This is a genomic window from Gibbsiella dentisursi (assembly GCF_039539505.1).
Lineage (GTDB): Bacteria > Pseudomonadota > Gammaproteobacteria > Enterobacterales > Enterobacteriaceae > Gibbsiella > Gibbsiella quercinecans.
This window is the reverse complement of the sequence record NZ_BAABDG010000012.1, coordinates 1-57325: the sequence shown is the minus strand read 5'-3', so window position 1 is coordinate 57325 and position 57325 is coordinate 1. Positions and strand designations below refer to the sequence as shown.

The window sequence follows — 57325 nt, the reverse complement described above, 5'->3', positions numbered from 1 at the left end:
CTTTTTCTTTCGGCAACACGATCTTGCACTGTTTGATCGCCCCTTTGAACGGGTTCTTCGGCTGTGGTTTTTGCGGTTTGGCCGGCGGCACGTAGCCGCCGCCGCTGTGCGCAACCTCATTGAGCAGGGCGCTCGGCTTGACCAGCACGATATCGGGCGGCAGCGCCGCCAGCATTTGCTGCAGCACTTTCACCGTCGCCGGCCGTGGGTGGCCGATGGCGATCGCCGAGCCGTTGCGGCGAGCCAATTCCACCGCGCGGTTGAATTGGCGGCGGATATCCGCTTCGTTGGCGATATCATCCAGAAACACTTTGCGCTTGATGACTTTGACGCCGGTGCCTGCCGCCGCGTTAGTCGCCTGGCTGCTGCCGATGGTCATACTGTCGAGGAAATACAGCAACTGGTAGCCGGCCAGCGTTTGCATGACTTTCTGCATCGCCGGCAGGCTGGCGGTCATGGCGCTGCCCATATGGTTGTTCATGCCAACCGCGTAGGGCACGTTATTGACCGCGTTGCGGATAATGCGCTGAATCTCTTCGCTGCTCATGGAAGGCTGCAGCGTATCGCGCTCCAGCGGCTGTTTGCTGAGCGGCGCCATGGGCATGTGAATCAACACTTCGCGACCCTGGCTGTGCGCGCGGGTCGCCATCAACCGGGCGTGCGGCGCATTGGGCAACACGGCGACAGAGATCGCCACCGGCATTTGTAGCACGGCATTTTCTTCATGCGGGCGGTAGCCCACGTCATCAATGACAATCGACAGTTTGCCGGCCTGTGCGGAGCAGGCCAGCAGCAAAGCGGCCGTGAGTACGGCAATGCGTGTTTTGATATCGTGCAAACCTATCTTCCCAACCACGGTAGTGGGTTAACCGCCTGGCCCTGGCGCCTGATTTCGAAGTAGAGCGACGGCGTTCCCTGGCCGCCGCTGGTTCCCACCAGGGCGATTGGCTGGCCGGCACGCACTTGCGCACCCACGTTGACCAGCGCGCTCTGGTTGTAGCCATACAGGCTCATATCGCCTTTCCCGTGTTCAACCACCACTACCAGGCCGTAGCCTTGCAGCCAGTCGGCCATCAATACGCGGCCATCGGCAATGGCTTTTACGTCGCTGCCTTCCGGGGCGGAAATCACCATGCCTTTCCAGCGCAGCTCGCCTTGCAGCGCTTCGCCGAAGCGGTGGATGATGCTGCCGCGCACTGGCCAGATGGCCTGCCCGCCTGGGCGGCCCAGGCCGCCGGTACGCGCCATCAGTGAACGTTCGCTTTCGGTCGGTTTATAGCTGGAGCCGGTTTTCTTCGCCTGCTGTTCTTTGGCGCGCACCTGTTCACGCACCCGGGCGGCTTCGCGGGCTTCACGTTCAGCGCGGGCCCGGGCTTCGCGCTCGGCGCGGGCGATCTGATCGCGCAAGCGCGTTTCGTTTTGGCGCAGTTCGACCAGCCGCTGCTGATCTTTTTCCAACGAACTTTCCAGCGCCGACAGGGTTTTCTTACGGGCGCTGCGCGCCTGCTCCAACTGCTGCTGCTGGGTTTGCTGGGCGCTGAGCAGCGTTTTTTGCTGCCCCTGCTTGGCGACCAGCGTGGTTTTCTGGCTGGCCAGTTCGGCACGGGTTTGTTTCAGTGCTTCGATGTTTTTTTGCCGCGCTTCGTTCAGATAGCCGAAGTAGGCCAGAATGCGTTCACTGCGCTGGCTTTCTTCACCGCTGAGAATTAATTGCAACGCGCTGTGCTGCCCCTGCCGGAAGGCGGCGTCAAGCTGCCCGGCGAGGATGTCCTGTTGCGTGGCCTGCTGCTTTTGCAGCCTGGCGATAGAGGCATTCAGGTTGGAAATATCTTTAGCCAGCGTACCGAGCGTATTTTGCGTATCGCGTAGCGAACGGCTGGCCTGCGCAATGCTCTTTTCCTGGGTCTTGAGTTGCTCTTGCAAAGCGCTGCGCTGTTTTTGCTGTTGCTTAACGGCTTTTTCTTTCTCGGCAATGCTTTGCTGAATGTCTTTTAGCTGGGATTTGTTGTCTTCCGCCGTGTGGCCGGATAGCGGAAACAACAATGCGCCAGCGCATAACACGCTGGCGCACAGGATGGTCAACGTCCGTGGCGCGGTACGGGCAGGCAGCAATTGGCTGCCTGCGTTTGCGCTTCGGGTTACCCTTGATAGTGCAAAATACGCCTTCTCCCTCATGGAGAAGGATTATTCCACGATGAACAGCGGCTTACCAGTCATCTCTTGCGGGATTTCCATGCCCATCAGCGACAGCAGAGTCGGCGCGATGTCGGAAAGCTTACCGCCGTTGACCGCTTTGGCTGGCTTGCCGACGTAAATCAACGGTACCGGCAGGTTGGTATGCGCCGTGTGGGCCTGGCCGGTGGCCGGATCGCGCATCTTCTCGGCGTTGCCGTGGTCAGCGGTGATCAACAACTGGCCATCAGCGGCTTTCACTGCTTCTACAACCTGCGCAATACAACTATCCAGCGTTTCAACCGCTTTCACCGCCGCATCGTATACGCCGGTATGGCCGACCATGTCGCCATTCGGGTAGTTACAGATGATGGCGTCGTACTTGCCGCTATTGATCGCGCTCAACAGCTTATCAGTCAGCTCCGCCGAGCTCATCTCCGGCTGCAGATCGTAAGTGGCCACTTTCGGGGAGTTGATCAGCACGCGGTCTTCGCCTTTGAACGGCTCTTCCACACCGCCGTTATAGAAGAAGGTCACGTGGGCGTATTTTTCGGTTTCGGAAATGCGCAGCTGGGTTTTGTCGTGCTTCATCAGCCATTCGCCGAAAGTATTCACCAGGGCAGTCGGTGGGTACGCGCAGGCGGTTTTGATATCGGCGGCGTATTCGGTCAGCATGACGAAATCGCAGAATTTCACCACTTTGGCGCGCGGGAAGCCATTAAAGCCCGGTTCGACAAAGGCACGGGTAATCTGGCGCGCACGGTCAGCACGGAAGTTCATGAAGATCAGCGCGTCGCCGTCGTTCATTTCCGCGCTGGCTTCACCTGGCGCTTGGATCACGGTGGGTTTGACGAATTCGTCGTTTTCATCGCGGGCATAGGCGGCCTGCAAGCCGGCGACGGCGTTGGTGGCGGTGAACTCGCCCTTGGCCTGGGTTAACAGATCATAGGCCAACTGCACGCGATCCCAACGGTTATCACGGTCCATCGCATAATAGCGGCCAATCAGGGAGGCGATGCGGCCGGCGCCCAGTTTGGCGAACTCATCACTGAATCGTTTCAGTGATTGCTCAGCACTGCGCGGCGGGGTGTCGCGCCCATCCAGGAAGGCATGCAGATAGATGGCTTTCGCCCCGCGCTGTGCGGCCAGGTTTACCATCGCCAGGATGTGCGCTTCGTGGCTGTGTACGCCGCCCGGTGACATCAGGCCCATAATATGCACCGCTTTGCCGGCCTTGACGGCTTTATCTACGGCGGCGGTCAATACCGGGTTGGCAAAGAATTCGCCGTCTTTGATTTCCTTGTCCAGGCGGGTGAGATCCTGATACACGATGCGCCCGGCGCCCAGGTTGACGTGGCCGACTTCCGAGTTGCCCATCTGGCCGTCAGGCAGGCCGACATCCAGGCCGGATGCGGCAATCAGCGTATGCGGCTGCTGTTGCCACAGGCGATCCATAACCGGCGTTTTGGCGTTCAGAATGGCGTTGTCCTGCTGGTCTTCCCGGTGGCCATAACCATCCAGAATCACCAGTACCATAGGCTTTTTATTGCTCGACATTGCACTAACCTCGTTATTATTACTTAAGTTATGAATAGCCCGCCGTCCGCACCGGGTGGCGGGCTATTCATCCTCGTTTTTCGCGGGAATTTTACCGCGGGCCAGCTCAAAAAGAGCCCAGAGAGATCAAAGTTGCGTTGAACAAAGGTTAACTTTCTTGGCCGCAGACAGGGATTTTTCCATTGCACCGCGCAGTTTCTACAATCGTGCTCGCTTATTGGCTGTATTTGCTCAATTCGGCAGGTATACTCTGGAGCCTTGATTTATTTTTCCCTTAACTTAACGGGAGTTGTTACCCCCCATGCTGCAAGAAATTATGCCATTCATTAGCCGGCATCCGATACTGAGCCTGGCCTGGGTTGCCTTGCTGGTTGCCGTGATCGTGATGACCTTCAAAAGCCGTTTTTCCAAGGTTAAGGACATCACCCGTGGCGAGACGACACGCTTGATCAACAAAGAAGATGCCGTGGTTGTAGACACCCGCAGCCGCGAAGATTTTCGTAAGGGCCATATCGCCAATGCGATTAACCTGACCGCCAGTGAAATTAAAAGCGGCAGCCTGGGCGAGCTTGAAAAACACAAGGCACGCCCAATTATCGTGGTATGCGCCAACGGCACGGCGTCACGTGAGCCGGCAGAGAACCTGAGTAAAGCCGGTTTTGAAAACGTATCCACCCTGAAGGAAGGTATTGCCGGCTGGATCGGCGATAATCTGCCTTTGGCGCGCGGTAAATAATTTATTAACCTGTTTGAGGTGGTGATTCATGGCTAACATCGATATTTATACTAAAGCGACCTGTCCGTTCTGCCATCGCGCCAAAGCGCTGCTGAAAGAGAAAGGCGCTGCGTTTAATGAGATTGCGATTGACGGCGACAACGTAAAGCGTGAAGCAATGATTGCCCGCAGTGGGCGCACCACCGTGCCTCAAATTTTCATTGATGGCCAGCACATCGGGGGCTGCGATGACCTGTATGCACTCGATGCTCGTGGCGGCCTGGAGCCGCTGTTGTAAACAAACGGGCGGGTTCGGTTGCTGAACATCCAATAAGGACGTTTAACTAAGGGTATTACACACATGTCAGAACAAAACAGCACAGAAATGGCGTTCCAGATCCAGCGTATCTATACCAAGGATATCTCTTTCGAAGCGCCAAACGCGCCGCAGGTTTTCCAGCAGGAATGGCAGCCAGAAGTTAAACTTGATCTGGATACCGCGTCCAGCCAACTGGCGGAAGAGGTGTATGAAGTCGTGCTGCGTGTCACCGTCACGGCGAGCCTGGGTGAAGAAACTGCATTTTTGTGCGAAGTCCAGCAGGCCGGTATCTTCTCCGTTTCCGGCATTGAAGGTACGCAACTGGCGCATTGCCTGGGCGCATACTGCCCGAACATTCTATTCCCGTATGCCCGTGAATGCATCACCAGCCTGGTTTCACGCGGTACGTTCCCGCAACTGAACTTGGCACCTGTCAACTTCGACGCGCTGTTCATGAACTATCTGCAACAGCAGGCTGAAGGCGAAGGTGCCGCACCGCATCAGGATGCCTGATGGACACGGTAAAGGCTTCAATGACCGTCATCGGTGCCGGCTCGTACGGCACCGCTTTGGCCATTACGCTGGCGCGTAATGGCCATACTGTCGTGCTGTGGGGCCACGATCCCCGGCAGATAGAAAAAATGCAGCAAGAGCGTTGCAACCAGGCGTTTTTGCCCGGAGTGGCCTTCCCTGATAGCTTGCATTTAGAGGCCGATTTGGCCCGCGCGTTGGCCGCCAGCCGCAACGTGCTGGTGGTGGTTCCCAGCCACGTTTTTGGTGAAGTGCTGCGGCAATTAAAACCGCTGCTGCGCCAGGACGCGCGCGTTGTCTGGGCCACCAAGGGGCTGGAAGCGGAAACGGGCCGCCTGTTGCAAGACGTGGCGCGCGAAGCGCTGGGGGATGCTATCCCGCTGGCGGTGGTTTCCGGGCCAACCTTCGCCAAAGAGCTGGCGGCGGGGCTGCCGACGGCGATTGCGCTGGCCGCTACCGACGCGCAGTTTGCCGAAGATTTACAGCAATTGCTGCACTGCGGCAAAAGCTTCCGTGTCTACAGCAACCCGGATTTTATCGGCGTGCAGCTGGGCGGCGCGGTGAAAAACGTGATAGCCATCGGCGCAGGGATGTCGGACGGTATCGGCTTCGGCGCCAATGCGCGCACGGCGTTAATCACCCGCGGCCTGGCGGAGATGAGCCGCCTGGGCGCTGCGTTGGGCGCCGAGCCTTCCACGTTTATGGGGATGGCCGGGCTGGGCGATTTGGTGCTCACCTGTACGGATAACCAATCACGCAACCGCCGCTTCGGGATTATGCTGGGGCAAGGGGTCAGTGTGGAACAGGCGCAGGCGGATATCGGCCAGGTGGTTGAAGGTTACCGGAATACCAAAGAAGTGCTGGCGCTGGCGCAGCGTCACGGTGTGGAAATGCCGATAACGGAGCAGATTTACCAGGTGCTGTATTGCCATAAGGACGCGCGCGAGGCGGCTTTAAGCCTGTTGGGGCGCACAAGAAAAGATGAAAAACACAGCGCCTGATTTTGTATCATCAGTGGGGGATCATCGCCCCGCGGCGTAACGTTGGTTGCGCACGGCAGTTTGATTAAGCCCTTTGCCAGGCCGCTGGCAAGGGGACTTTTGCAATGCTGAGAGGAACGTGATGTCGTCAGAAGAGTTGGAAAAGGTCTGGAGTAACATAAAAACAGAAGCGAGAACGCTGGCTGATAGTGAACCGATGCTGGCCAGCTTTTTCCATGCGACATTGCTCAAACATGAGAATTTGGGCAGTGCGTTGAGCTACATTCTGGCGAACAAGCTGGCGAACCCCATCATGCCGGCCATTGCCGTGCGTGAAGTCGTGGAAGACGCCTACCATGCCGACGGGCAAATGATTATTTCAGCGGCGCGCGATATCCTCGCCGTGCGCCTGCGCGATCCGGCAGTGGATAAATACTCCACCCCGCTGCTGTATTTAAAGGGTTTCCATGCACTGCAAGCCTATCGCATCGGCCACTGGCTGTGGCTGCAGGGGCGCCGTGCCCTGGCCGTTTATCTGCAAAACCAGATTTCCGTATCGTTTGGCGTGGATATTCACCCGGCCGCGACTATCGGCTCCAGCATCATGCTCGATCACGCAACCGGCATTGTGATCGGTGAAACCGCCGTGGTGGAAGACAACGTGTCTATTTTGCAGTCGGTTACGCTCGGCGGCACCGGCAAAACCACCGGCGATCGCCACCCGAAAATCCGCGAAGGCGTGATGATTGGCGCCGGCGCCAAAATCCTTGGCAATATCGAAGTGGGCAAAGGGGCGAAGATTGGCGCGGGTTCGGTGGTATTGCAGCCTGTGCCGCCGCATACCACCGCAGCAGGCGTGCCGGCCCGCATCGTTGGCCGGCCGGAAAGCGATACGCCATCAATGGATATGAACCAATACTTCAACGGTGTTAACCACGGTTTTGAATACGGCGACGGTATCTGATGTTCACGGGCTGCCTGATTATTCCTGCGTAGCCTGCCTTTAAGGCGCACTTTCATCGCGCCGTCTTATCTTACCTGCCGTGCTCGCGGCTATTCCTTGATTAACGCGCCGGCGTAGTCCAACTGGCGCCAGGCTTCATACACCACCACCGCGACGGCGTTGGAAAGGTTCATGCTGCGGCTTTGTGCCTGCATGGGGATGCGGATCTTTTGCTGTGTGGGCAGGGCATCGAGAATGCTGGCCGGCAGGCCGCGGGTTTCCGGGCCAAACAGCAGGTAGTCGCCGGCCTGATAGCTGACCGCGCTGTGTGCCGGGGTGCCTTTGGTTGTCAGCGCAAACAGCCGCTGGGGGTTTTCGCTGGCAAGGAACGCGGCGTAGTTGGCATGGCGCTTAATGTTGACGAATTCATGATAATCCAGCCCGGCTCGGCGCAGCCGCTTGTCGTCCCAAGGGAAACCCATCGGTTCGATCAGGTGCAGTTGGAAGCCGGTATTGGCGCACAGGCGGATGATATTGCCGGTATTCGGTGGGATTTCGGGTTCAAATAAAACGATATTCAACATGTAAAGCCCCTCATAACGAGGGGCGCAGGATAGCAAAATCTGGCTGCCCAGTCACACAGCGGATTTACGCTGGTGCAGCGGCAGCCATAGCACCAGCCGCAGGCCGCCCAGCGGGCTGTCTTCGGCTTTTACCCAGCCGCGGTGCTGGTTGATCGCCGCTTCAACGATCGCCAGCCCCAGGCCGGTGCCGCCGGATTGGCGGTCGCGGGCTTCATCGGTGCGATAGAATGGGCGGAAAATTTGCTCGCGGTCTTCGGCGCTGACGCCTGGGCCGTCGTCGTCCACCACAATGGTGATCCCCTGATTATCCGCGCTGAACGCCACGGCAATGCGCGTATGCGAGTAACGCAGGGCATTACGCACGATGTTTTCCAATGCGCTGTCCAGCGCGCTGGCATTGCCAAACAGCGCCCACGGGCCGGGGGGCGAGGTCACCTCCAGGTGTTTGCCCATCTGTTCGGCTTCAAAGCGGGCATTATCCAGCACGTCTGCCCACAGCTCGTTGGCCTTGAGCATTTCACGCGCCAGCTCGCTTTTTTGCTGGCCGCGCGACAGCGCCAACAGATCGTTGATCATGGAGTCCAGCCGCTGCGCTTCGGTTTCGATACGCGCCAATTCGTGCCCTTCGCCGTGGCGGCGGCGCATCAATGCGGTCGCCAACTGCAAACGGGTGAGCGGTGTGCGCAGCTCGTGTGAGATATCGGAGATTAAACGCTGCTGGGCGGTCATCATCCGTTCCAGCGCGCTGACCATCTGATTAAAGCTGGCGCCGGTAGCCAGGAATTCCTGCGGCCCGGCTTCCAGTTCGGGGTGCTGTTTCAGATTGCCGCGCGCCACGTCGTCCGCCGCATTTTTCAGCTTGCGCGCCGGTTTTGCCAGGCTCCAGGCCAGCCAAAGCAGCAGCGGGGCGCTGATCAGCATGGTGACGATCAGTAACAGGAATGGGCGATCGAACATCAGGTTGATGACGTCGGACTGCGGGCTGTTGGCGGGGCGGATCAGGTACAGTTGGTAATTGTCTTCACCGTCGCGCACCGAAAAAGGGCCGACCAACTCCACCCGGCCGTACTTTTTCTTCTTCGGATGGTCTGCGTTGTCTGACTGGCCGATAAAATTGCGCACGATCTGCATTTCGTTGCGTTGAGCGCCGATAACCCGCCCTTCACTGGTGACCAGCAGCAGGCGCTGGCCCGGTGGAGCCCATTTGTCGATGGCGCGGAATAAACGCCGCCACCACATCAGATCGTTGGCCGGGTCTTGCTGCAACTCGGCCTCAATGTGTTGCTCGAGCATCAATCCCTGCCGCTTTTCACTATCCAGCAACGCGGTTATCTGGCGGGAGTCTAGCTTGGGCACCATCAGCACCAACATTAGCACCAGGGCTAACGTGAACCAAAATATGGCGAAGATGCGTGCCGTTAAACTATTGATCATGCTGCAGATACCATCAAATAGCCGCGGCCGCGCAGGGTTTTGAACCACGGGTGGCCGTCTTTGCGCTCCGGCAGTTTACGGCGCAGGTTGGAAATGTGCATATCAATCGCGCGATCGAACGGCGTCAGGCGTTTGCCCAGCACTTCCTGGCTTAACAGCTCGCGGGAGACAACCTGGCCGAGATGCTGCGCCAGTAGGTATAACAGGGTGAATTCGGTGCCGGTGAGATCAAGCACCTGGCCGTCGAAGCTGGCCTCCTGGCGGCCGGGGTTGAGTTGCAACCCGTCCACATCCAGGGTTGGCGCCCCGGTATCCACATTTTGCTGCTGTTCGCTCCAGTTGGAGCGGCGCAGGATAGCGCGAATACGCGCCACCAGTTCGCGATCGTTAAAGGGTTTCGGCAGATAATCGTCCGCGCCCAGTTCCAGTCCCAGCACGCGGTCCAGTTCGCTGCCGCGCGCGGTCAGCATGATGACTGGTGTTTGGTGGTGCTGGCGTAGTTCTTTAAGCGTGTCGATGCCGTTCTTTTTCGGCATCATGATATCGAGCAACAGCAGGTCTATAGAGCTGTCCAGCAGGGATAACGCCTGCTCGCCGTCATGCGCGACAACAATATTAAAGCCTTCCATTTCAAGCAGTTCTTTGAGCAGCGAGGTTAACTCGCGGTCGTCGTCAACCAGCAGAATCTTGTTCATTGTTATTTACCTCCTGACGCAAAATACGTCATCAATGGTCGGTATTCCATGACTTTACTTAGTTTTACATGCACTGACGCATGTTTGCAGGGGTAGCAGTACACTTTCCCACATTGATTCGCAAAGAGAGAAACGAGCGAGGAGTGAAAATGCGTAAGGTGACCGCAGTAGTTATGGCATCTCTGCTGGCAATGAGTTCTACCGTTGCCTTCGCTGCCGAGACTACATCGGAAACTGCACCAAAACTCCCTGCCGATGCGTTGAGCAGAACACCCGGCCAGCACCATATGTTTGATGGTGTCAGCCTGACAGAACAGCAGCGCCAGCAAATGCGCGATTTGATGCGCCAGACCCGCTACGATCTGCCTATTGTCAATGTAGCTGAAATGGAAGCAATGCATAAGTTGGTCACTGCAGACCGATTTGATGAAGCCGCCGTGTACGCCCAGGCGGAAAAGATGGCTCAGGAACAGGTTAAACGCCAGGTCGAAATGGCCAGGGTACGCAATCAAATGTATAACCTGCTGACGCCAGAGCAAAAAAGAGTTCTAGACCAGAAACATCAGCAACGAATGCAGCAGACGCTGCAGCAGATTTCTGGTTTGCAGCAGACCTCTGCCCAGAGGTTGAGTACGACCGAGTAGTTCCCTGTTTTTCCTTGCCATAGACACCATCCCTGTCTTCCCCGCCATGATGGCGGGGTTTTTTTTGCCTCTTTTTTGCCGTTGCCCTAACCATGCTTTTTCAAGAAGCGTTCGCGCCAGGGCTTCAGCACCCACAGCGCCAATGCCGCGGTGATGAAATCCAGAGAGATCGCACAGCCAAACACTACATGCCACCCTTGGGTGCTTTGATAGAGCAGTGCCGCCAGCGGCCCGCCGAAAATCGCGCCAATCCCCTGCGACATATACAACCAGCCGTAATTTGCCGTCGCATTTTGCGTGCCGAAGGTATCCGTCAGTGTAGAAGGGAACAGCGAGAAAATTTCACCCCAGCCGAAGAATACAACGCCAGAGAGCAAGACGAACAGCATGGGATCTTCACGGCACATCAACCACAGCGTCATGGCGCAGCCTTCGAGCGCAAAGGCGATGAACATGGTTTTTTCCCGGCCGTAACGGTCGGAGATAAAACCAAACAGCGGGCGGGTTAATCCATTAGTGAAGCGATCGAGCGTTAACGCCAGCGGCAGTGCGGCCATGCCGAACACCAGGGTGTGGCTAATGCCAAAATCCTCTGCGAATACCGCCATTTGTGAGGTCACCATCAGCCCAGAGGTGGACATCATGGCCATCATCATGAACATCAGCCAGAACAGCGGCTGGCGAAGCATTTCTTTTGAGGTGAAGTGGCGGCTACTGTTTTGCTTGACCACGGTGCTGGTGGGTAACGATGCGCTGTTCTGCGGTATTTTCAACCCCTGGCTTGCCAGGAAGCCGACAAGCGCAAAGATACCGCCAAACACCATCATCGTCTGTTCCAGGCCATAGCTCCCCAGGGAAAGTGTGATAGGGAAAGTGGTCAAAATGGCCCCCATGCCATACCCGGCAGCGACGGCGCCGGCGGCAAAGCCACGCTGCTGTGGGAACCAGCGGACCATCAAGCCAACCACCCCGACGTAAACAATGCCGGTGCCCAACCCGCCGATGCAGCCATAAATAATATACAGCTGGGCCAGATCGGTCACCTGAGAAGAAAGCACCCAACTCAATCCAGAAAGCAGCGTGCCGATCGAGATTAATAACCGTGGGCCGAAACGGTCGATCAGCTTGCCCTGAAACGGGGAAAAGAACGTTTGCAAAATAATGAGCAAAGAAAATGTCACTTGCAAGGCCGGCAAATCAACCCCGAGCTTTGCGGCAAATGGCTTGGTGAGTAGCGTCCAGACATATTGCGGGCTTGATATTGAAGCCATACACACCAAGCCCAAAAATAGCTGCATCCATTTTGTGGTTTTTTCTGTCGCCAGAGATTCCCCGAGTACCGTCATTGTATTCCCCTGTTGCTAATAATGTGAGCGTTTAGGAAAAGCCACGCGTTAAAAACGTTTTCATTTTTCTGTGTTATTGGCGCTATATCCGATAGCCATAAACCAGAGCATCGCCAAAATTGGGCGCACGCCATTGGCCCTGGCGCGGTAGCACGCATATTCCATTATTTGTCCTGTCGTGAATAAAACAGCAAAACTTGTGCCATATTTTATTTTTGTGAAATAGCAATGTTAACAATTAGATAGCAAGTGGTATCTGAGGATAAATTTTTATGAAAATTAATGAGGAAAGAAAGGTCGCACCAATTTGGTGACAATTATCCGGGCTGGTGCAGATATATTTTTCATATATTAATGAATTAAATAAACACACTTATTATAAAAATTTATAGATCTAATTGAATATGTGGAAATGAAATCGCCACTACAAATTTAGGTTCTGCGGTAATTTAAAAGTGCGAGTGTTATCGCAAGATGATCACGGCGGAAGGTCACCGCCTTCTCTGCTTGCGCCATTCCGTTATACTTAAGCCTTGTAGTCAAGATGGGATAAAGTTATGGAACAACAATATGGCCGCCTGGTGAAGTCTGCAGCCATTGCTGCCACTGTGATGGCGTCGGTCCTTTTGCTTATCAAGGTGGTTGCCTGGTACATCACCGGTTCAGTGAGCCTGATGGCGGCACTGGTCGACTCACTGGTGGATATTGCCGCCTCGTTGACCAACCTGTTGGTTGTTCGCTATTCGTTGCAGCCTGCCGATGAAGAGCACGCGTTCGGCCACGGCAAGGCGGAATCGCTGGCCGCGTTAGCGCAGAGCATGTTCATTTCCGGTTCCGCGCTGTTCCTGTTTCTGACGGGCTTTCAGCATCTGTATTCCCCCCAGGCGTTGCAAGCGCCCGGCGTGGGTATGGTTGTCACCGTTATTGCGTTGGTTAGTACCCTGGTCCTGGTCACTTACCAGCGCTGGGTCGTGCGCAAAACCCGGAGCCAGGCCGTGCGAGCTGATATGTTGCATTACCAGTCAGATGTGATGATGAATGGTGCTATCCTTGTGGCCCTTGGGTTGAGTTGGTACGGTTTCCAGCGGGCCGACGCACTGTTTGCCCTGGGGATTGGCGTCTATATTTTATACAGCGCGCTGCGGATGGGCTATGAAGCCGTGCAAGCGCTGCTGGATCGCACCTTGCCGGACGATGAACGCCAGGCGATCATAGATATCGTCTCTTCCAGGCCGGGTATTAAAGGGGCGCATGACCTTCGCACCCGTCAATCCGGGCCAACGCGGTTTATCCAACTGCATCTGGAAATGGACGACGATTTGCCGTTGGTGCAGGCGCACAGCCTGGCCGATCAGGTCGAGCTGGCGTTATTGCAGCGTTTCCCAGGTGCTGATGTGATTATCCATCAGGATCCCAGTTCAACGGTGCCGGCCACGTTACGCGGGTGCTGGGAGCTATAATCGAAGTGGGTAAATGGGATAAAATAGCCGCGGCGGCATGCATGCACCATTGTGTGGCACAGCCTGGTGCCGTATGCATTTTTACCTCAAAATTGCCTGACATGAATCAATTCAGCCAGGCGTTTTTGATATAATATCTAGCAATATAGCCGTAAAGCTGGTTTTCTGCCGCCGTGATGGCGCCAAAGCGCCGTTAGCGGCGGGCAGGATTCTTAAAAAATTGCATTAACAGTTTAGAGGTAGTCATGATCAAGAAAATCGGTGTACTGACGAGTGGCGGTGATTCGCCGGGTATGAACGCTGCTATTCGTGGTGTTGTGCGTGCCGCTCTTACGGAAGGCCTGGAAGTTTTCGGTATTTACGATGGCTACCTTGGTTTGTATGAAGATCGCATGGAGCAGTTGGATCGTTACAGCGTTTCAGACATGATCAACCGCGGCGGTACTTTCCTGGGCTCTGCGCGTTTCCCCGAATTCAGAGACGAAAGCGTACGCGCCAAAGCGATTGAAAACCTGAAAAAACGCAGCATTGATGCGTTGGTCGTTATCGGCGGTGACGGTTCCTACATGGGGGCGAAACGCCTGACTGAAGAAGGTTTCCCGTGTATCGGTCTGCCAGGCACCATCGATAACGATGTGGCCGGTACCGACTACACCATCGGTTACTTCACCGCCCTGGAAACCGTGGTTGAAGCTATCGACCGCCTGCGCGACACATCTTCTTCCCACCAGCGTATCTCCATTGTTGAAGTCATGGGCCGTTACTGCGGCGATTTGACCCTGGCGGCGGCCATTGCCGGCGGGTGTGAATTTATCGTGCTGCCGGAAATTGAATTCAGCCGTGAAGATCTGGTTAGCGAAATCAAAGCCGGTATTGATAAAGGCAAGAAACACGCGATTGTGGCGATCACCGAGCATATCTGCGACGTTGACGAGCTGGCGCACTACATTGAGCAGGAAACCCAGCGCGAAACCCGTGCTACGGTGCTGGGCCATATCCAGCGCGGTGGTTCCCCGGTGGCTTACGACCGTATCCTGGCTTCCCGCATGGGCGCCTACTCCATCGATCTGCTGCTTAAAGGCTATGGCGGCCGTTGCGTCGGTATCCAGAACGAGAAGCTGGTGCACCACGATATCATTGATGCGATCGAAAACATGAAGCGCCCATTCAAGGGCGACTGGCTGGAAACCGCCAAAAAACTGTACTGATTTAGCCGTGGGTTCCCGCCGTCTGTGGGAACCTGGGCTACAGTCGGCCAGTGTTGCTAAAAGCGCTCCTTTGCAGGGGCGTTTTTGCTTTCTGCTACGCTAACCCAGCTAAATAACTGGGGTTGGTTATCTTTGTTATATTCCATAAAAATCTAGTTAGAAATTTTTAATTCTTTAATTGCGCGATCAGTTTCTGGCAGGCTCTAAACCAACAAACAACCGTCCAAGGTTGTGATCATTCTGGGAGAACGAGCGATGCGGAAATGGGCTGTGGGTTTTACATTGATGCTGCTGGCGACGGGCGCCGTGGCGAAAGATATTCAACTGCTTAACGTCTCATACGATCCGACGCGTGAGTTCTACCAGCAATACAATGCGGCCTTCAGCAAATACTGGCAGCAGCAGACCGGCGACAAGGTGACCGTGCGCCAGTCTCATGGCGGTTCAGGCAAGCAGGCGACCTCTGTGATTAACGGCATTGAAGCGGATGTGGTGACGCTGGCGCTGGCCTACGACGTGGATGCTATCGCCGAGCGCGGCCGTATTGATAAAGACTGGATCAAGCGTTTGCCGGATAACTCCGCGCCTTATACGTCCACCATTGTGTTCCTGGTACGCAAGGGCAACCCGAAACAAATCCATGACTGGCCGGATTTGCTCAAGTCTGGCGTTTCCATCATTACCCCAAACCCAAAAACGTCCGGGGGCGCTCGCTGGAACTATCTGGCTGCCTGGGGTTATGCGCTGCATCAAAACAACGGCGACCAGGCCAAAGCGAAGGAGTTCGTCCGCGGGCTGTTTAAAAACGTAGAGGTGCTGGATTCCGGTGCGCGTGGCGCAACCAATACCTTTGTGGAACGTGGCATTGGCGATGTGCTGATCGCCTGGGAAAACGAAGCGCTGTTGGCGAAAAAAGAGCTGGGCAAAGATGATTTTGAAATCGTGACCCCGAGCGAATCGATCCTGGCGGAACCAACGGTTTCAGTGGTAGACCGGGTGGTGGATAAGCGTGGTACCCGCGATGTGGCAACTGCCTATCTGAAGTATCTGTATACTCCGGAAGGCCAAACCATCGCAGCGGAAAACTATTATCGCCCGCGTGACGCCGCCGTGGCGGAAAAATACAGCGCGCAGTTCCCGAAACTGAAGCTGTTCACCGTGGATGATACCTTTGGCGGCTGGGCTGAAGCGCAGAAAGTGCACTTCTCCACCGGTGGTGTGTTCGATGAGATCAGTAAACGCTGATATGAAGCGATAAAAAAACCCCGGCCTGCCGGGGTTTTTTATTGCATGGCCTGGATGAATCAGGCTTTTTTCGCTGCGGCAGCGGCTTTAATGATGGCGGCGAAAGCATCGGCTTTCAGTGACGCGCCGCCGACCAACGCACCGTCGATGTCCGGTTGAGCGAACAGTTCTGCAGCGTTTTTGTCGTTTACGGAACCGCCGTACTGAATGATGATTTCAGCGGCCACGGCGGCGTCGTGTTTAGCGATGTGATCGCGGATAAATTTGTGTACTGCCTGCGCTTGCGCAGGGGTTGCTGATTTCCCGGTGCCGATAGCCCAGATTGGCTCATAGGCGATGACGCTGTCTTTCAATGCAGGTGCGCCCAGGGTTTTCAGCACGGCGTCGATCTGGCGTGCGCAGACTTCTTCGGTTTTACCGGCTTCGTTTTCAGCTTCGGTTTCGCCGATGCACAGAACAGGAACCAGACCGGCTTCTTTCAGCACGGCAAATTTCTCAGCAATCAGCTCATCGCTTTCTTTGTGATAAGTGCGGCGTTCAGAGTGGCCGATGATGATGTATTTTGCACCAACGTCTTTCAGCATGTTGGCGGAAACTTCACCGGTGAACGCGCCAGACAGGTTAACGTCCACGTTCTGCGCACCCAGGGCGATACGGCTACCGTCCAGCAGGTGTTTAGCCAGATCCAGGTACATCACCGGTGGTGCGATGGCAACGCCACAGCCGTCAACGCTGCTTACTTCGTTACGCAGGGCGGCGACCAGCTCGTTAACCATGTGAGCGCTGCCGTTAAGTTTCCAGTTACCCATAACTAATGGATGACGCATGTTTTTTTCCTCCAACAAGGGAACACGAAATAACTACTGCCGGACAGGCAGTTCATCTGCCCAACAGTATAGAGATCAATAAGCGTAAAGGCTTTGCTTTTTGTCATTAATTACCGGGGTTATCAAGGGTCGGATAGCGCGAGCTTAATCGGTTCAACCGCGAAAGTTATCCCTTGATCGCCGTTATCCGCCACCACATAGCGGATGGCGCCGATCTGCTGTTGATAAAAGTGCTGGCCTTTGCCCTTCTCCAGCAGGCTATTCACTTTGATGATACTTTGCTCAATCGTCAGCGCCGGTTCAAACTGGCGCATCAGGGCCGCCATGTAGTTTACCGCGATGGCCCGGGCCGTTTTTTCCTCGTTGCCTTGCAGCGGCAAATGCGTCAACTGCAGCGTTTTGATTTTGCCGGTGCCTTTCTCCAGCGCCGTCGACGCGTAGAGATTTTCGTTCAGTTTGCTGGCGGCGCGGGTCAGCAGCGGGGAATCATCTTCTGAAGGGGGAACGACGCGGAATTCGCCGATCGGCAAGGTTGGATTATCCTGGTTGTACTTTTCACGAAACTTCACCACCGTCAGATCAAATGTTGGCGCGCCGGCCAGCAAATAGGGCGCGGTCGGCGGTGCCTTGGCGGCCGAATCCGGCGGATTGGCCCAGGCACAGGCTGTTCCGAACAGCAAACAGACGGCGGCAGTGACGTTTTTCAGCATGACATCCACGATATCAACATAAAATTTGAGATTCGATTAAAGCGGTAATCAGGGGGCGTTGTCAAAAATTCCGCGCGATCGCCAGCCCGGGCGGCGGGCATATTGGCGCCACACGGCCTGTGTTACACTGCCGCGTAAAATAAGCGGATGACGAGCCTGGGAATAATGAGCTTACAGCAGTGGTGCTTTTCATTTAAGGGGCGCCTCGGGCGCCGCGATTTTTGGATCTGGATCGCGATATGGTGCGTGCTGATGGCGCTGGCATTTACGCTGGCCAACTATAATCTGGTTGCGATTCAGTCGGTGGCCTTTTTTATTGTTGCGCTGCTGTGGCCGACGGCGGCGGTGCTGGTGAAACGCCTGCACGATCGCGGTAAAGCGGGCGGGTGGGCGCTGCTGCTGATTTTGGCCTGGGTGCTGGCCGCCGGCAATTGGCATATGCTGGCGCCGCTCTGGCAGTGGGGCGTTGGGCGTTTTATCCCGGCGGTGATTTTTGTGATGATGCTGGTCGATCTTGGCGCGTTTGTCGGCACGCCGGGGAATAACCGGTTCGGCCCAGAGGCAGAACCGGTGCGGTTCCGTTGATTACCAGTAGTGCTCGCTGGTGATGTGGCCCGGCTTGCGGCGCAGGTGTTTGCGCATGCCGCGGCTCTCCTTCAGCGTTTGTTGGGTGTCGCGCACCATTTGTGGGTTGCCGCACAGCATCACGTGGCAGGTTTCGGCATCAATGGGTAAACCAACCGCCGCTTCCAACTGCCCGTCGGCGATCAAGGCCGGCACGCGGCCGGTCAACGCGCCGGGAGTGTTTTCCCGGCTGACGACGCTCTGGATGCGTAGCTTGCCGTTGTAGCGCTGTACCAGTTGCTGCATACGCGGCAGATAGCTGAGATCGTTGGCGTAGCGGGCGGCGTGCACCAACACCAGATTTTTGAAGCGCTCCAGGCCGATGCCTTCTTCCAGGATCGACAGGTAAGGGCCAATGGCGGTGCCGGTCGCCAACATCCATAACGTCTCGCAGTCCGGTACTTCATCCAGCACAAAGAAACCGGCGGCTTCTTTGGTTACCAGAATGTCCGAACCTGGCTCTAACCGGCTTAGACTGGGGCTTAATTTGCCTTCCGGCACGGTGACCAGGTAGAACTCCAGGTTGGGGTTGCTGGGCGCATTGACATAAGAGTAGGCGCGCTGCACGCGCTCGCCGCCGACATCCAATGCCAGTTTGGCGTATTGCCCTGCGGTGAAGGTATCGACCGGTGCGTTGACGATGATGCTAAACAGCCCGGCGGTCCACCTTTCCACTTTGATAACTTTACCATTAACCCATTCAGCCATACTTTAACGCTCCCGTGGTCGAATCAAATAAACGCAATATTGTGGGCCGTAAGCCGCCTGGCGGCATTCGCCCTGATGGCGCCTTTTCCCGTACCCCTGCGATAGCGTTGTTCTGCAAGAGGATCCGTTTTGATGTTGTTACAGGCGGGTTATTTTATTTCAGCCGGATAAAAACGATTATCGATTAAATGCTAATGCCCTGTTTCAGCCGGCAATGGCCAGGTGAAACAGGGCTGGGGGATTACAACAGGAACGTATGCAGCGCCGGATCTTTACGATCCAGATAGTGCGTGGAACGGATACGGCGGATGGTGCGGGATTTGCCGCGGATCAACAGGGTTTCCGTGGTGGCCATGTTGCCCTTGCGGGTGATGCCTTCCAGCAGATCCCCTTGGGTGATGCCGGTGGCAGAGAAGATGACGTTGTCGTTGCGTGCCATGTCATCCAGCCGTAGCACCTTGCCGGCCTCGATCCCCATCGCTTTGCAGCGCGCCAGCTCTTGTTCGCCGATGTGGCGGTTTTCAACGGTGTCGCCTTTTACCTCATGGCGCGGCAACAGGCGCGCCTGCATGTCACCGTCCAGCGCGCGGATCACCGCGGCGGAGATCACGCCTTCCGGCGCGCCGCCGATGCCGTACATCACGTCGACTTCGCTTTCCGGCATACAGGTCAGGATAGAGGCCGCCACATCACCGTCGGGGATGGCGAATACCCGCACGCCCAACTGCTGCATCTGCGCGATCACGCCATCGTGGCGTGGTTTCGCCAGCGTAATGACCGTCAGCTCCGCCAACGGTTTATCCAGTTGCTGCGCGATGTTGCGCAGGTTTTGCTCAAGCGGTAGATCCAGATTGATGGCGCCGCGCGCCTGTGGGCCAACCACCAGTTTTTCCATGTACATATCCGGCGCGTGCAGGAATGTGCCGCGATCGCCTACGGCCAGCACGGCCAGCGCATTGGCTTGCCCCATGGCGGTCATGCGCGTGCCTTCGATAGGGTCGACGGCGATATCTACCGCATCGCCCTGGCCCGTGCCAACCTGCTCACCGATATACAGCATCGGGGCCTCGTCTATCTCTCCCTCGCCGATCACGATACAGCCATTGATATCCACTTTATTGAGCATAATGCGCATGGCGTTGACCGCCGCGCCGTCCGCCGCATTCTTATCGCCACGCCCCAGCCACTTATAGCCGGCCAGGGCGGCGGCTTCGGTTACGCGGGAGAATTCGATGGCTAATTCACGTTTCATGGCAAAACCTATTAGTGATAAATGGAAGAAAATATCGGCAAAGTCTATCACAGCCGGCCAGGGGCGGCGGGGCATGGCAAAAAAAACGCTGCCCGTAGGCAGCGTAAACAGGAGGAAACATCGGCGAATATTAGTCGTGTTCTTCCCACGCCTGCGCGCGCGCGACGGCTTTTTTCCAGCCTTCGTAGCGGAAGTTGCGCTCGGTGGTTTCGATGCTTGGGCGGAATTCGCGCTCAATAATCGCTTTGCTCTTCACTTCATCCAGATCGTTCCAGTAGCCCACCGCCAGGCCGGCCAGGTAGGCGGCGCCCAGCGCGGTGACTTCACGCACTTCCGGGCGCTCCACGCGGGTACCAAGGATGTCCGACTGGAACTGCATCAGGAAGTTGTTGGCGACGGCGCCGCCGTCTACGCGCAACGATTGCAAACGCGTATCGGCATCGGCCTGCATCGCATCCAGCACGTCGCGGGTTTGGTAGGCGATGGATTCCAGCGTGGCGCGGATAATATGGTTGCTGTTCACGCCGCGGGTCAGGCCAAAGATGGCGCCGCGGGCATACGGATCCCAATACGGTGCGCCCAGGCCGGTGAAGGCCGGCACCACGTAGACGCCGTTGCTGTCTTTAACCTTGGAGGCGAAGTATTCGGAGTCCTGCGAGTCGCTGATCAGTTTCAGCTCGTCACGCAGCCATTGAATGGATGCGCCGCCGATGAACACCGCGCCTTCCAGCGCGTAGTTCACTTCGCCGCGCGGGCCGCAGGCAATGGTGGTCAGCAGGCCGTGGCTGGAGCGCACCGCTTCTGTGCCGGTGTTCATCAGCAGGAAGCAGCCGGTGCCATAGGTGTTTTTTGCCATGCCTGGCTGAACGCACAGCTGGCCGTAGAGCGCCGCCTGCTGGTCGCCGGCGATACCGGCGATAGGGATACGCGTCCCGCCTTTCCCCCCGATGTTGGTTTGGCCATAGATTTCGGAGGACGGCCGAACCTTCGGCAGCATGGCGCGTGGAATATCCAGCACTTCCAGCATGCGCTCATCCCAGTCCAGCTCATGGATGTTGAACAGCATGGTGCGCGAAGCATTGGTATAGTCCGTGACGTGTACCCGGCCCTGGGTCATTTTCCACACCAGCCAGGTATCAACGGTGCCGAACAGCAGCTCACCCCGTTTGGCGCGTTCACGGGCGCCTTCAACCTGATCGAGGATCCATTTCACTTTAGTGCCGGAGAAGTACGGGTCCACCACCAAGCCGGTGGTGTGCTGGATATACTCTTCCAGGCCGTCGCGTTTGAGCTTTTCGCAGATTTCAGCGGTGCGGCGGCACTGCCAGACAATGGCGTTGTAGATGGGTTTGCCGGTGTCTTTTTCCCAGACGATGGTGGTTTCGCGCTGGTTGGTGATGCCAATACCGGCGATTTGATCGGAACGGATGTCGGCTTTCGCCAGCACTTCAACCAGCGTGGAGCTTTGCGTGGCCCAGATTTCCATCGGATCGTGCTCAACCCAGCCGGCCTTGGGGTAAATCTGCGCGAATTCACGCTGGGATACCGCGACGATATTGGCGTCATGATCGAGCACGACGGCGCGTGAGCTGGTGGTCCCTTGGTCGAGCGCGACGATGTATTTTTTTTCTGCTGTCATGATTTTATCCTGCTGTTGTTAACTCTTTAGGCCGGGGGATTACGCTTTGCGCTGCTGTGCCTTGGTGGCGGCGGTTTCTTCGCTCTCCACGCAGGTATCACAAGGCAAATGACGGCCGATCAGTGCACGGTAACCAAAGGCACCCAGGCTGGCGCCGACGAGCGGGCCGAAGATAGGTACCAGGAAGTAAGGAATATCACGCGCACCGGTGAATGCCACTTCCCCCCAGCCCGCCAGATAGGCGAACATTTTCGGGCCGAAGTCACGCGCCGGGTTGAGCGCAAAACCGGTCAATGGTCCCATGGAGGCACCGATAACGGCAATCAGAATACCGATCAATAATGGCGCCAACGGGCCACGAGGGATGCCGTTGCCGTCATCCGTCAGCGCCAGGATCAGGCACATCAGAATGGCGGTGATCACGGTTTCTACCAGGAATGCCTGAATGACCGAGATATGGGCGTTCGGGTAGGTTGAGAAGATGCCGGCCAGATCGAGGCTTTCTACGCTGCCGCGCACCATGTTATGGCTGGCTTCAAAATCATAGAACAGATTGTAGTAAAGCCCATAAACCAGCGCTGCGGAGCAGAAGGCACCGGCAATCTGCGCGATGATGTAGGGGAGAACCTTACGGCGATCAAAACAGGCGAACAACCACAGGGCGATGGTGACCGCCGGGTTGAGGTGGGCGCCGGAAATGGCCGCGGTCAGGTAGATGGCCATGGCAACGCCAAGGCCCCAGATGATACTGATTTCCCATTGGCCGAAGCTGGCGCCGGCCAGCTTCAGTGCAGCAACACAGCCAACGCCAAAGAAAATCAACAAGCCAGTACCGAGGAATTCTGCGATACATTGGCCTTTTAGGGTCGGACTAGTCGTTTGGCTCATAATGTTATTGTCCTGCAGACGGTGATTATTAGGGTATAGGCTGAAAGGGGGATGAGGCCTTCGCCTATGGGGTACAGTTTTTTTTATATCGTCCTGTGATGCATTGCGAATCTAATGTGAATTTATCGTTAACGAACATAAACGAGAAATAGCGAAATCAAAATGTGTGTGCCATGTCATAAAATTGAGCGAATTCGCGTTGTTCAGGGTTCTTTTTGCGCAGGAAAAGTGTGATCTGACCAGTGGTTCGGTATCTATTTGTTAACAATCTCCGGCGGCTCGCGGCGCGGTTTTCAGTTTTTACTGATAGCGGCAGCGGGAAAATTGCAACAGACTGCGCGTTGGGCCGGTATGTTGCTAGACAGTAGGTGTTGCGCTACTTACAATCGTTTCATCGTGAAGAAGCGTTTTATCAAGACAGGCGCGTTTTAATAACGGTGCGTGTTACCGGGCGCGATGCATGTTCGCAGTAGCTGCAGCCGATGTTGTGGCCGCTACTTATAGATGTACGCCTTGCTATCATAAGGGGACTGAAGAATGTCATTTGAAGTATTTGAAAAACTGGAAGCAAAAGTTCAGCAGGCGATTGATACCATCACTCTGTTACAGATGGAAATTGAAGAGCTGAAAGAGAAAAACAATAACCTGTCTCAGGAAGTGCAGAATGCTTCTGGTAACCAGGAAGCGCTGGTGCGTGAAAACCAGCAGTTGAAAGAAGAGCAGCACGTTTGGCAAGAACGCCTGCGGGCGCTGCTGGGCAAAATGGAAGAGGTCTAACGCCTTTCGCTTTTGCCGCACGCAAACAAAAAGGGCGCCTGATGGCGCCCTTTTGTGAATCGGGGATTATTCGAGATCGAGCGGGTCTTCGGAAAGAATAATGCCGGTGTTGTCGGCATACAGATGATCGCCGGAAAAGAAGGTCACGCCGCCAAAGTTAACGCGGATATCGCTTTCGCCAATGCCTTCGCTCGGGGCGCCGGCCGGCGTCGCCGCCATTGCCTGGATGCCAATGTCGAGCTCTTCCAGATCGTCCACCTGGCGCACCGCACCATACACCACGATGCCTTCCCATTCATTCTGCACCGCCAGGCGCGCCAGTTCTGCGTTAATCAGCGCACGGCGCACCGAGCCGCCGCCGTCGACCAGCAGCACGCGGCCAAGGCCGTTCTCTTCGAGCAGATCGAAAAGCAGGCCGTTATCCTCAAAGCATTTCACCGTGGTGATCTGACCGCCAAATGAAGTACGCCCGCCAAAATTGGAGAATAGAGGTTCAACGACGTTCACCTCTTCATGATAGATGTCGCAAAGTTCGGAAGTATCGTATTTCATAGGATTTTACGTCTGTTTGCCGCTGGAATAACCAGTATATCCCTTTAATCGCCCCGTTGGCAAAATCATCAGCGCCCATCTGCATTGGACGCTGATTTCAGCCTATCGCCTGGCCTAGCTTAGCATCACGCCGATGGCGAACAGCACATTGGCCAGCAGCGCCGCCTTGACCATATCTTCCAGCATTGGGCGCATGGCCGCCGCCGTTTTGTTCCGCAACACCCGCACGCCATGGCGCAACAGCAGCGGGATGGCGAGCACGAACAGCCAGCCCCAGGCGCTGTGCAGGTTAAGCAGGGTAAACAGCGCAAAGCACACCACGGCCATGCTCAGCAGCAGCGCATGGTAGTAACGGGCGTTGATCGGCCCCAGGCGCACGGCAAGGGTGTTTTTGCCGTTTTCGCGATCGCTGTCGATATCGCGCAGGTTGTTGATGTTCAGCACCGCCGTCGCCAGCAGGCCGCAGGCGGTGGCCGGCAGCATGACAACGCTGTCGAAACTGTGGGTTTGCAGGTAGTAAGTACCGGCCACGCTCAGCCAGCCGAAGAACACCAGCACGGAAATATCACCCAGCCCCAGGTAGCCGTAAGGCTTGTTGCCCACGGTGTAGGTAATGGCGGCAATGATGGCTAACGCGCCCAACACCAGGAAACCGATAACGTCGCTGGGCTGTTCGCAGGCCAGCGCAATCAGAGAACAGCCGGAGATCGCAATCAGCACCACCGTCAGCACCAGCGCGCGCTTCATCTGTGCTTGCGTGATTAACCCTTTTTGCATGCCGCGCAACGGCCCGATGCGGTCTTCTTTATCGCTGCCTTTGACGGCGTCGCCATAGTCGTTCGCCAGGTTAGAGAGGATTTGCAACAGGCCGGCGGTTAGCAGGGCCAATAGCGCCACGCCGGGTTTCAGGCTGTCTTGCCATGCGGCGATGGCGGAACCGACCACGATAGAGGCAAAGGCCAGCGGCAGGGTACGCGGTCGTAAACTTTCCAGCCAGGCTTTGACCGGCGTGGTGGTGGTTGATGAGCTCATTTTTCGCTTCGGCAAGTAAGTGGCTATATCCGCTGGAAATAATTGTGGGAGGCAATGCCTCCCACACAGATAACTGCCAGGACAATGATAGCGCGATTATAAGATAAAACGACTCAGATCTTCATCCGCTACCAGCGCATCCAGATGATTACCGACGTAATCGGCGTTAATGGTGATGGATTCGCCGTTACTTTCACTGGCGCTGAAGGAAATATCTTCCATCAAACGTTCCAGCACGGTGTGCAGACGGCGCGCACCGATGTTTTCCGTGCGTTCGTTAACCTGCCATGCGGCTTCGGCGATGCGGCGGATACCGTCGGCGGTGAAGTCGATGGTAACGCCTTCGGTCGCCATCAATGCCTTGTACTGTTCGGTCAGCGAGGCATTCGGCTCAGTCAGGATGCGTTCAAAGTCTTCGGTGCTCAGCGCCTGCAGCTCAACGCGGATCGGCAGGCGGCCCTGCAGTTCCGGGATCAGATCGGATGGGCTGGCCACCTGGAAAGCGCCGGAGGCGATGAACAGGATATGGTCGGTTTTCACCATGCCGTGCTTGGTGGACACGGTACTGCCTTCCACCAGCGGCAGCAGATCGCGCTGCACGCCTTCACGAGACACATCCGGGCCGGAAGCGTTGCCGCGTTTACAGATTTTATCGATCTCATCGATAAACACGATGCCATGCTGTTCAACGGCTTCAATCGCCAGCTCTTTCAGCTCTTCCGGGTTCACCAGCTTGGCGGCTTCTTCTTCCACCAGCAGCGTGAAGGCTTCCTTGATTTTCAGTTTGCGCGGCTTCTGTTTTTGCCCGCCCAGGTTTTGGAACATCGACTGCAGCTGGCTGGTCATTTCTTCCATGCCCGGCGGCGCCATGATCTCTACGCCCATCGGCGCGGCGGTGAGATTGATTTCAATCTCTTTATCGTCCAGTTGGCCTTCACGCAGTTTCTTGCGGAAAGACTGGCGAGCGGCGGAAGGTTCCTGTTCTTCAGCCTGGCCCCAGTTGTTTTTCGCCGGCGGGATCAGCACATCGAGGATCCGCTCTTCCGCCATTTCTTCCGCGCGGGTGCGGTTTTTCTCGATTGACTGCAGGCGAATCATTTTCACCGCGGCGTCGGTCAGATCGCGGATGATAGAGTCGACTTCTTTACCGACATAGCCCACTTCGGTGAACTTGGTGGCTTCGACCTTGATGAACGGCGCATTGGCCAGTTTTGCCAGACGACGGGCGATTTCGGTTTTACCGACGCCGGTCGGGCCGATCATCAGAATGTTTTTCGGTGTGACTTCATGGCGCAGCTCATCGTTGAGCTGCATGCGGCGCCAGCGGTTACGCAGTGCGATAGCAACGGCACGCTTGGCCTGGCTTTGGCCGATAATGTAGCTGTCCAGCTCGCTGACGATCTCGCGCGGGGTCATTTCAGACATAGTATTCGGTCCTTACGCTTTGGAAGGCAATTCTTCAATAGTGTGGAAATGGTTGGTGTAAATACAGATGTCGCCGGCGATGCCGAGGGATTTCTCGACGATGTCGCGGGCGCTCAGCTCGGTATTTTCCAACAGCGCGCGGGCAGCTGCCTGGGCATAAGGGCCGCCGGAGCCGATCGCGATTAAATCATTTTCAGGTTGAACGACGTCACCGTTGCCGGTGATGATCAGTGACGCATTTTCATCGGCCACGGCCAGCAGCGCTTCCAGCTTACGCAGCATGCGATCGGTGCGCCAGTCTTTCGCCAGCTCAACGGCGGCCTTAACCAGGTGGCCCTGATGCATTTCCAGCTTGCGTTCGAACAGTTCGAACAGCGTGAAGGCGTCAGCAGTACCCCCGGCGAAACCAGCGATGACTTTGTCGTTGTAAAGGCGGCGCACTTTTTTCACGTTGCCTTTCATCACGGTGTTACCCAAAGTGGCCTGGCCATCACCACCGATAACTACCTGGCCGTTACGGCGTACGCTTACAATTGTTGTCACGAGCAGACCCTCGTATAAAACGGAAAGAAGTCCCCGTAGCGGCTGCTTGCGCAACCGTTACGAGGCATATTGAGAATATAGATGGGGGGGGATTGAGACTTTTCAACCCCCAACGGCGAGGGGAATGCAACTTGACATGCCGATGCCCTTCAGGCGCGCCAGCGTTTTGTCTGCCGTGGCGCGGCTGCTGTAGGGGCCGAGAACTACGCGGTTCCAGCCGCCGCCGGCGGTGATACGGCTTTCAAGGCCTTCAAACGCCAGCTGCGCGCGCACAGATTCAGCCTGATCGGCGGCGCGGAATGAGCCGCACTGCACCATCCAGCGTTGTTTCTGCTCGGGTTTCTCTGGTTTCTCTTGCTTCGCCGTTTCCTGCTTCGCTTCCGGCTTGGGTTGCGGTTGCGGTTGCGGTTTTGGCGCAGGCGCAAGTTTAGCGGGTTGCACCGGTGCCGCAGGCGCCGCCGTGGTGTTACTGTTAAACGGATTACGCTGTGTATTCACCTGGGGCTGCGATTGCTGTTGAACCTGCTGTTGCCGCTGTAACTGCTGTTGTTGCTGTTGAAGCTGCTGCTGGCGGCTGTGCTGCTGCGCCTGGCCCGGATCGTTATACGGCACTTCATTAAGCTGTGTTGGGCGCTGTTGCAGATCGGCCTGCATTTGTTCCAGCAGTTGGCGCTGTTCCGGCGTGAGCTGGGTCTGCGAATTGACTTCCCCACCGGCGGAAGGTTCTGTTGGGGTTTGTACGCCAATCTGGCGGTTTTCCAGCTCTTTGATATAGCGCCAGCGTTCTTCCGGCTTCGGCGGCAGATTGCTGCCTGGGCGTGTGCTGTGCGCAGGCAACAGCGGCGCTTCATCCGGCTTATTGTGCGTAATAAAATAGAGGCCACCGATAAAGATCACCAGCAGGGCAACGGCAAGCGCCACCACGGTTTTGGATACCTTCGGAGAACTGCGTTTTTTACGGCTGGGGGTTTTGCGCCGCGCTCCTGAGCGCCCGCGGCTTACATAGTCTCTCTGTGCCACTATTTCCGCTATATCCTGATGGGTTAAGAGCCTATCCTCTAGGCTATTTTATTTGCCATTTTGAAGCCGGCCGGGCACAAGCCCACTGCTGAGGTGTTTCCACACCGGCCGTCTTCACACTGTATATAACCAATAACGGTGCCCATTGCATCAGCGCCGGGCTCGTTATGTTACTGAACTCTAAAATATTTGACTAGCGTTTAGGCGCAGCCGTACTACCCCTGATAACCAATTCACTTTCTAATAGCCGCGATTCGCTGGATACCGCCTGGCCGTGCAGCTGTTCCAACAGTAGCAGCATCGCCTGCTGGCCAATCTGGTAGCGCGGCTGCGCTACGGTGGTTAATGGCGGATCGCAATACTGTGCCAGCTTGATATCGTCGAACCCGACGATGGACAGATCCTGCGGCACGCGCAGCCCCAGTTTTTTCGCCTGCGACAGCACGCCAATCGCCATGACATCGCTGTGGCAGAAAATCGCCGTTGGCGGCTTCGGCAGCGCCATCAGCGCCGCCAGCGCCTGGGCGCCGGCCTCATAGGTGAAATCACCCCGGCTAATATAGCTGCTTTCGACGGTAATGCCATTACGCCGTAGCGCCTGGACGTAACCCTGCAGCCGGTAATGGCTGAGCGGCATATGCTCCGGCCCCGCCACACAGGCAATCTGCCGGTGGCCAAGTTGGTGCAGGTAATGCACGGCTTCGAATGCGGCGGTCAGGTTGTCAATGTGCACCGTCGGCAGTTCAAGTTCCGGGGCAAACTCGTTAGCCATGACCATCGGCGGCAGATTACGCTGCTCTTCCTTACTGGCGTCAAAGGGCAGATTGGAGCCGAGCAGCAGCATACCATCAATCTGCTTAGTAATGATCAGGTTAACAAACGTACGCTCCTGCTGATTTTGCTGGGCGCAGTCGCCGATCAGCACCAGATAGCCCTGTTGCGCAGCGGTTTGCTCGATCCCGGTGATCACATCTGCGAAGAAGGGATCGCAGATATCTGGGACGATCACCAGGATGGTGCGGGATTCGTTGCGTTTTATATTGCGCGACAGGGCATGCGGGGAATAGCCCACGGCCAATACGGCCTGTTCCACTTTCTGGCGCGTTGGCGTCGACACTTTTTCCGGATTCATCAGCGCACGCGACACGGTTGCCGTCGAAACGCCCGCCATTTCGGCTACGTCTTTCATGGTGGCCATCGGTAATTCTTTTTTGTGCTCCAACGCCTATCTCCTTGCGCCAGCCCCGTGCTAGCGCGATGACTTCAATGTACTCACCTCGCCTGGCGTATGGGCGCGCGTTTACACGCAGTGCCCACGATTGCGGTGATAAAACGCCTGCGCTGACATTCTAAACAGATTGCGCGTTGCTTTTGTTACCTAATTTTCAGAAAAAATGTGAGAACCGGAAGTTTTTTCGCGTTTACTCGCAATTATTAAGGGTAAACGCCAGCATTTGGCTGCCTGAATCGGACTTTTCCGGCTTAGCTGTCGATCGGGTCGACGTCCAGCGACCATTTCACTTTACGCGCCTGCGGCAGGGTGCCGACCAGCGGCAGCGTGCTTTTCATCAGGTGCTGCAGGACGCGCCGTGACGGATGCTGCAGCAACAGCTGCCAGCGGAAACGGCCGCCGCGTTTTGCCTGCAGCGCCGGCACCGGCCCCATCACCCACAGCGCTTCGTCTTTCAGCGGGCTGGCTTCCAGCAGATTGCGCAACTGCTGGAGGAACTGTGGCGCCTGCTGGTTATCATGATCGTCCGCGCGCACCAAAATATGGCTGGTGTACGGCGGCAGGAACACGCTATTGCGTTCCGCCAGCGCCTGGCTGGCAAAGGCGTCGTAGCCCTGTTGCAGCAGGATTTGCAACAAAGGGTGCTCTGGATGGTGGGTTTGCAGCAGCACCTCGCCCTGTTTGCCGGCGCGGCCCGCGCGGCCGGACACCTGGGTATACAGCTGGGCGAAGCGTTCCGCGGAGCGGAAGTCGGCGGAAAACAACGCGCCGTCGACGTCCAGCAGGGCAACCAGCGTGACATCGGGGAAGTGATGCCCCTTGGCCAGCATCTGGGTGCCGATCAAAATACGCGCGCCGCCGCGGTGAATCGCCGCCAGGTGCTGCTCCAGCGACCCTTTACGACTGGTGGTATCACGATCGATACGGGTAATCGGCATCTCCGGGAACAGCGGAGCCAACTCATTTTCCAGTTGTTCAGTGCCGATCCCTACGGACACCAGGTTGGTTGAGCCGCATTGGGGGCACTGGTGGGGTACCGGGCGCTGGCTGTCGCAGTGGTGGCAACGCAGCTGGCGCTGATTTTGGTGCAGGGTGTAGTAGCGATCGCAGCGCTGGCATTCGGCTATCCAGCCACATTCATGGCACAGCAGCGCCGGCGCGTAGCCGCGGCGGTTGAGGAACAGCATCACCTGGTTGCCGGCCTGCAGATGGTGGCGCATGCTTTTCAGCAGCGGTTGCGAAAGGCCGAAGGTTAACGGCAGCCCTTTAAGATCGATCAGGTGCTGCGCGGCGGCCTTGGCGTTGCCGGCCCGCAGGGTCAGCCTGAGCTGGCGATATTTGCCGAGCTGTACGTTATGCAGGGTTTCCAGCGCCGGCGTGGCCGAGCCCATCACCATCGGCACATTCTCTTCGTGGGCGCGAAACACCGCCAGATCGCGGGCGTGATAGCGCCAGCCTTCCTGTTGCTTGTAAGAACTGTCGTGCTCTTCGTCAATGATGATCACGCCAAGGCGGGCAAACGGCGTGAACAGCGCTGAGCGGGTGCCGATCACGATTGCCGCTTCGCCGCTGCGGGCGCGCAGCCACACCGCCAGCCGTTCGCTGTCATTAAGGCCGGAGTGCAGAACTTCTACCGGGGCGTTAAAGCGTTCGCGAAAGCGGGCGATGGTTTGCGGCGTCAGGCCGATTTCCGGCACCAGCACCAGCGCCTGTTTGCCCTTTGCCAGGATGTTTTCCAGCACGCTGAGATACACTTCCGTTTTGCCGGAGCCGGTGACGCCTGCCAGCAGCCAGGCGCTGAACCGATCGTCTTCGCTGCGGATGGCGCCCACTGCGGTGGCCTGCTCGGTGTTGAGCCGCAGCCGGTCGCCCAGCACGGCGAAGCCGGGCCGCCAGTCTTCCGCCGCTACCGTTTCGGCGCGCAGATCGGCCAGGCCTTTGGCTCGCAGTGCCTGGAGCGCGGGCTCGGTCAGATTCAACTCATTGACCTGATGGCGATATATCGGCCGCTGCAGCAGGGCAGCCATTGCCTGCTGCTGCTTGGGCGCGCGTTTGAGGCTGGCGATCGGTGTGGCCCGCCCCTGTTCGGTGGCGAACCATTGCCACAGCGGCGCGGCCTGCGCCGGTTTGCCCTGGCGCAGCAGAATGGGCAGGGCATGGAACAACACTTCGCCGAGGGGGTGATGGTAGTAGTCGCTGGCCCAGCGTAGAATACGCCACAGGTGGTCAGAAAATAGCGAAGCGTGATCGAGCGTGCTGTCGATAGGTTTCAGTTTTTCCAGCGGCAGTTCGCTGGTTTCACTGTAACCGGTGACGATGCCAATGGCGCGTTGTTTGCCCCACGGAACGCAAACGCGCGCGCCAACGACCGGCTGCAAACCTGGCGGCAGCAGATAATCGAAGGTGCGGGCGAGGGGTACCGGTAATGCAACGTGAACAACGGGCATGGGGTCATCCAGGATGAAAAAATTGTCGGTTAGTTTACACGGATGGCTGCTGAATGTACGGATCCGATTGCGCGCCACTTTTTATTCTGTATAATTTGCCGCCTTTGGTATTGACAGGTTGCGCTGCACGCTTGTGGGCCGCCTGGTATCAAAACCTTTTTATCAACCACGTGTGGTGTCTGGCGAACAGGGCTGGATAGCGACACGGCCTTAACTGAGGTTCCCCCATGAAACAAGGTATTCACCCAAAATACGAAGAAGTTACTGCTAACTGCTCTTGCGGTAACGTGATCAAAATCCGCTCTACCGTGGGCCACGATCTGAACCTNCGCTTCAACAAGCGTTTCAGCGTACCTGGCGCTAAGAAATAATCTTTCTTGCGATCGGATAAAAAGGCGCCGTCGGCGCCTTTTTTCGTTCTGCCGCCGGCGTTTGCACCGCGGTAATCAATATTCCCAGGTATCGGGATCCACACCCAGCTCACGCATCAATACCTTTGCTGCTTCCGGTATTTCATCGCTGCGCTCTTTGCGCAGATCCTCATCGTTCGGTAGCGGCTGGCCGGTAAAGGCGTGCAGAAACGCTTCGCACAGCAATTCACTGTTGGTGGCATGCCGCAGATTATTGACCTGACGACGAGTACGCTCGTCGGTGAGGATCTTCAGGACCTTCAGCGGAATGGATACCGTGATTTTTTTTACTTGTTCACTTTTTTTACCGTGTTCAGCGTAAGGGCTGACATACTCGCCGTTCCACTCAGCCATGGGACACCTTAAAATTTGTCAGAAAAATTACCATATTCTAAAAACCGGCCAATTATGCCCGATCTTCACTGCGCTCACTAATGAATGTCAATTCAACGCCGCCAAAGTTACTGTACGCGAGTGATTGATAGACTCAAATTATGCGTATCGCGTTAACACTGTGCCGTCACAATAAATCGCTATACCCTTCATACTTCAAGCTGCAGGTGCGTTGGCTTAGTTACTCGGCCTATCCCTGGGCCACGCCCTGGCGGCGCCTTCCTGCAACCCGAATTATTTTAGGTATATAATGTTAGCGGGTATTGCGCCTGCGCTCAATCTATACGCAAAGAAGTTTAGATGTCCAGATGTATTGACGTCTATCGGCACTACGATTAATCTTTAGGCTTCACTCACTCGCACCCCAAGAGCCGGATAATCCATATGACGCGTAAACCAGCCACGATCGCCGTACGCAGCGGCCTGAATAATGACGAACAGTACGGCTGCGTTGTCCCGCCGATTCACCTTTCCAGTACCTATAACTTTACCGATTTCAATCAGCCGCGAACCCATGACTATTCACGCCGCGGCAACCCCACGCGCGACGTGGTACAGCGCGCGCTGGCGGAACTGGAAGGGGGCGCAGGGGCGGTAATGACCGGCAGCGGCATGTCGGCTATTCATCTGGTTACCACCGTATTGCTGCAACCGGGCGATCTGCTGGTGGCGCCGCACGACTGTTACGGCGGCAGCTACCGTCTGTTTGACAGCCTGAGCAAGCGCGGCGCCTATCGCGTGCTGTTTGTGGATCAGGGTGATGAAGCGGCGCTGGCGCAGGCGCTGGCGCAAAAACCCAAGCTGGTGCTGATCGAAAGCCCCAGCAACCCGCTGCTGCGGGTGGTGGATATCGCCGCCATCTGTAAAGCCACACATGCCGCCGGCGCGTTGGCGGTGGTGGATAACACCTTCCTCAGCCCGGCGCTGCAGCAGCCGATCGCGCTCGGTGCCGATCTGGTCGTGCATTCCTGTACCAAGTACCTGAATGGGCATTCAGACGTTGTTGCCGGCGCGGTGATCGCCAAAGACCCCGATTTGGCGGTAGACTTGGCCTGGTGGGCAAACAACATTGGCGTGACCGGTGGTGCGTTTGACAGTTATTTGTTGCTGCGTGGGATGCGCACGCTGGCGCCGCGCATCAAGGCGGCGCAGCAAAACGCCGAAGCGATTGTCAGTTATCTGCGCCAGCAGCCGCTGGTGAAAAAACTTTACCATCCTTCTCTGCCGGAAAACCCGGGCCATGAGATCGCACGCCGCCAGCAGCGCGGGTTTGGCGCGATGCTCAGTTTTGAGCTGGATGGCGATGAAGCGCTGTTGCGTCGTTTCCTTTCCGCGCTCGAGCTGTTTACGCTGGCGGAATCCCTGGGGGGTGTTGAAAGCCTGATTTCCCATGCGGCCACCATGACCCACGCCGGGATGTCGGCGCAAGCGCGCGCCGCGGCGGGGATTTCCGAAAGTTTGCTACGGGTTTCCGTAGGGATTGAAGACAGTGACGATCTGATTGCCGATCTGGAACACGCATTCCAGGCTGCGGCAGCGAGGTAAGCATGAATGCAATTGTGACGGCAGGGGCGGAAAGAGGGCGCCAACTGCATAAATTTGGTGGTAGTAGCCTGGCGGATGCGACGTGCTATCAGCGGGTGGCGGGCATTATGGCCGAATACAGCCAGCCTGGCGATTTGATGGTGGTTTCGGCCGCCGGCAGCACCACTAACCAGTTGATCAGTTGGCTGAAGTTGAGCCAAAGCGATCGTCTTTCCGCCCACCAGGTGCAACAGGCGTTGCGCCGCTATCACAGTGAGTTGATTGGCAACTTGCTGCCGCCGGAAATGGCAGAACCCCTGATCGCCGCGTTTATTCACGATCTGGAACGCTTGGCCGTGGTGCTGGACGGGCGAATTGACGACGCGGCCTATGCAGAAGTGGTCGGGCATGGGGAAATCTGGTCGGCCCGGCTGATGGCGGCGTTGTTGAATAAGCTGGACATGCAGGCCGCCTGGCTGGATGCGCGTGATTTCCTGCGCGCAGAGCGCACCGCTCAGCCTCAGGTTGACGAAGCGCGCTCTTCTCCGCTGTTGCAACAACTGATGGCGCAGTATCCGGGCCAACGCCTGGTCGTCACTGGGTTTATCTCGCGTAACGATGCCGGCGAAACGGTGTTGCTGGGGCGCAACGGCAGCGACTATTCCGCGACCCAAATCGGAGCGCTGGCCGGGGTGTCGCGCGTGACCATCTGGAGCGATGTGGCCGGTGTTTACAGCGCCGATCCGCGCAAGGTGAAAGATGCCTGTCTGTTGCCTTTGCTGCGCCTGGATGAGGCCAACGAGCTTGCGCGCCTGGCGGCCCCGGTGCTGCATACGCGCACGCTGCAGCCGGTTTCCGGCAGCGATATCGATTTGCAACTGCGTTGCAGCTACCAGCCGGAACAAGGCTCCACGCGTATTGAACGCGTGTTGGCCTCCGGCACCGGCGCGAAAATCGTCACCAGTCATGACGATGTGTGCCTGATTGAACTGACCGTTGCCCCACAGCATGAGGTTAAACAGGTACAGCAGGAGCTCGATCGCGTGCTCAAGCGCACCCAGGTTAAACCGTTGGCGGTCGGGCTGCACCCGGATCGCCGCCTGATCCAGCTTTGCTACACCTCGGAAGTGGTGGGCAGCGCGCTGCGCATCCTGCAGGAAGCCGCCTTGCCGGGCGAGCTGCAACTGCACGAAGGCCTGGCGCTGGTGGCGCTGGTGGGTGCTGGCGTGTGCAACAACCCGCTGCACAGCCACCGTTTTTATCAGCAGTTGAAAGACCAGCCGGTGGAGTTTATCTGGCAGGCGGAAGACGGCATCAGCCTGGTGGCGGTGCTGCGCCAGGGGCCGACCGGGCTGTTGATTCAGGGGTTGCACCAAAGCCTGTTCCGCGCCGAAAAACGCATCGGCCTGGTGCTGTTCGGCAAGGGAAATATCGGTTCCCGTTGGCTGGAGCTGTTTGCGCGCGATCAGGAAAGCATTTCGGCCCGCAGCGGTTTTGAATTCATCCTGGCGGGCGTGGTGGATAGCCGGCGCAGCCTGTTGAACTATGATGGGCTGGATGCCAGCCGCGCGTTGGCATTTTTTGAAGAAGAAGCGCAGGACCTGGACGAGGAATCGCTGTTTCTGTGGATGCGCGCTCACCCGTACGATGATCTGGTGGTGCTGGATGTCACCGCCAGCGAAAACCTGGCGCAGCAGTATCTGGACTTCGCCAGCTACGGTTTCCATGTCATCAGCGCCAACAAACTGGCGGGAGCTTCCGGCAGCGACAACTATCGCCAAATTCGCGATGCGTTTGCCAAAACCGGGCGCCACTGGCTGTATAACGCCACCGTCGGCGCGGGCCTGCCGGTGAACCACGCCGTGCGCGATCTGCGTGATAGCGGCGACAGCATTCTGGCGATCAGCGGTATTTTCTCCGGCACGCTGTCTTGGTTGTTCCTGCAGTTTGACGGCACCGTGCCGTTCACCGAGCTGGTGGATCAGGCATGGCAGCAAGGGCTGACCGAGCCGGATCCGCGGGTCGATCTTTCCGGCCAGGATGTGATGCGCAAGCTGGTGATCCTGGCGCGCGAAGCGGGTTACGACATCGAGCCGAGCCAGGTACGGGTTGAATCGCTGGTGCCCGCCAGCGTTGAACAGGGCTCCATCGATCAGTTCTTTGAGGACGGGGAAGAGCTGAACCAACAAATGCTGCAGCGTTTTGAAGCGGCCAGCGAGATGGGGCTGGTATTGCGCCACGTCGCGCGTTTCGATGCCCACGGCAAGGCGCGTGTCGGCGTGGAGGCTGTGCGCCCGGATCATCCGCTGGCGGCACTGCTGCCCTGTGACAACGTGTTTGCCATCGAAAGCCGCTGGTACCGTGATAACCCGCTGGTTATCCGCGGCCCGGGGGCCGGGCGTGACGTTACCGCTGGCGCCATTCAGTCGGACCTTAACCGTTTGGCCCAGTTGCTGTAATGCCTCTCAGGGCGCCCTCTGCGGCGCCCTGCTGCATCCCGCCGTTCTCTTCCTGCCGGGCATCATGAAATTTTCTCGCGTGGTTCGTGAGGATAAATCATCGCCGATTCCCGGGTTTCCTGTTGACTGCCTGAGCAATATCCGGCATTTTCTATCTAGACGTCTAAACGTATAGACGCTTATCAAAAACAGCGATCGATAAGAGGCAGGGTATGAGTTTTTTTCACGCAAACCAGCGGGAAGCGCTGAATCAAAGTCTGGCGGAGCTGCACGGCCAGATTAACGTGTCGTTTGAGTTTTTCCCGCCGCGTACCAGTGAGATGGAAGACACCCTGTGGCAATCCATCGATCGCCTGAGCAGCCTGAAGCCGAAATTTCTGTCTGTGACCTACGGGGCGAACTCCGGCGAACGCGATCGCACCCACAGCGTGATTAAAGGGATTAAAGAGCGTACCGGGCTGGATGCGGCGCCGCACCTGACCTGCATCGATGCCAGCCCGGCGCAGCTGCGTGAGATCGCGACTGACTACTGGAACAGCGGTATTCGCCACATTGTGGCCCTGCGCGGGGATTTGCCGGCCGGCGGCGGCAAGCCGGACATGTATGCGGCCGATCTGGTGACGTTGTTAAGAGAAGTGGGCGACTTTGATATTTCCGTGGCGGCTTATCCGGAAGTGCATCCGGAAGCGAAAAGCGCCCAGGCGGATTTAATCAACCTGAAGCGCAAGATCGACGCCGGCGCCAACCGCGCAATCACGCAGTTCTTCTTCGATGTGGAAAGCTACCTGCGTTTCCGCGACCGCTGCGTAGCCACCGGTATTGATGTTGAAATCGTGCCCGGTATTTTGCCCGTGTCCAACTTCAAGCAGTTGCAACGTTTCGCCACCATGACCAACGTGCGCGTGCCAAGCTGGATGACCAACATGTTTGAAGGGCTGGATAACGATCCGGAAACGCGCAAAATGGTCGGCGCCAATATCGCCATGGACATGGTGAGGATCCTGAGCCGCGAAGGGGTAAAAGACTTCCACTTCTATACGCTGAACCGTGCCGAGATGAGCTACGCCATTTGCCATACCCTGGGCGTGCGCCCGGTGGTTGCGGCCTGAGTTTATCCCAGCAATTTCCCCGCAGCGCTGTGCCATTGGCACGGCGCTTTTTGGTTTCTGGGCGTAGCCCGATTAAATACGGCTGGGTGAGGTGCCAAACAGTTGCCTGAAGGCGTAAATAAATGCCGAAGGCGTGGCGTAGCCAATCGCCAGGGCGACCTCGGTGACGGACAACCCCGATCGCAACAACGCCAGCGTGCCCAGCAGGCGCATACGCTGCCGCCACGTGTGGTAGGGCAGGCCGGTAGCACGCAGGAAATGGCGAGAGAAGGTGCGCGGTGACATGTGCGCAGCACTGGCGGATTGCGCCAGCGTGTGCGGCAACTGCGGCGCTTTCTGGATCGCCAGGCAAACCTCCAAAAGCCTGGGGGCGGTTGGGAAGGGCAGGTTGAATGGGGCATCGGGCAGCGCCTGCAGTGAATCAAGCAATACGCCTACCTTGCGGCCCTCCGCGCCTTGTTGGTCATAGCAGACCGGAAGCTGCGTACACGCATGGTGGATGAAGGCTCGAACGAAATCATCCACCTTCACCACCCGCAGGCGGCGATCGGCCATGGCGATCGCCGTCTGTTCGATATACAGGCTTTCCAGCTCCACATCTTCTCCCACCCAGAGACTATGCTCACACCCCGGCGGTAGCCACATGCCGTAATCCGGGGGGAGAGTCAGCGCGGTTTCCCCGGCTTGCACCTGCATTAATCCCTTGCGGGCGAATAAGAACTGCCACCAGCGGTGCCGATGGCTTTCGATATGCGTTCCGGCCCCAATGTGGTAGGCGCGCAGATAAACGGGGCGCGGCAATGTCTTCAACGGCGAGGTGGAAGCAAGGCGCCACTCCCGGCGGTTGGATCGTGACGGCGTAGTGGAAGCAGGCATTTGGCAGTTATTCGATGTCATTGGGCGATTTGTCGAAAGATTACACCCGATAAGCGCGCTAGCCTATTGCCATTTGGAACAGGGGAAAGTGGGCATGGCGAAATATTCAACCTTATTGCCGTGGCTGATGGTTTTCGGCGCGGGCCTGTGTTTGCGCACCGGCATTTCATCGCTGGCGCCGGTGCTGGGCGCCATTCAGGAGCAACTCTTGATTGCCGGCGGCGCGCTTGGGTTGCTGACGGCGGTGCCGGTGATTTGCATGGGGCTGCTCTCCCCGTTGGGCTATATCGCCTATCGTCGGTTCGGCTTGAAGCGCGCGATGCTGCTGGCCTTTGGCATCCTCATTCTGGGGCTTGCCCTGCGTCTGGCGGCGCAGAGTTATGGTGTGCTGCTGTTGACGGCGGCTCTGGTCGGCATCGGCGATGCCATCATCCGGCCGTTGCTTAGTGGTTTTATCAAGGAAACGTTTCATGATGATAAATCCCCGGCGGCGATGGGGCTGTACGCCACCAGTATGGGGGTGGGATCGGCCATTGCCGCCTATGCAACGCCGTTGCTGGCCAACATGGCAGGGGGGTGGCAGGCCGGGCTGGCTTTCTGGGCGCTCCCCGCCGTTGCCGCCGCCGGCCTGTGGGCGGTTTGGCCTGCTGCGCGTGGGGCGGTAGCATTGCCCGCCGCTGCCACGCACCGGCCGAAGCGAAGGGTGGTAGTGTGGCTGGCCGTATTTTTCGGCCTGCAGGCTGGGATTAACTATACGGTGGTGGCATGGTTGCCCAGCCTGTATATGGCCTCTGGCTTTACTCCGCATGCCAGTAGCGTGCTGATTGCGTTGTTTCTGGTGTTGCAAACGGCAACCAGCCTGTTCTTCCCCCTGCTCCTGCGTGGGGCGCGGGTGGGCGTTGTGGGCGCAATGGGGATATTCACCGCGCTGGTTATCGCCGGCACGTTGATGCTGTGGTGGTTGCCGCAAACGGTGTGGGGCGCGGCGGTGCTGCTTGGGCTGGGCACCGGCGGTCTGTTCCCGCTCGCGCTGCTGCTGCCGCTGGCGTTTTCCGCATCAAAACATGAGGCCACGCGCCTGAGCGGCCTGACGCAGTCCGCGGGTTATCTGTTCGGCGGCATGATGCCATGGATTGCCGGCGCCGCCGCCGATGGCTTTGGCGTGGTATCGGGCGTGGCGGTATTGGCGTTGCTGATGGGGCTGGGGTTGATCGCCGTTGTGGCGCTGGTGCGTGCAAGCTATCGCGAAAATAAAACGGCCCTGCAAGCAGGACCGTAAAAGCAACGCAGCAACGGCTAGCCGGTGTTGCGCATACCGGCGGCCACGCCGGCGATGGTGACCATCAGTGCCTGTTCCACGTTGGCGTCTGGATGCTCCTGCTGACGAGAACGGTGCAGCAGTTCGGCCTGCAACACGTTCAACGGGTCGGTATAGACGTTACGCAGTGCGATGGATTCGGCGATCCACGGCAGGTCTTCCATCAGGTGATCGTCATTGGTGATAGCCAGCACCACCTTGATGTCGCTTTCCAACTGTTCGCGCAGCTGTTTGCCCAGCGGCCACAGCGTTTTATCCACCAGGCGCTGATCGTAGTATTCCGCCAGCCACAGGTCGGCTTTGGCGAACACCATTTCCAGCATGGCGATGCGGGTTGAGAAGAACGGCCAGTCGCGGCACATGGTTTCCAACTGATCCTGCTTACCGGCTTTCACCGCTTCCTGCAGGCCGGCGCCGGCGCCCAGCCAGGCGGGCAGCATCAAACGGTTTTGCGTCCAGGCGAAGATCCACGGAATAGCACGCAGGCTTTCCACACCGCCGTTCGGGCGGCGTTTAGCCGGGCGTGAACCTAACGGCAGTTTGCCCAGCTCCAGCTCCGGCGTTGCCGCGCGGAAGTAAGGCACGAAATCGGGGTTTTCACGCACGTAGCCGCGGTACATGTTGCATGAGGTTTCTGACAGCTCGTCCATCAGTTGGCGCCACGCTTTCTTCGGTTCCGGCGGCGGCAGCAGGTTGGCTTCCAGAATTGCGCCGGTATACAGCGCCAGGCTGCTGATGGTGACTTCCGGCAGGCCGAATTTGAAGCGGATCATCTCGCCCTGTTCGGTAACGCGCAGGCCGCCTTTCAGGCTGCCCGGCGGCTGTGACAGCAGCGCGGCATGCGCCGGTGCGCCGCCGCGGCCGATAGAGCCGCCGCGCCCATGGAACAGCGTCAGCGCCACGCCGGCTTTTTCACAGGTTTTGATCAGCGCATCCTGTGCGCGATACTGCGCCCAGGAGGCGGCCATCACGCCGGCGTCTTTCGCCGAGTCGGAATAGCCAATCATCACCATCTGTTTACCCTGTATAACGCCACGGTACCAGTCGATGTTCAACAGTTGGGTCATGACGTCGTCGGCATTGTTCAAATCTTCCAGCGTTTCGAACAGCGGCGCGACCGGCAGGATGAACGGGCAGCCGGCTTCTTTCAGCAACAGGTGCACGGCCAGCACGTCGGAAGGCGTACGGGCCATGGAGATGACATAGGCGGCGATGGAGCCTTCCGGGGCTTCGGCGATCACGCGGCAGGTTTCCAGCACTTCGCGCGTCATTTCGCTCGGTTCCCACTTCAGCGGCACCAACGGGCGTTTGGAGTTCAGTTCGCGGATCAGGAAGGCCTGTTTATCGGCTTCAGACCAGCTTTCATAATCCCCCAGCCCCAGATAACGGGTGATTTCGGCGATGGCTTCGGTATGGCAGGTACTTTCCTGGCGCACATCAATGCGCACCAGCGGCACACCGAAGCAGCGCACGCGGCGCAATGTATCCAGCAACTGACCATTGGCAATGATGCTCATGCCGCAGGCCTGCAGCGATTGGTAGCAGGCGTACAGCGGTTCCCACAATTGCTCGTTGCGCTCCAGCAGGTTTTTCGGCGCCAGGATGTTGGTGCCTTTCAGGCGGCCTTCCAGGTAGGCCAGAGTATTGGTCAACTGGGCGCGCATCTGCTTCATGATCTCGCGATACGGTTCCTGCACTTCATCGCCGCCGGCCAGCTTGCGCAGTTCCGGCGTACATTCGGTCATCGATAGTTCAGACACCAGCACCTGGATATCGCGCAGGAACAGGTCGCAGGCTTTCCAGCGGCTCAGCAGCAGCGCGCGGCGGGTCACTTCGGCGGTGACGTTTGGGTTGCCGTCGCGATCGCCGCCCATCCACGAGGTGAAGCGCACCGGCACGGCTTCGACCGGCAGGCTGTAATTGATGGAGTTTTCCAACTGCTCGTTGAATTCGCGCAAAAAGGCGGGCACGCCTTCCCACAGGCTGTTTTCCACCACCGCAAACCCCCACTTCGCCTCATCGATCGGCGTTGGGCGGTTTTTGCGGATTTCATCGGTGTGCCAGGCCTGGGCCACCAGCTGGCGCAGGCGGCGCATGATTTTATTGCGTTCGTAGTCAGCCAGATCGTTGTGATCGAGCTGGCTGAGGCAGGTGTTGACCTCAACCAGTTTATGAATCAGGGTGCGGCGGGTGATTTCCGTTGGGTGCGCGGTCAGAACCAGTTCGATGGAAAGCTGATCCACGGCATTTTGCAGCTCTTTATTGCTGAGCTTTTTATCTTTTAAGCGGGTGAACAGTTTAGCCAGTTCTTCCGGGTTGCTGGCGGCTTCACCGTGCGGCGAAATGCTGTGGTACTGCTCGGCGACGTTGGTCAGATTGAGGAACTGGCTAAAGGCGCGCGCCACAGGCAGCAGTTCATCGTTGGACAGGTTCTGCAGCGTATTGAGCAGCTCCTGGCGGTGTGCTTCATGGCCTGCACGTGAAGATTTGGAAAGCTTACGGATAGTTTCAACGCGATCGAGAATATGCTCACCCAGCGCTTCCTTAATGGTGTCGCCGAGCAGTTTGCCGAGCATACTCACATTACCCCGCATTGCCGAATATTGTTCGTTCATATAACCCCTGATCCAGTTTTCTGTATACCCTTTATCCTTCAAGTTGTAGCGGTGGTGGCGTTATGCCGGAGCCCTGGTGACTTGCAGAACTAAGCGCCCGGGCAACACGTTTGCTGCCTGGCTGCAACTTGGAGGTTATTGGATAAATGACTTTTCATTTTGTTTGTAAGTTAATTTCACGTGCCAGGCGAAGATCGCCCGTTTTATCTGGTCACGCTCCTGTCCAACTACCAATTGACACTATTTTTAGCAAAAAAACATCAAATTCTGCGTATTTTCTGAAATTTAATTACGGCACGCGGGTTATCAGTATGGCTTATCACCGCCAGCCGGCGTGCCTCATCTCAAGGGATAATAAACGATTACCCCTATCTTTCATCATGATTTATTGGTGGCAAAAATGATCGATCAACTGCCCCAGCAGCTTGCGCGTCGGTTCGATAAAGGCGGTATCGATGTATTCATCCGGCTGGTGCGCCTGGTTGATCGACCCCGGGCCCAACACCAGGGTTGGACAAACGCGCTGTACGAAAGGCGCTTCGGTGCAATAGTTGACCACCTCGGTGCGCGAACCCAGCAATTTTTCAATTACGGCGACCATTTTGTGATCCGTCGGGCATTCATAGCCGGGGATTGGCGCATGCAGTTCGTCAATGGTCAGGCGGCCGGGCCAGCGTTCGCTGACCGGCGCCAGTGCGGCGTGCAGCAACTCATTGATATTATCTAACGTCATGCCCGGCAGCGGGCGGATATCCATATGCATTTCGCAGCAGGCGCAGATGCGGTTGGCCGCATCGCCGCCGTGGATATAGCCAAAGTTCATGGTGGGGTAAGTCACCGCGAACGACGGGCTGTTGTAGCGTTCCTGCAGCGTTTTGCGCAGATCGATCAGGTGGCCGATGGCTTCATGCATCAAATCAATGGCATTTACGCCGCGCGCCGGATCGCTGGAATGGCCGGACTGGCCGACGATGCGAATCGCGTTGGAGATATGGCCTTTGTGCGCCCGCACCGGCTGCAGAGAAGTCGGCTCACCGATAATGGCGAAGTCCGGACGAATTTGGGTGGAGGCGGCAAAATAGCGTGCGCCGGCCATGGAGGTTTCTTCATCCGCCGTCGCCAAAATATACAGCGGTTTATTCAGTTTGGTCACATCAATATCGCGCAACGCATCTAGAATAAAAGCAAAAAAGCCTTTCATGTCGGCGGTGCCCAGGCCGTACAGCTTGTTGTCGTGTTCTGTCAGGGTGAAGGGATCGCGCGTCCAGCGGCCATCGTCATAAGGAACCGTGTCGGAGTGCCCGGTCAGCAACAGGCCACCGCTACCTTCGCCGATGCTTGCCAACAGGTTGAATTTGTTACGGGAACCGGGAACCGGCTCAACGTCAACGCGGAAGCCTAAATCGCTGAACCAACCGGCGAGCAAGTTGATTAATGCTTCATTACTTTGATCGAGGGCGCTATCGGTGGCGCTGATCGACGGTGTGGCGATCAACGCCCGGTACAGCTCAATAAATGGAGGTAATTTCATCTTCACTGTTGACAGCCTTTAGTTAGGATAGTATCAATATTCATGCATTTATTTTGAATAAAAATACAGTAAGCTGGAGCGGAAGGGAACCCGATACCCGGATGTTTATAAATCCATCAACGCTCCATCTCGTGGGTGAACGGCGCAACAACGCGGCCAAGCCCTGTTACCGAGGTCTACACGACCACACTGAAAGTTTAGAAGGTGAAAGGCCACATGTTGAATACGCTGATCGTTGGTGCCAGCGGTTATGCCGGAGCTGAGCTCACGGCTTACCTGAATCGCCACCCACACATGAACATAACCGCTTTAGCGGTTTCAGCGCAAAGTGCAGATGCAGGAAAGTTGCTTTCCGATTTGCATCCCCAGTTGAAAGGCATCGTCGATCTGCCGCTGCAACCCCTGGTTGACGTCGCGCAAGCGGCCCAGGGTATCGACGTTGTATTCCTTGCCACCGCTCATGAAGTCAGCCACGACATTGCCCCAGAATTTCTGGCGGCGGGTTGCGTGGTCTTCGATCTGTCCGGCGCGTTCCGCGTGCAGGACGCTGATTTTTACAGCCAGTATTACGGTTTCAAACACCAGCATGCAGACTGGCTGGCGCAGGCGGTATACGGCCTGGCGGAATGGCAAGATGAAAAAATCAAACAGGCGCAGCTGATCGCCGTGCCGGGCTGTTACCCCACCGCCGCGCAGCTGGCGTTGAAGCCGCTGATTGACGGTCAACTGCTGAATCTGGATCAGTGGCCGGTGATTAACGCCACCAGCGGCGTCAGCGGCGCAGGGCGCAAGGCCAGCCTGACCACCAGCCTTTGCGAAGTGAGCCTGCAGCCCTACGGTATCTTCACCCACCGGCACCAGCCGGAAATCGCTGCGCACCTGGGCGTGCCGGTCATCTTTACCCCGCACCTGGGTAACTTCCCGCGGGGGATTCTTGAAACCATCACCTGCCGCCTGCAGGCCGGCGTGACCGCCCAAGACGTGGCGGCGGCTTATCACGCCGCCTACGACGACAAACCTCTGGTGCGGTTGTACGATAAAGGCGTGCCGGCGTTGAAAGCGGTAGTGGGGCTGCCGTTCTGCGACATCGGCTTTGCCGTGCAGGGCGAGCACCTGATCGCCGTCGCGGTGGAAGACAACCTGTTGAAAGGCGCGGCAGCCCAGGCGGTGCAATGCCTGAATATCCGTTTTGGGTTCCCTGAAACCCTGTCACTGCTTTAATGTAAAACTGCGTGGGATGTGAACCGTGATGAACCCGTTAATTATCAAATTAGGTGGCGTGTTATTAGACAGCGAAGAAGCGCTCGCGCGTTTATTTACCGCGCTGGATGTTTACCGCCAGCAGCATCAGCGCCCGCTGGTGATCGTCCATGGCGGTGGCTGCGTGGTGGATGAGCTGATGAAGCAGCTTTCTTTGCCGGTTGTGAAGAAAAACGGCCTGCGCGTCACGCCGCCCGACCAGATCGATATCATCACCGGTGCGTTGGCCGGCACCGCCAACAAAACCCTGCTGGCTTGGGCGGTGAAATACCAGATTAACGCGGTTGGCCTGAGCCTGGCCGATGGCGGCAGTGTTAGCGTCACCCAGTTCGATCCGGAGCTGGGCCACGTGGGCAAAGCCCAGGCGGGTTCGCCGCAACTGTTGAATACCTTACTGAACGCCGGTTATCTGCCGGTAGTGAGCTCTATCGGCATCACGGCCGAAGGCCAACTGATGAATGTCAACGCCGATCAGGCCGCGACGGCGCTGGCGGAGACATTGGGCGCCGATCTTATCCTGCTGTCTGACGTTAGCGGTATTCTGGACGGCAAGGGGCAGCGTATCGCCGAAATGACGGCGGAAAAAGCTGAACAACTGATTGCGAAAGGGATTATCACCGATGGTATGGTGGTGAAGGTGAACGCGGCGTTGGATGCCGCCCGTACGCTCGGCCGCCCGGTGGATATTGCCAGCTGGCGTCATGCCGATCAGCTCCCGGCCCTGTTTAATGGCGTGTCGATTGGCACCCGGATCCTCGCTTAAATTTAGAACGACAAGGAATAAAACCATGCAAGACCAAGGCATCAAAAAAATCGTATTGGCGTACTCCGGTGGCCTGGATACCTCTGCCATCATTCCCTGGCTGAAAGAAAACTACGGCGGTTGTGAAGTGGTCGCCTTTGTGGCCAACATCGGCCAGGATCCGAGCGATCTGGACGGGGTGGAAAAGAAAGCCCTGCAATCTGGCGCTTCTGAATGCCACGTGGTTGATCTGCGTGAAGAATTCATCCGCGACTACGTTTACCCGGTGCTGCAGACCGGCGCACTGTATGAAGGCAGCTACCTGCTGGGCACCTCTATGGCCCGGCCGATTATCGCCAAGGCTCAGGTTGAGCTGGCGCTGAAAGTAGGCGCTGACGCGCTGTGCCACGGCGCAACCGGTAAAGGTAATGATCAGGTGCGTTTTGAAACCACCTACACCGCGCTGGCACCGCAGCTGAAAGTGGTGGCGCCATGGCGTGAATGGAACCTGCGTTCCCGTGAAGCCCTGCTGGATTACCTGAAAGAGCGTAATATCCCGACGACCGCTTCGCTGGAAAAAATCTACAGCCGTGATGAAAACGCATGGCATATCTCCACCGAAGGCGGCGTGCTGGAAAGCCCGTGGAATGCATCTAATAAAGATTGCTGGGTATGGACTGTCGATCCGCAAGAAGCGCCGGATCAGCCGGAGCAGGTTTCGGTTACCGTTGAGCAAGGCAACGTGGTGGCGGTAAACGGTGAAAAACTCAGCCCGTACCAGTGCCTGGTTAAACTCAACGATCTGGGCGCCAAACACGGCGTTGGCCGTATCGATATCGTAGAAAACCGCCTGGTGGGCATCAAATCCCGCGGTTGCTATGAAACCCCAGGGGGCACCATCATGGTTGCCGCGCTGCGTGGCGTTGAGCAACTGGTGCTGGATCGTGACAGTTTCAAATGGCGCGAACAGCTGGGCCTGGAAATGTCCTACGTGGTGTACGATGGCCGTTGGTTCGCGCCGCTGCGCCGTTCGATTCAAGCTGCGGCGGCAACGCTGGCAGCCGACGTTAACGGCGAAGTGGTGTTGAAGCTGTACAAAGGCCAGGTTAGCGTGATTCAGAAAAAATCCGACAACAGCCTGTACTCTGAAGAGTTTGCCACCTTCGGTGAAGATGAAGTTTACGATCACAGCCATGCCGGCGGCTTTATTCGCCTGTTCTCGCTGTCTTCCCGCATCCGTGCGCTGAACGAACAGAAGAAAAAATAACGTCAGTTGGCGTCAATTGTTGGGGGCGCAGCGTGCTGCGCCCTTTTGCATAACATTCAGGAGTAGATTATGGCACTTTGGGGCGGGCGGTTTAGCCAGGCGGCAGATCAGCGGTTCAAACAATTAAACGATTCTCTGCGTTTTGACTATCGCCTGGCGGAACAGGACATTACGGGTTCCGTCGCTTGGTCAAAAGCACTGGTGACCGTGAATGTGCTGACGGTGGAAGAGCAACAGCGCCTGGAAGCCGCGCTGGGTGATTTGCTGCAGGAAGTGCAGGCCGATCCACATTCCATCACCACCAGCGATGCCGAAGATATTCATAGTTGGGTGGAGCAGAAGCTGATCGAGAAAGTGGGCGATCTGGGCAAAAAGCTGCACACTGGCCGCAGCCGTAACGATCAGGTCGCGACCGATCTGAAACTGTGGTGCAAGCAACAGGTGGGCGAACTGCATCAGGCGATTGTGCATTTGCAACAGGCGCTGGTGGAAACGGCCGAAGCCAATCAGGATGCCGTCATGCCGGGTTATACCCATATGCAGCGCGCCCAGCCGGTGACTTTCGCGCATTGGTGCCTGGCATACGTTGAAATGCTGGCACGCGATGAAAGCCGCCTGCTGGATACGTTGAAACGCCTTGACGTTAGCCCGCTGGGCTGCGGCGCATTGGCCGGCACCGCCTACCCGATCGACCGCGAACAACTGGCCGGCTGGCTGGGCTTTGCTTCTGCCACCCGCAACAGCCTGGACAGCGTCTCCGATCGCGATCACGTGCTGGAGCTGTTGTCCAACGCCGCCATCAGCATGGTGCACCTGTCGCGCTTTGCCGAAGACCTGATTTTCTTCAACAGCGGCGAGGCGGCGTTCATCGAACTTTCTGACCGTGTGACCTCCGGTTCCTCCCTGATGCCGCAAAAGAAAAACCCGGACGCGCTGGAGCTGATCCGCGGTAAGTGCGGCCGTGTGCAGGGCGCGCTGACGGGGATGATGATGATGCTGAAGGGCCTGCCGCTGGCGTACAACAAAGATATGCAGGAAGACAAAGAAGGGCTGTTCGACGCGCTTGATACCTGGATGGACTGCCTGCAAATGGCTGCGCTGGTGCTGGAAGGTATTCAAGTGAAGCGCCCGCGTTGCCAGGAAGCGGCGGAGCAAGGTTATGCCAACGCCACTGAACTGGCGGATTATCTGGTTGCCAAAGGCGTGCCGTTCCGTGAAGCGCACCACATTGTCGGCGAAGCGGTGGTGGAAGCCATTCGCCAGGGGAAAGCGCTGGAAGCCTTATCGCTGGCGGACTTGCAGAAATTCAGCGGCACGATCGGCGAGGATGTTTATCCGATCCTCTCGCTGCAATCCTGCCTGGATAAACGTGCTGCCCAGGGCGGCGTGTCTCCGCAGCAGGTTGCCAGCGCCATTGCGGTGGCGAAAGCGCGTTTGGCGTAATCTGCAGCGCTGTGGCAATAAAAAAGGCGGGCTAAAGCCCGCCAAAGCACATATCGATATTCGTTATTGATTGTTATCAGGCTGACAGGAAAGTTTCCAGGTCATCGCTGCCGCCGATGTGGCGGCCGCCAATGAACACCTGCGGCACCGTGGCGCGGCCGCTGACGGCGCGCAGGCTGACGGTGGTCGCATCCTGGCCGAGGACGATTTCTTCATACTGGATGCCGCGATCTTGCAGCATTTGTTTGGCCTTGGTGCAGAACGGGCAGCCCGGTTTGGTGAACACGGAAACCGATTCCTGCACTTTGAATTCCGGCGCCAGGTACTTCAGCATGGTGTCGGCATCGGACACTTCAAACGGGTCGCCTGGTTTGTTCGGTTCAACAAACATTTTCTCAACCACGCCGTTGCGCACCAGCATGGAGTAACGCCATGAGCGTGGGCCAAAGCCCAGCTCTGCTTTTTCCACCAGCATATTCATGCCCTTGGTGAATTCCCCGTTGCCGTCCGGCACGAAGGTGATATTTTCAGCATGTTGGTCGACTTTCCAGGCATTCATCACGAAAGTGTCGTTGACGGACACGCACAGGATGCTGTCTACGCCGTGCTGGCGGAACACGCTGGCCAGCTCGTTGTAGCGCGGCAGGTGGCTGGAGGAGCAGGTTGGGGTGAACGCGCCCGGCAGGGAGAATACGATCACGGTTTTATCTTTGAACAAGTCATCGGTGGTGACATCAACCCAACGATCGCCCTGGCGGGTATGGAAAGTAACCTGTGGGATCTTTTTGCCTTCTTGACTGGTAAACATTCAATAATTCCTTAATCGGTAATGAATAATTCTTTATTTTGGCACGTTGCCCTTTTGTTGGGGGATATTATTCATGCGGGGGGTTGATAGATCTAATCACTGATTGCTATCTTATCTATCGCCATGGGCTATCGTGGCTTGGAGGGAAACAATGAATATTCGTGATTTAGAATACCTGGTAGCACTGGCTGAACACCGCCATTTTCGGCGCGCGGCAGACTCTTGCCACGTTAGCCAGCCGACGCTCAGTGGTCAGATTCGGAAGCTGGAAGACGAACTGGGCGTGATGTTGCTTGAACGCACCAGCCGCAAGGTACTGTTCACTCAGGCAGGGCTATTGCTGGTGGAACAGGCGCGCACGGTGCTGCGTGAAGTCAAGGTGTTAAAGGAGATGGCCAGCCAGCAGGGCGAAACCATGTCCGGGCCGTTGCATATCGGCCTGATCCCCACCGTGGGGCCTTATCTGCTGCCGCAGATCATCCCAACGCTGCACAAGACGTTCCCTAAACTGGAAATGTACCTGCATGAAGCGCAGACCCAACAACTGTTGGCGCAGCTCGACAGCGGCAAACTGGACTGCGCCATCCTGGCGTTGGTGAAAGAAACCGAAGCCTTCATTGAGGTGCCGCTGTTTGATGAGCCGATGAAGCTGGCCGTGTATGCCGATCACCCGTGGGCGAACCGCGAACGCGTGGCGATGCCGGATTTGGCCGGGGAGAAACTGCTGATGCTGGAGGACGGGCACTGCCTGCGCGATCAGGCGATGGGGTTCTGTTTCCAGGCCGGTGCGGATGAAGATACTCATTTCCGCGCCACCAGTTTGGAAACGCTGCGTAATATGGTTGCAGCAGGCAGCGGCATCACGCTGTTGCCGTCTTTGGCGGTGCCGCATGAGCGGGAACGCGACGGCGTGTGTTACCTGGACTGCTACAAACCGGAACCGAAGCGCACCATTGCTCTGGTGTATCGCCCCGGTTCCCCTTTGCGTAGCCGTTATGAGCAGTTAGCCGAAGCCATTCGTGAGCATATGCAGGGCTACATTAACAATGCAGCGTTAAAACAGGCGGTTTAAGCCGTTCAATGCCGCTACCCGATAGGCTTCGGCCATGGTCGGGTAGTTGAAGGTGGTATTGACGAAATACTCAATGGTGTTGCCGCCGTTCTTCTGTTCCATGATCGCCTGGCCGATGTGAATGATCTCCGCTGCACGCTCGCCGAAGCAATGGATCCCGAGGATCTCCAGCGTCTCGCGGTGAAACAGGATCTTAAGGCTGCCGACGTTCATGCCGGCGATTTGCGCCCGCGCCAGGTGCTTGAACTGGGAACGGCCCACTTCATACGGCACTTTCATCGCCGTCAGCTCCTGCTCGGTTTTGCCGACGGAGCTGATTTCCGGGATGGTATAAATGCCGGTTGGGATATCTTCTATCAGGTGCCCGCTCACTTCTTCCGAGGAAATCGTGCGTGCGGCAATGCGCCCCTGATCGTAAGCGGCGGAAGCCAGGCTCGGGTAGCCAATCACATCCCCCACGGCGTAGATATGCGCAAGCGCGGTCTGATACAGGCTGTTGACCTTCAGCAGGCCACGGCTGTCCGATTCCAGGCCGATGTTTTCCAGGCCCAGCGAGTCCGTGTTGCCGGTGCGGCCGTTCGCGTACAACAGGCAATCCGCCTTCACTTTCTTGCCGGACTTCAAGTGCACGATGACGCCGTCATCCATGCCTTCAATTTTCTCGAACTCTTCGTTGTGGCGGGTGACCACGCCGCTGTTCCAGAAATGGTACGAGAGCGCGTCTGACATTTCCTGATCGAGAAACGCCAGCAGGCGATCGCGGGTGTTGATCAGATCCACCTTCACATTTAGCCCGCGGAAGATCGATGCATACTCACAGCCGATGACGCCGGCGCCGTAGATAATCACGTGGCGTGGCTCATGGTTCAGCTCAAGAATGGAATCGCTGTCGTAGATCCGTGGATGGTTGAAATCTACGCTGGGCGGATGATAGGGGCGCGAACCGCAGGCGATCACGATGTTTTCGGCGCGGAGGGTGTCCTGGGTGCCGTCCGGGTAGGTGACGCTGACGGTATGGGCATCAAGAAAGCGTGCGTTGCCGGCAAATAGCTGGCAGTGATTGCGCTCGTAAAACCCCTGCCGCATGCGGGTCTGCTGATTGATGACGCTATCGGCATGGCGGAGGATGTCCGGGAAAGTGGCGCTTAAGGTACGGGAACCGTTGTACAGCGGGTTCTGGTTGAATTCGATAATGCGGCTGACGGTGTGGCGCAGGGCTTTGGAGGGAATGGTGCCCCAGTGTGTACAGCCGCCGCCCACGTTGTTGTAACGCTCGATCACGGCGACGCGGGCGCCGCGTTTGACCAGGCCCATCGCCGCCCCTTCGCCGCCGGGGCCTGAACCGATAATAATGGCATCAAATTGAGAGTGTTGCTGCATGTGAGATCGTCCTGCTCCGATACAAAACAATAACGATAATTTAACATCATATCTCAGCGCGTCTCATCAACATTAGGCTTTTTTAGGCAAACTGCGACGGGCATCGGCCCGAAGTGTGATAGAACGTGTTCGGATAAATGTTGTTGCAATAAAATTTGCTATATTGCCTGTTCTACGGCGTTAGACTGGGCGAATGGGACTTATCTGGATATGCATATGGGCGTCAGAGCACAACAAAAAGAACGGACTCGTCGTTCACTGATCGAAGCGGCTTTCAGCCAGCTAAGTGCCGAACGCAGTTTTGCCAGCCTGAGCTTGCGCGAGGTGTCGCGCGAGGCGGGGATCGCGCCGACCTCATTTTATCGCCACTTTCGCGATGTGGACGAACTGGGGCTGACGATGGTTGACGAAAGCGGCCTGATGCTGCGCCAGTTGATGCGCCAGGCGCGCCAGCGTATTGCGAAAGGCGGCAGCGTGATCCGCACCTCCGTCTCCACCTTTATGGAGTTTATCGGCAATAACCCCAATGCTTTCCGGCTGCTGCTGCGTGAACGCTCCGGCACCTCGGCGGCATTCCGCGCCGCCGTGGCGCGCGAAATCCAGCATTTTATCGCCGAATTGGCGGACTATCTTGAATTGGAAAACCACATGCCGCGCAGCTTTACCGAAGCGCAGGCTGAAGCGATGGTGACGATTGTGTTCAGCGCCGGTGCGGAGGCGCTGGATGTCGATATTGAACAGCGCCGGCAGTTGGAGGAGCGGCTGGTCTTGCAACTGCGGATGATCGCCAAAGGCGCTTATTACTGGTATCGCCGTGAACAAGAGAAGGCATCCGTATCCCACGTATAAGAAAAGGTGAAAGTGATGGAAAAACCAGGCCGTGAAAATGGCACTTTGCTGCTGGCGTTGATTGCCGGCCTTTCAGTAAACGGTTCATTTTGCGTGTTGTTCAGCTCGGTCGTGCCGTTTTCGATTTTCCCCCTGATTGCTCTGGTGCTGGCGGTTTACTGCCTGCATCAACGTTACCTTAACCGTGCGATGCCGGACGGCATACCGAAACTGGTTGGGGCCTGTTTCCTGCTGGGGCTATTGTTGTATAGCGCGATCGTGCGCGTGGAGTACCCGCAGATTGGCTCTAACTTCCTGCCATCGATTATCTGCGTGGCGCTGGTGCTGTGGATTGGCGCGAAGCTGAAAGCGCGCCGGGCGCAAACTCAGGAGAGCGAGCCGCAATAAGCCATCAGGCAGGCTCGGCGAGGTGCCGAGCCTGTGGCGTCAGGCGCGTTTTTCCAGCAGCACGCCGCATTCCATGTGATGGGTGTAGGGGAACTGGTCGAACAGCGCCAGGCTGCTGACATTATGAGTCGTCTGCAGCGTTTCCAGGTTGGCGCACAGCGTCTCCGGGTTACAGGAGATGTACAGAATGCGTGGGTAGGCCTGCACCATCTTCACGGTTTCCGCATCCAGGCCGCTGCGCGGCGGATCGACGAAAATCGTTTCACAGTTGTAACTGCTCAGATCGATGCCCTGTAAACGGTTGAAGCTACGCACGCCATTCATCGCCTGGGTGAATTCTTCGGCGGACATGCGGATAATTTGCACGTTGTCGATGTGGTTCGCCGCAATGTTATATTGCGCCGCCGCCACCGAAGGCTTGGCGATTTCGGTAGCCAGCACGCGCTCGAAGTGGCGGGCCAGCGCCAGCGAAAAGTTGCCGTTGCCGCAGTACAGCTCCAGTAAATCCCCCTGTGAACCGGCGGTGACGTTCAGCGCCCACTCCAGCATTTGCACGTTCATCGCGGCATTGGGCTGGGTGAAGCTGTTTTCCACCTGGCGGTAAATCATGTCTTGGCCGGCGACCGGCAGCACTTCGTCGATGTGGTCTTGGTCCAACACGATTTTGGTTTTAGACGCGCGGCCGATTAAGTGCAGATCAAACCCCTGGGCGCGCAGATCGTCGCGCAGCTTTTGCGCATCGGCGAGCCAGTCGTCGCCCAGTTTGCGGTGGTACAGCAGCGAAGCAATGATTTTGCCGCTTTGGGTAGACAGGTAGTCAATCTGGAACAGTTTGTGGCGCAGCACCGGCTGTGGCTTGAGCGCCGCCAGCAGCGCCACCATCAGGCGGTTAATCAACTGGCTGGCCGCCGGGAAGCGGTCTACACGGATACGCTGCTTGGTGTGCTGATCAAACATGATGTGGTACATATCGTCGCCATCATGCCAGATGCGGAATTCTGCGCGCATGCGGTAGTGGCTCACTGGCGAGCGGAACACCTCCGGCGCGGGCGCATTGAACGGCGCCATCATTGCCTGCAGGCGGGCGGTTTTTTCCGCCAGTTGGTCGTCGTAGCGTTCAATGGGCAATATCTCGGGCGTCATGGTTCTTCTCGTCAGGCTGATTGAATCAGCGGGGATTGTAGGATATCAGCCCGTGAAGTCCAGCGTTGTGTCGTTTATTATTTGTAACATTAGTAGCAGTCTAGACATCCATTTACATTGATCGTAGCATGGCGATCCGGCCTCAAGCAGCGAGTGAAAAGGGAATCCGGTGTGAACCCGGAGCTGACGCGCAGCGGTATGGGGAAGTCACGGCAATAGCGTGTTGCACGCAGACACTGCCCGTTATCACGGGTGGGAAGTCATTGCCCGGTGCCGGTTGCCTGCAACCTGCACATCCCGAGCCCGAAGACCTGCCGGTGATACGTCGCAATGCCCATGGTTGTCGCGAACTAACAGCCATGCCCTGCGGCATCCGCCAATTCAGTTTGGATGCTTTTTCCATGACAATGATAAAAAATATGCTGCTGGCGGCGGTCTCGTCCGCTACGGCCTTTTCTGTTTGTGCGCAAGACAATACCACCGCTAAAAGTGAAGAAACCATGGTGCTCACCGCTAACCGCTTCCCGCAGCCGGTTTCCTCGGTGCTGGCGCCGGCGACGGTGGTGACCCGTGATGATATCGATCGTTGGCAAGCCAAGAGCCTGGCCGACGTTATGCGCCGTTTACCCGGCGTGGATGTGGGCCAGAACGGTGGTTTGGGGCAACAAAGTTCGCTGTTTATTCGCGGCACCAACTCCAGCCATGTTTTGCTGCTGATCGACGGTATTCGCCTGAATCAGGCCGGTGTCAGCGGTGCTTCCGATCTCAGCCAAATTCCTTTATCGCTGGTGCAAAAAATCGAATATATTCGCGGCCCGCGTTCAGCCGTCTATGGCTCCGATGCGATCGGTGGGGTAGTCAACATTATTACTACCCGTGAGAATAACGGCACTACGCTCTCCGCCAGCGTGGGTTCCAATGGCTATCAGGCTTATGACGGCTCCACCCAACAGCCGTTGGGCGACAGCACGCTGGCGACGCTGGCGGGTAACTATACCTATACCAAAGGGTATGATGTGGTGGCTTACGGCAGTACCGGCGCGCAGAGCCAGCAGGATCGCGACGGGTTTATGAGCAAATCGCTATACGGCGCAGTCCAACATCAGTTCAACGAGGCGTTCAGTGGATTTGTTCGTGGTTATGGCTACGACAACCGGACGGCCTACGATGGTTATTATTCCTCGCCGGCTTCCGCTTTGGTGGATACCCGTCAGCTATACAGCCAGACCTGGGATACCGGCTTGCGTTATCAGGAAGGTACCTATGCAACGCAGTTGATTGGCAGCTACAGCCACAGCAAGGATTATAATTACGATCCTCGTCTTGGTATGCACGATAGCTCGGCAGGGCTGGTGGACGCAGAGCAGTATAACCTGCAGTGGGGAAATACCTTGCAACTGGGGCACGGGACGGTCAGTTCCGGGGCGGATTGGCAGCAGCAAAAGATTAAGCCGGACTCCACCAGTGTCAATGGGGAAAAAAGCCAGCGCAATACGGGTATCTATCTGACCACGCAACAGTTGGTGGGCCCAATAACGCTGGAAGGGGCGGTGCGTGGTGACGATCACTCTGAATTTGGTTGGCATGGCACCTGGCAAACTAGCGCTGCCTGGGAGTTTGTTGAAGGGTATCGTTTCATCGCTTCTTATGGCACAGCGTTTAAGGCGCCTAATATGAGCCAACTGTATGGCAACTTTGGCAATAATAAGGATCTAAAGCCGGAAGAGAGCAAACAGTGGGAAGGGGGCTTTGAAGGGTTAACCGGGCCGGTGACCTGGCGTGTTTCCGCTTATCGTAACGACATTGATAACCTGATCGATTCCACGGCGGAAACCAACTATGTTTATTTCAACGTAAATAAAGCCACGATCAAAGGTGTTGAGGCCACGGCTTCGTTTGAAACCGGTCCATTGACCCACCACATTGGTTACGACTACGTCGATCCGCGTAATGCCAAAACTAATGAAGTGCTGGCACGCCGTGCCAAACAACAGGTGAAGTATGAGTTAGATTGGCAGGTGTATGACTTTGACTGGGCGGTTACCTACCAATACCTGGGGGAGCGCTATGACAAAGACTACGGCGTTTATCCAAACCCGACGGTCAAACTCGGCGGCGTTAGCCTCTGGGATCTCGCAGTTTCATATCCGGTCACCTCTCACCTGACGGTTCGTGGTAGAATCGCTAACCTGTTTGATAAAGATTATGAGACGGCATATGGCTACGTTACTCCAGGAAGAGAGTATTACCTCACTGGAAGCTATACCTTCTAATCCCCCCGTGCTTCCACGCCCGACGGTACTGGTTTTTGATTCCGGTGTCGGCGGGCTGTCGGTCTACCAGGAGGTTCGGCAGTTGCTGCCGGATCTCCACTATATCTATGCTTTCGACAATGTGGCCTTTCCTTACGGTGAGAAATCCGAAGAGTTCATCATCGCGCGCGTGCTGGAGATCGTCGGGGCGATACAACAGCGCCATCCGTTGGCCATTGTGATTATCGCCTGTAATACCGCCAGCACCGTTTCACTGCCGGCTCTGCGTGAGCGTTTTAACTTTCCGGTGGTTGGCGTGGTACCAGCGATTAAGCCGGCTGCCAGGCTAACGGCTAACGGCATCGTGGGCCTACTGGCGACGCGCGGCACCGTCCAGCGTGCTTATACCCATGAACTGATCGCCCGTTTCGCCACCGACTGCAAAATTGAGCTGCTGGGCTCTTCAGAGCTGGTCGAGCTGGCGGAGGCTAAACTGCATGGCGAAACCATCCAGCTAGCGGCGCTGAAGCGCATTTTGCACCCTTGGCTGAGCATGCACGAACCGCCGGATACGGTTGTGCTGGGTTGCACGCATTTCCCACTGCTAGCAGAAGAATTAATGCAGGTATTGCCGGAGGGCACCCGGCTGGTAGATTCTGGCGCCGCCATTGCACGCCGCGCCGCCTGGTTGATCTCTACCCAGGAAAATTTGGCATTAACCCAAGAAGAGAATCTGGCCTATTGTTTGGCCTTTTCCGCAGATACAGATGCATTATTGCCCGTTTTACAGAGCCACGGCTTTAATTCGTTGAAAAAACTGCCGCTTTAAGCGCGTTTTGCCTAAATATACAGCGGTTGAAAAGTTTTTTTAAATTAGGGGTTGCAGGCTGCCGGGAAGTCCCTATAATGCGCCTCCACTGACCGGGAACAACGACTGACAAGCCGCCGGGTCAGCAAGACGAAAGCGAAATAAACGCTT

The 57325-nt window shown here is 57.0% G+C and carries 52 protein-coding genes and 1 riboswitch (1 of these 53 cut by a window edge); of the genes, 25 read left to right on the top strand and 27 right to left on the bottom strand.

Features of this window, described 5'->3' with window-relative positions:
• The 3 genes in view from ABFX35_RS23280 to gpmM are tightly spaced (at most 9 nt apart) and all read right to left on the bottom strand, a layout consistent with a single transcriptional unit that may run on beyond the window.
• Positions 1-838 carry the 5' portion of a divergent polysaccharide deacetylase family protein gene (locus ABFX35_RS23280; protein WP_346083118.1) on the bottom strand. 107 nt of this gene lie to the left of the window's left edge, so only the first 838 of its 945 coding nucleotides appear in the window; the start codon lies at positions 836-838; the stop codon falls past the left edge of the window.
• Between the two features lie 2 nt (positions 839-840).
• The gene (gene envC / locus ABFX35_RS23275; RefSeq protein ID WP_095846608.1) at positions 841-2175 is read right to left on the bottom strand and encodes a murein hydrolase activator EnvC; all 1335 of its coding nucleotides are present in this window, start codon (positions 2173-2175) and stop codon (positions 841-843) included.
• A gap of 9 nt (positions 2176-2184) precedes the next feature.
• The gene (gpmM, locus tag ABFX35_RS23270; protein ID WP_279022930.1) at positions 2185-3729 is read right to left on the bottom strand and encodes a 2,3-bisphosphoglycerate-independent phosphoglycerate mutase; all 1545 of its coding nucleotides are present in this window, start codon (positions 3727-3729) and stop codon (positions 2185-2187) included.
• A 301-nt stretch (positions 3730-4030) separates the two neighbouring features.
• On the opposite strand from gpmM, the gene ABFX35_RS23265 reads away from it, so the two are divergent.
• The 5 genes from ABFX35_RS23265 (at position 4031) to cysE (ending at position 7238) form a co-directional block, all read left to right on the top strand.
• Positions 4031-4465 carry a rhodanese-like domain-containing protein gene (locus tag ABFX35_RS23265; RefSeq protein ID WP_095846610.1) on the top strand — a complete coding sequence of 145 codons (435 nt, stop codon included), beginning with the start codon at positions 4031-4033 and terminating at the stop codon, positions 4463-4465.
• Positions 4466-4493: 28 nt separating this feature from the next.
• Complete coding sequence (grxC, locus tag ABFX35_RS23260; RefSeq protein ID WP_095846611.1) at positions 4494-4742, top strand: glutaredoxin 3; 249 nt, start codon at positions 4494-4496, stop codon at positions 4740-4742.
• A gap of 63 nt (positions 4743-4805) precedes the next feature.
• Complete coding sequence (gene secB / locus ABFX35_RS23255) at positions 4806-5276, top strand: protein-export chaperone SecB (protein ID WP_095846612.1); 471 nt, start codon at positions 4806-4808, stop codon at positions 5274-5276.
• Positions 5276-6295 carry an NAD(P)H-dependent glycerol-3-phosphate dehydrogenase gene (gene gpsA, locus ABFX35_RS23250; RefSeq protein ID WP_346083115.1) on the top strand — a complete coding sequence of 340 codons (1020 nt, stop codon included), beginning with the start codon at positions 5276-5278 and terminating at the stop codon, positions 6293-6295. Before secB ends, gpsA begins: the two co-directional genes overlap by 1 nt.
• Positions 6296-6416: 121 nt before the next feature.
• Complete coding sequence (cysE, locus tag ABFX35_RS23245; RefSeq protein ID WP_095846614.1) at positions 6417-7238, top strand: serine O-acetyltransferase; 822 nt, start codon at positions 6417-6419, stop codon at positions 7236-7238.
• An 89-nt stretch (positions 7239-7327) separates the two neighbouring features.
• On the opposite strand, the gene trmL is transcribed toward cysE, so the two are convergent.
• From trmL to cpxR, 3 genes are read right to left on the bottom strand one after another with little or no spacing between them, the layout of a single operon-like run.
• Positions 7328-7801, bottom strand: coding sequence for a tRNA (uridine(34)/cytosine(34)/5-carboxymethylaminomethyluridine(34)-2'-O)-methyltransferase TrmL (gene trmL / locus ABFX35_RS23240; RefSeq protein WP_346083114.1), 474 nt, complete (start codon positions 7799-7801; stop codon positions 7328-7330).
• A 51-nt stretch (positions 7802-7852) separates the two neighbouring features.
• A complete protein-coding gene (gene cpxA / locus ABFX35_RS23235) occupies positions 7853-9235 on the bottom strand; it encodes an envelope stress sensor histidine kinase CpxA (protein ID WP_095846616.1) in 1383 nt (460 codons plus the stop codon).
• Positions 9232-9930: an envelope stress response regulator transcription factor CpxR gene (gene cpxR / locus ABFX35_RS23230; protein ID WP_095846617.1), complete on the bottom strand. Its 699-nt coding sequence runs from the start codon at positions 9928-9930 to the stop codon at positions 9232-9234. Before cpxR ends, cpxA begins: the two co-directional genes overlap by 4 nt.
• Positions 9931-10079: 149 nt before the next feature.
• Between cpxR and cpxP the strand changes: the two genes are divergently transcribed.
• Positions 10080-10574, top strand: coding sequence for a cell-envelope stress modulator CpxP (cpxP, locus tag ABFX35_RS23225; protein WP_095849013.1), 495 nt, complete (start codon positions 10080-10082; stop codon positions 10572-10574).
• An 86-nt stretch (positions 10575-10660) separates the two neighbouring features.
• Here cpxP and oxlT read toward each other — a convergent pair whose 3' ends face one another.
• Positions 10661-11920 carry an oxalate/formate MFS antiporter gene (oxlT, locus tag ABFX35_RS23220; protein ID WP_346083111.1) on the bottom strand — a complete coding sequence of 420 codons (1260 nt, stop codon included), beginning with the start codon at positions 11918-11920 and terminating at the stop codon, positions 10661-10663.
• Between the two features lie 557 nt (positions 11921-12477).
• Here oxlT and fieF point away from each other — a divergent pair.
• The 3 genes from fieF (at position 12478) to ABFX35_RS23205 (ending at position 15833) form a co-directional block, all read left to right on the top strand.
• On the top strand, positions 12478-13380 hold the full coding sequence (gene fieF / locus ABFX35_RS23215; protein ID WP_279022920.1) for a CDF family cation-efflux transporter FieF: 903 nt from the start codon (positions 12478-12480) through the stop codon (positions 13378-13380).
• Between the two features lie 245 nt (positions 13381-13625).
• Complete coding sequence (gene pfkA / locus ABFX35_RS23210; protein ID WP_095846620.1) at positions 13626-14588, top strand: 6-phosphofructokinase; 963 nt, start codon at positions 13626-13628, stop codon at positions 14586-14588.
• Positions 14589-14843: 255 nt separating this feature from the next.
• On the top strand, positions 14844-15833 hold the full coding sequence (locus tag ABFX35_RS23205; RefSeq protein ID WP_095846621.1) for a sulfate ABC transporter substrate-binding protein: 990 nt from the start codon (positions 14844-14846) through the stop codon (positions 15831-15833).
• 59 nt (positions 15834-15892) lie between these two features.
• On the opposite strand, the gene tpiA is transcribed toward ABFX35_RS23205, so the two are convergent.
• Both tpiA and ABFX35_RS23195 read right to left on the bottom strand, forming a co-directional pair.
• Positions 15893-16660, bottom strand: a complete 768-nt coding sequence (gene tpiA / locus ABFX35_RS23200; protein WP_279022917.1) for a triose-phosphate isomerase — start codon at positions 16658-16660, stop codon at positions 15893-15895.
• Between the two features lie 122 nt (positions 16661-16782).
• Positions 16783-17370 (bottom strand): DUF1454 family protein, encoded by a 588-nt coding sequence (locus tag ABFX35_RS23195; RefSeq protein ID WP_346083107.1) that lies wholly within the window; start codon positions 17368-17370, stop codon positions 16783-16785.
• A gap of 165 nt (positions 17371-17535) precedes the next feature.
• On the opposite strand from ABFX35_RS23195, the gene ABFX35_RS23190 reads away from it, so the two are divergent.
• Positions 17536-17955 (top strand): DUF805 domain-containing protein, encoded by a 420-nt coding sequence (locus ABFX35_RS23190; RefSeq protein ID WP_279022914.1) that lies wholly within the window; start codon positions 17536-17538, stop codon positions 17953-17955.
• Here ABFX35_RS23190 and fpr read toward each other — a convergent pair whose 3' ends face one another.
• The 4 genes from fpr to ABFX35_RS23170 form a co-directional block, all read right to left on the bottom strand.
• Positions 17956-18702, bottom strand: a complete 747-nt coding sequence (fpr, locus tag ABFX35_RS23185; RefSeq protein ID WP_346083104.1) for a ferredoxin--NADP(+) reductase — start codon at positions 18700-18702, stop codon at positions 17956-17958.
• A gap of 241 nt (positions 18703-18943) precedes the next feature.
• A complete protein-coding gene (glpX, locus tag ABFX35_RS23180) occupies positions 18944-19954 on the bottom strand; it encodes a class II fructose-bisphosphatase (RefSeq protein ID WP_346083102.1) in 1011 nt (336 codons plus the stop codon).
• Positions 19955-20084: 130 nt separating this feature from the next.
• Positions 20085-21593, bottom strand: a complete 1509-nt coding sequence (glpK, locus tag ABFX35_RS23175; protein ID WP_095846627.1) for a glycerol kinase GlpK — start codon at positions 21591-21593, stop codon at positions 20085-20087.
• 39 nt (positions 21594-21632) lie between these two features.
• Positions 21633-22481 (bottom strand): MIP/aquaporin family protein, encoded by an 849-nt coding sequence (locus ABFX35_RS23170; protein ID WP_346083099.1) that lies wholly within the window; start codon positions 22479-22481, stop codon positions 21633-21635.
• Between the two features lie 537 nt (positions 22482-23018).
• Between ABFX35_RS23170 and zapB the strand changes: the two genes are divergently transcribed.
• Positions 23019-23258: a septal ring assembly protein ZapB gene (gene zapB, locus ABFX35_RS23165; protein WP_279022906.1), complete on the top strand. Its 240-nt coding sequence runs from the start codon at positions 23019-23021 to the stop codon at positions 23256-23258.
• A 66-nt stretch (positions 23259-23324) separates the two neighbouring features.
• On the opposite strand, the gene rraA is transcribed toward zapB, so the two are convergent.
• The 7 genes from rraA to priA all read right to left on the bottom strand — a co-directional run bounded on the left by rraA (position 23325) and on the right by priA (position 31508).
• On the bottom strand, positions 23325-23810 hold the full coding sequence (gene rraA / locus ABFX35_RS23160; protein ID WP_121553423.1) for a ribonuclease E activity regulator RraA: 486 nt from the start codon (positions 23808-23810) through the stop codon (positions 23325-23327).
• Positions 23811-23924: 114 nt separating this feature from the next.
• Positions 23925-24842, bottom strand: coding sequence for a 1,4-dihydroxy-2-naphthoate polyprenyltransferase (locus tag ABFX35_RS23155; protein WP_279022903.1), 918 nt, complete (start codon positions 24840-24842; stop codon positions 23925-23927).
• Positions 24843-24938: 96 nt separating this feature from the next.
• Positions 24939-26267, bottom strand: coding sequence for an ATP-dependent protease ATPase subunit HslU (gene hslU / locus ABFX35_RS23150; protein ID WP_346083096.1), 1329 nt, complete (start codon positions 26265-26267; stop codon positions 24939-24941).
• A 12-nt stretch (positions 26268-26279) separates the two neighbouring features.
• Positions 26280-26810 carry an ATP-dependent protease subunit HslV gene (gene hslV / locus ABFX35_RS23145; protein ID WP_095846633.1) on the bottom strand — a complete coding sequence of 177 codons (531 nt, stop codon included), beginning with the start codon at positions 26808-26810 and terminating at the stop codon, positions 26280-26282.
• 102 nt (positions 26811-26912) lie between these two features.
• The gene (gene ftsN, locus ABFX35_RS23140; protein ID WP_346083093.1) at positions 26913-27830 is read right to left on the bottom strand and encodes a cell division protein FtsN; all 918 of its coding nucleotides are present in this window, start codon (positions 27828-27830) and stop codon (positions 26913-26915) included.
• A 193-nt stretch (positions 27831-28023) separates the two neighbouring features.
• A complete protein-coding gene (gene cytR, locus ABFX35_RS23135; protein WP_279022898.1) occupies positions 28024-29052 on the bottom strand; it encodes a DNA-binding transcriptional regulator CytR in 1029 nt (342 codons plus the stop codon).
• Positions 29053-29312: 260 nt separating this feature from the next.
• The gene (gene priA / locus ABFX35_RS23130; RefSeq protein WP_346083092.1) at positions 29313-31508 is read right to left on the bottom strand and encodes a primosomal protein N'; all 2196 of its coding nucleotides are present in this window, start codon (positions 31506-31508) and stop codon (positions 29313-29315) included.
• A gap of 227 nt (positions 31509-31735) precedes the next feature.
• Between priA and rpmE the strand changes: the two genes are divergently transcribed.
• Positions 31736-31879: a 50S ribosomal protein L31 gene (rpmE, locus tag ABFX35_RS23125; protein ID WP_428832230.1), complete on the top strand. Its 144-nt coding sequence runs from the start codon at positions 31736-31738 to the stop codon at positions 31877-31879.
• Between the two features lie 75 nt (positions 31880-31954).
• Here rpmE and metJ read toward each other — a convergent pair whose 3' ends face one another.
• On the bottom strand, positions 31955-32272 hold the full coding sequence (gene metJ / locus ABFX35_RS23120) for a met regulon transcriptional regulator MetJ (RefSeq protein ID WP_006317756.1): 318 nt from the start codon (positions 32270-32272) through the stop codon (positions 31955-31957).
• 423 nt (positions 32273-32695) lie between these two features.
• On the opposite strand from metJ, the gene metB reads away from it, so the two are divergent.
• The 3 genes from metB to metF all read left to right on the top strand — a co-directional run bounded on the left by metB (position 32696) and on the right by metF (position 37403).
• A complete protein-coding gene (gene metB, locus ABFX35_RS23115; RefSeq protein WP_279022895.1) occupies positions 32696-33856 on the top strand; it encodes a cystathionine gamma-synthase in 1161 nt (386 codons plus the stop codon).
• 2 nt (positions 33857-33858) lie between these two features.
• Positions 33859-36294, top strand: coding sequence for a bifunctional aspartate kinase/homoserine dehydrogenase II (locus tag ABFX35_RS23110; protein WP_346083089.1), 2436 nt, complete (start codon positions 33859-33861; stop codon positions 36292-36294).
• Between the two features lie 212 nt (positions 36295-36506).
• Complete coding sequence (metF, locus tag ABFX35_RS23105) at positions 36507-37403, top strand: methylenetetrahydrofolate reductase (RefSeq protein ID WP_346083088.1); 897 nt, start codon at positions 36507-36509, stop codon at positions 37401-37403.
• A 72-nt stretch (positions 37404-37475) separates the two neighbouring features.
• Here the strand turns inward: metF and ABFX35_RS23100 are convergent, their stop codons facing one another.
• Positions 37476-38279, bottom strand: a complete 804-nt coding sequence (locus tag ABFX35_RS23100) for an AraC family transcriptional regulator (protein WP_346083087.1) — start codon at positions 38277-38279, stop codon at positions 37476-37478.
• 94 nt (positions 38280-38373) lie between these two features.
• On the opposite strand from ABFX35_RS23100, the gene ABFX35_RS23095 reads away from it, so the two are divergent.
• Entirely contained in the window at positions 38374-39558 is a 1185-nt protein-coding gene (locus ABFX35_RS23095; protein WP_346083085.1) for an MFS transporter, read from the top strand.
• Positions 39559-39575: 17 nt separating this feature from the next.
• Here ABFX35_RS23095 and ppc read toward each other — a convergent pair whose 3' ends face one another.
• Positions 39576-42212, bottom strand: a complete 2637-nt coding sequence (gene ppc, locus ABFX35_RS23090) for a phosphoenolpyruvate carboxylase (protein ID WP_279022886.1) — start codon at positions 42210-42212, stop codon at positions 39576-39578.
• A gap of 385 nt (positions 42213-42597) precedes the next feature.
• The gene (argE, locus tag ABFX35_RS23085; RefSeq protein ID WP_346083082.1) at positions 42598-43743 is read right to left on the bottom strand and encodes an acetylornithine deacetylase; all 1146 of its coding nucleotides are present in this window, start codon (positions 43741-43743) and stop codon (positions 42598-42600) included.
• 216 nt (positions 43744-43959) lie between these two features.
• On the opposite strand from argE, the gene argC reads away from it, so the two are divergent.
• The 4 genes from argC (at position 43960) to argH (ending at position 48455) form a co-directional block, all read left to right on the top strand.
• Positions 43960-44964, top strand: a complete 1005-nt coding sequence (gene argC / locus ABFX35_RS23080) for an N-acetyl-gamma-glutamyl-phosphate reductase (RefSeq protein WP_095846642.1) — start codon at positions 43960-43962, stop codon at positions 44962-44964.
• A gap of 25 nt (positions 44965-44989) precedes the next feature.
• Positions 44990-45766 carry an acetylglutamate kinase gene (gene argB, locus ABFX35_RS23075; RefSeq protein ID WP_183096498.1) on the top strand — a complete coding sequence of 259 codons (777 nt, stop codon included), beginning with the start codon at positions 44990-44992 and terminating at the stop codon, positions 45764-45766.
• 25 nt (positions 45767-45791) lie between these two features.
• Entirely contained in the window at positions 45792-47012 is a 1221-nt protein-coding gene (locus ABFX35_RS23070; protein WP_095846644.1) for an argininosuccinate synthase, read from the top strand.
• 69 nt (positions 47013-47081) lie between these two features.
• Positions 47082-48455, top strand: coding sequence for an argininosuccinate lyase (argH, locus tag ABFX35_RS23065; protein WP_346083079.1), 1374 nt, complete (start codon positions 47082-47084; stop codon positions 48453-48455).
• A 76-nt stretch (positions 48456-48531) separates the two neighbouring features.
• Here argH and ABFX35_RS23060 read toward each other — a convergent pair whose 3' ends face one another.
• Positions 48532-49263 carry a glutathione peroxidase gene (locus tag ABFX35_RS23060; protein ID WP_346083077.1) on the bottom strand — a complete coding sequence of 244 codons (732 nt, stop codon included), beginning with the start codon at positions 49261-49263 and terminating at the stop codon, positions 48532-48534.
• Between the two features lie 151 nt (positions 49264-49414).
• Between ABFX35_RS23060 and oxyR the strand changes: the two genes are divergently transcribed.
• The gene (gene oxyR / locus ABFX35_RS23055; protein WP_279022877.1) at positions 49415-50335 is read left to right on the top strand and encodes a DNA-binding transcriptional regulator OxyR; all 921 of its coding nucleotides are present in this window, start codon (positions 49415-49417) and stop codon (positions 50333-50335) included.
• On the opposite strand, the gene sthA is transcribed toward oxyR, so the two are convergent.
• On the bottom strand, positions 50318-51715 hold the full coding sequence (gene sthA, locus ABFX35_RS23050; protein ID WP_346083075.1) for a Si-specific NAD(P)(+) transhydrogenase: 1398 nt from the start codon (positions 51713-51715) through the stop codon (positions 50318-50320). The genes oxyR and sthA overlap by 18 nt on opposite strands.
• A gap of 216 nt (positions 51716-51931) precedes the next feature.
• Between sthA and fabR the strand changes: the two genes are divergently transcribed.
• Positions 51932-52564, top strand: coding sequence for an HTH-type transcriptional repressor FabR (fabR, locus tag ABFX35_RS23045; RefSeq protein WP_095846649.1), 633 nt, complete (start codon positions 51932-51934; stop codon positions 52562-52564).
• A gap of 15 nt (positions 52565-52579) precedes the next feature.
• The gene (locus ABFX35_RS23040; protein WP_121553412.1) at positions 52580-52951 is read left to right on the top strand and encodes a YijD family membrane protein; all 372 of its coding nucleotides are present in this window, start codon (positions 52580-52582) and stop codon (positions 52949-52951) included.
• A gap of 39 nt (positions 52952-52990) precedes the next feature.
• Here ABFX35_RS23040 and trmA read toward each other — a convergent pair whose 3' ends face one another.
• Positions 52991-54094 carry a tRNA (uridine(54)-C5)-methyltransferase TrmA gene (gene trmA, locus ABFX35_RS23035; protein WP_346083073.1) on the bottom strand — a complete coding sequence of 368 codons (1104 nt, stop codon included), beginning with the start codon at positions 54092-54094 and terminating at the stop codon, positions 52991-52993.
• Between the two features lie 120 nt (positions 54095-54214).
• Positions 54215-54427: riboswitch (cobalamin riboswitch) on the top strand.
• Positions 54428-54495: 68 nt separating this feature from the next.
• Here trmA and btuB point away from each other — a divergent pair.
• Both btuB and murI read left to right on the top strand, forming a co-directional pair.
• Positions 54496-56367, top strand: coding sequence for a TonB-dependent vitamin B12 receptor BtuB (gene btuB, locus ABFX35_RS23030; RefSeq protein WP_346083071.1), 1872 nt, complete (start codon positions 54496-54498; stop codon positions 56365-56367).
• Positions 56312-57175, top strand: coding sequence for a glutamate racemase (murI, locus tag ABFX35_RS23025; protein ID WP_121553410.1), 864 nt, complete (start codon positions 56312-56314; stop codon positions 57173-57175). The genes btuB and murI overlap by 56 nt, the downstream gene beginning before the upstream one ends.
• The last annotated feature ends 150 nt before the right edge of the window (positions 57176-57325 follow it).

Excerpts from the sequence above, each read along its gene's own strand:
- envC (WP_095846608.1), bottom strand. The coding sequence starts at position 2,175 with ATGAGGGAGAAGGCGTATTTTGCACTATCAAGGGTAACCCGAAGCGCA.
- gpmM (WP_279022930.1), bottom strand. The coding sequence starts at position 3,729 with ATGTCGAGCAATAAAAAGCCTATGGTACTGGTGATTCTGGATGGTTAT.
- ABFX35_RS23265 (WP_095846610.1), top strand. The coding sequence starts at position 4,031 with ATGCTGCAAGAAATTATGCCATTCATTAGCCGGCATCCGATACTGAGC.
- grxC (WP_095846611.1), top strand. The coding sequence starts at position 4,494 with ATGGCTAACATCGATATTTATACTAAAGCGACCTGTCCGTTCTGCCAT.
- secB (WP_095846612.1), top strand. The coding sequence starts at position 4,806 with ATGTCAGAACAAAACAGCACAGAAATGGCGTTCCAGATCCAGCGTATC.
- gpsA (WP_346083115.1), top strand. The coding sequence starts at position 5,276 with ATGGACACGGTAAAGGCTTCAATGACCGTCATCGGTGCCGGCTCGTAC.
- cysE (WP_095846614.1), top strand. The coding sequence starts at position 6,417 with ATGTCGTCAGAAGAGTTGGAAAAGGTCTGGAGTAACATAAAAACAGAA.
- trmL (WP_346083114.1), bottom strand. The coding sequence starts at position 7,801 with ATGTTGAATATCGTTTTATTTGAACCCGAAATCCCACCGAATACCGGC.
- cpxA (WP_095846616.1), bottom strand. The coding sequence starts at position 9,235 with ATGATCAATAGTTTAACGGCACGCATCTTCGCCATATTTTGGTTCACG.
- cpxR (WP_095846617.1), bottom strand. The coding sequence starts at position 9,930 with ATGAACAAGATTCTGCTGGTTGACGACGACCGCGAGTTAACCTCGCTG.
- cpxP (WP_095849013.1), top strand. The coding sequence starts at position 10,080 with ATGCGTAAGGTGACCGCAGTAGTTATGGCATCTCTGCTGGCAATGAGT.
- oxlT (WP_346083111.1), bottom strand. The coding sequence starts at position 11,920 with ATGACGGTACTCGGGGAATCTCTGGCGACAGAAAAAACCACAAAATGG.
- fieF (WP_279022920.1), top strand. The coding sequence starts at position 12,478 with ATGGAACAACAATATGGCCGCCTGGTGAAGTCTGCAGCCATTGCTGCC.
- pfkA (WP_095846620.1), top strand. The coding sequence starts at position 13,626 with ATGATCAAGAAAATCGGTGTACTGACGAGTGGCGGTGATTCGCCGGGT.
- ABFX35_RS23205 (WP_095846621.1), top strand. The coding sequence starts at position 14,844 with ATGCGGAAATGGGCTGTGGGTTTTACATTGATGCTGCTGGCGACGGGC.
- tpiA (WP_279022917.1), bottom strand. The coding sequence starts at position 16,660 with ATGCGTCATCCATTAGTTATGGGTAACTGGAAACTTAACGGCAGCGCT.
- ABFX35_RS23195 (WP_346083107.1), bottom strand. The coding sequence starts at position 17,370 with ATGCTGAAAAACGTCACTGCCGCCGTCTGTTTGCTGTTCGGAACAGCC.
- ABFX35_RS23190 (WP_279022914.1), top strand. The coding sequence starts at position 17,536 with ATGAGCTTACAGCAGTGGTGCTTTTCATTTAAGGGGCGCCTCGGGCGC.
- fpr (WP_346083104.1), bottom strand. The coding sequence starts at position 18,702 with ATGGCTGAATGGGTTAATGGTAAAGTTATCAAAGTGGAAAGGTGGACC.
- glpX (WP_346083102.1), bottom strand. The coding sequence starts at position 19,954 with ATGAAACGTGAATTAGCCATCGAATTCTCCCGCGTAACCGAAGCCGCC.
- glpK (WP_095846627.1), bottom strand. The coding sequence starts at position 21,593 with ATGACAGCAGAAAAAAAATACATCGTCGCGCTCGACCAAGGGACCACC.
- ABFX35_RS23170 (WP_346083099.1), bottom strand. The coding sequence starts at position 22,481 with ATGAGCCAAACGACTAGTCCGACCCTAAAAGGCCAATGTATCGCAGAA.
- zapB (WP_279022906.1), top strand. The coding sequence starts at position 23,019 with ATGTCATTTGAAGTATTTGAAAAACTGGAAGCAAAAGTTCAGCAGGCG.
- rraA (WP_121553423.1), bottom strand. The coding sequence starts at position 23,810 with ATGAAATACGATACTTCCGAACTTTGCGACATCTATCATGAAGAGGTG.
- ABFX35_RS23155 (WP_279022903.1), bottom strand. The coding sequence starts at position 24,842 with ATGAGCTCATCAACCACCACCACGCCGGTCAAAGCCTGGCTGGAAAGT.
- hslU (WP_346083096.1), bottom strand. The coding sequence starts at position 26,267 with ATGTCTGAAATGACCCCGCGCGAGATCGTCAGCGAGCTGGACAGCTAC.
- priA (WP_346083092.1), bottom strand. The coding sequence starts at position 31,508 with ATGCCCGTTGTTCACGTTGCATTACCGGTACCCCTCGCCCGCACCTTC.
- metJ (WP_006317756.1), bottom strand. The coding sequence starts at position 32,272 with ATGGCTGAGTGGAACGGCGAGTATGTCAGCCCTTACGCTGAACACGGT.
- metB (WP_279022895.1), top strand. The coding sequence starts at position 32,696 with ATGACGCGTAAACCAGCCACGATCGCCGTACGCAGCGGCCTGAATAAT.
- ABFX35_RS23110 (WP_346083089.1), top strand. The coding sequence starts at position 33,859 with ATGAATGCAATTGTGACGGCAGGGGCGGAAAGAGGGCGCCAACTGCAT.
- metF (WP_346083088.1), top strand. The coding sequence starts at position 36,507 with ATGAGTTTTTTTCACGCAAACCAGCGGGAAGCGCTGAATCAAAGTCTG.
- ABFX35_RS23100 (WP_346083087.1), bottom strand. The coding sequence starts at position 38,279 with ATGCCTGCTTCCACTACGCCGTCACGATCCAACCGCCGGGAGTGGCGC.
- ABFX35_RS23095 (WP_346083085.1), top strand. The coding sequence starts at position 38,374 with ATGGCGAAATATTCAACCTTATTGCCGTGGCTGATGGTTTTCGGCGCG.
- ppc (WP_279022886.1), bottom strand. The coding sequence starts at position 42,212 with ATGAACGAACAATATTCGGCAATGCGGGGTAATGTGAGTATGCTCGGC.
- argE (WP_346083082.1), bottom strand. The coding sequence starts at position 43,743 with ATGAAATTACCTCCATTTATTGAGCTGTACCGGGCGTTGATCGCCACA.
- argC (WP_095846642.1), top strand. The coding sequence starts at position 43,960 with ATGTTGAATACGCTGATCGTTGGTGCCAGCGGTTATGCCGGAGCTGAG.
- ABFX35_RS23070 (WP_095846644.1), top strand. The coding sequence starts at position 45,792 with ATGCAAGACCAAGGCATCAAAAAAATCGTATTGGCGTACTCCGGTGGC.
- argH (WP_346083079.1), top strand. The coding sequence starts at position 47,082 with ATGGCACTTTGGGGCGGGCGGTTTAGCCAGGCGGCAGATCAGCGGTTC.
- ABFX35_RS23060 (WP_346083077.1), bottom strand. The coding sequence starts at position 49,263 with ATGTTTACCAGTCAAGAAGGCAAAAAGATCCCACAGGTTACTTTCCAT.
- oxyR (WP_279022877.1), top strand. The coding sequence starts at position 49,415 with ATGAATATTCGTGATTTAGAATACCTGGTAGCACTGGCTGAACACCGC.
- sthA (WP_346083075.1), bottom strand. The coding sequence starts at position 51,715 with ATGCAGCAACACTCTCAATTTGATGCCATTATTATCGGTTCAGGCCCC.
- fabR (WP_095846649.1), top strand. The coding sequence starts at position 51,932 with ATGGGCGTCAGAGCACAACAAAAAGAACGGACTCGTCGTTCACTGATC.
- ABFX35_RS23040 (WP_121553412.1), top strand. The coding sequence starts at position 52,580 with ATGGAAAAACCAGGCCGTGAAAATGGCACTTTGCTGCTGGCGTTGATT.
- trmA (WP_346083073.1), bottom strand. The coding sequence starts at position 54,094 with ATGACGCCCGAGATATTGCCCATTGAACGCTACGACGACCAACTGGCG.
- btuB (WP_346083071.1), top strand. The coding sequence starts at position 54,496 with ATGACAATGATAAAAAATATGCTGCTGGCGGCGGTCTCGTCCGCTACG.
- murI (WP_121553410.1), top strand. The coding sequence starts at position 56,312 with ATGGCTACGTTACTCCAGGAAGAGAGTATTACCTCACTGGAAGCTATA.